Raw genomic sequence first — 56,869 nt, forward strand, 5'->3', positions numbered from 1 at the left:
GCCCTGATAGGCTCGACACAGAAGCCTCCTATTGAAATCCGTTGCAGCACAACAGATTCAACAGGAGGCTTCCTCAGTTCGTAAACACGACCTAGACGGCGTTCCAGCCGCCGTCGCTGGCGAGGACGACGCCGTTGGTGTTGCTGGAGTCGTCGCTGAGGAGCCAGGTGATGGCGGCGGCCAGCTGCTCGGGCTGGGCCGGGTTCCCGGCGTTGACGAAGTACGGCTGGAGGCGCTCGATGCCGAGCTGGGACTTCGGGGTCGCCTCGATGTTCGTGGCGACGCCGCCGGGCGCGACGGCGTTCGAGCGGATGCCGTCCTTGCCGTAGACGACGGCGACGTGGCGGGTGAGGCCGACGACCGCGTGCTTGGAGGCGGTGTAGGCGGCGCCCGCGGCGGAGCCGCGGATGCCCGCTTCGGAGGAGACGTTGACGATGGCGCCGCCGCCGGAGGCGGTCATGACCGGGAGCGCGGCGCGGATGAGGCGCAGCGGGGCGGTGAGGTTGACGCCGAAGACGCGGTCCCAGGTGGCGTCGTCGACCTCGCCCGCGGGGAGGAAGCCGTCCATGATGCCCGCGACGTTGGCGAGGCCGTCGATACGGCCGTCGGCAGCCGCCACGACCCGGTCGATGACCTCGGCGGCGGTGAGGTCGCCCGCGACGGGACGGATCTCGATCTCGGAGGCGAGCTTGTCGAGGCTCTCCTGGTTGACGTCGGCGGCGACGACCGTCGCGCCCTCGGCGGCCAGGCGCAGCGCGGTGGCGCGGCCGATGCCCGATCCCGCCCCGGTGACGATGACGGTCTTGCCGGTGAAGCGGCCTTGCGTTCCCATGAGTCCCCCTTTGGTCCCTGCCGCCCGGCGGGGCGGCCCGTGTCGCAGTATTCCCCCGGGCCGGGCCCGGGGGCGGCGGTTCGCTCGATCCACCGTTTTAAGTCAACTGACTGACTTAAGATTAGCGCGGTCGGTGCAGGGGTGCGCAAAGGGGAAAGGCTATGAAATCAGTCATGCGGCCCCGGCGGGGACGGAGTCCGGGAGCGGGGCGCGGCGTCGCTTGAGGTGCAGGTAGCCGAGGGCGAGGGCCGCGATCCCCAAGGGCAGCAGCAGGTACCAGGTGAGGGCCGTGCCGATGAGGGCGGTGCAGGTCGTCGCGAAGACGGCGCGCTGCCGCGCGCGGCCCTGGAGGAGCTTGACGGCGGCGGCGCACGCGGTGACGGTGACCGCGGCGAGGACCGCGGAGGTCGCGCGCATCTGCTGGTCCAGGCCCAGGCCGAACGCGGTCGTCGTCGCGAACGCGGTGCCGGTGAACGCCGCGAGCAGGAGCAGCGCGCGGTGGGGCGTGCGGCCCGGCTCGTGGCCCCTCGCGAGGGGCGCGGGCATCGCGCCGTCGCGGGCGAGCGCCGCGCCGAGGCGGGAGGCCCCGGCGATGAACGTGTTCATCGCGCCGAGGCTCAGCAGCGCCGCGCAGACGGCGGTGAGCGGGGCCGCGGCCGGACCGAACGCGTACGCGAGCAGGTCGGTCAGCGGCGTCGCCGATTCGCCCGCGGAGGAGCCGAGGACGCCCGCGGTCGCGGTGGCGAGCGCCAGGTAGATCGCGGCGACGACGGCGAGCGCGAGGGCCGTGACGCGCCGCAGCTGCCTTGCGGGGTCGCGGAACTCGCCGGACAGGTGACTGGCGGCCTCCCAGCCGGAGAACGCGTAGAACAGGACCGCGGCGGCCGAGAGGATGCCCGCGATGCCGTTCGGGGCGAACGGGGTGAGGTTCGCGGGGTCGAAGTGCGGGAGCGCGGCGATGCAGGCGACGGCGAGGAGCGCGGCGAGGAGTCCCATGAGGACGAGCTGCGCGCCGCCGGAGAGGCGCAGGCCGATGTGGTTGGCGGCGAACGCGGTCGCGAGGAGGACCGCGGCGATGGCGACGACGGCGCCGTGGCCCAGCCCGGCGGCGTCGGCGATGTAGGCGGCGCCGACGAGCGCGGCGGAGCTGGCGCCGACGGGGATGACGCTGAAGAACCACCAGCCGCAGACGGCCGCGGCGCGGTCGCCGAACGCCGCGCGGGTGAAGGTGGCGACGCCGCCCGCGTCGGGGCGGCGGGCGGCGAGTTCGGCGAACGTCGCGGCGACCGGAATGGAGAGGAGCAGCAGCGCGACCCAGGCGACGATCGCGGCGGGCCCGGCGGCGGCGGCGGCGAGGCCGGGGAGGGCGAGCACGCCGGGGCCGAGGATGGCGCCGAGGTAGAGGGCGGTCCCGCGGGCGGTGCCGAGGGACCCGGTGGAGCGGGTGGTCATGTGGACCAACGCTAGACGCATGGTCGGCCGTTCGGCGGTCCCGCCGAACGAACGGCCGGAATCGGGTGCATAATCCGTGGATGGACGAACTTGACGCGTCGATCGTGCGCCTCCTCCAGTCGGATGCGCGGCTGTCGAACCGGGAACTGGCCCGGCGCCTCGGCGTGGCGCCCTCGACGGCCCTGGAGCGGGTCCGGGCGCTCACGCGCCGCGGCGTGATCCGCGGCTACGGCGCCGACGTGGACCTGAAGGCCCTCGGGCGCACCGCGGAGGCGCTCGTGTCGGTGCAGCTGGCGCGGCACCAGCGGTCGATCTACGAGACGTTCCGGGAGACCGTCGGATCGTGGCCGGAGGTGGTGACGCTGTTCGTGGTCTCCGGCGGCAGCGACATCATGCTGCACGTCGCGGTGCAGGACTCCGAACGGCTGCACGCGTTCCTGGTCGACCGGCTCGCGACCCGCCCGGAGGTGGCGCGGTTCAACACGACGATGGTGTTCGACCGGCACCACAACCGGGTCCTGGAGCCGCTCGCGGAGGAGTGAGCACGCCCGGCCCAGAATGTCCCCCATGAGTGTTCCGCTGCCGCACGAAGACCCCGACCCCGCGCGCCCCTGGCTCGACTACCGGGGCTCCCTCGAACTCGACCCGGCGCCGCGGCGCGGGTACCCGTCCGCGCGGGCGTACGAGCCGAACGCGGCCATGCCGGGGCACTGGCGCGAGGTCAGGGAGCGCGCCGCGGACCAGATCCTCGCCGCCGCCGACGCCGCCGTCACCGACCCCGCCATCGCCGCGGCCGTCCGGGCCTACCTCGGCGGCGAGCCCGACCCGCTCGGAGCGGCGGCCGCGTTCCAGACGGCGGCCGCCTGCTTGAGCCTGTGGGAGGTGACCCGGGACTACGTGCAGATGGACGCCTGGATCGCGGAGCACGGCGCCGACTTCGCGGTGGTCGCGCTCATGCGGCAGTGCGAAACCCGGATCGTCAACGCGGACACCGGGAAGAACTTCGTGTCCTCGCGGTACCGCCCGGAACGGCCCGCGCTCCAGTTCGCCCCCGCGCGTCCGTTCGGCGAGATCTGGGCCCGCGGGCCCGAGGCGCTGAGTCTGCGCACCATGCTGTCGACGCTCCCCGAACCGGAGTACCGGCACTTCCGGGAACTCTTCGAACCGTTCGGCCGCAACCACTACCAGCGGCTCGTCCGCGCCTACGCCATGCCGACCGAGCGGGACTGGGCCCGCGAGGTGTTCGCCGAATGGCCCGAACGCGACGAGAAGACCTGGTACTCCCAGAACCTGCTCGCCGCGATCGTCGACTCCCCCGATGAACTCGCGACGGCGAAGATCCACCGGCTCCCCAGCCACCGCGGCCAGGCCCCCGGAGCCGCATCGCTCGTGGAGGCGCTCGGCGCCGCGGCCGCACCGTTCCTCATCGGCGCCTTGAGCATCGACACTCACGAACACGTCGGGAAATCCTCGATGCACGCCGTGCTCGCCGGACTCCCCAGCGACGCGGCCGTCGAATACCTGCTCGCGAACATGGTCGCCGAACGGACCTTCCCGGACGTGCCCGACATGGCCGCGCGCTTCCCGCGCCGCACCCTGCGGATGATCGCGAAGCTCACGGATCGGGCCGAACCGTCCCTGCGGTCGCGCCTCGCGCACCTCGTCACGACCGTGCCCGAACTCGAAACGGCCCGCGAGACAGCCGAACCCGAAGTGGCGGAAGCGATCAAGCGACTCGTCAACCTCGCCGACGCCCCGCCCGAGACCGCCGCGCTCCCCGAGTTCCTGGCGAGCCCGCCGTGGAAGCGCAAGGCCCCCAAGCGGAAGAAGCTCGTCGTTGACGTCGCGCCGCTCGGCGAGGACGGGCTGCACTGGTGCGACGGCGAACGCGACCGGTGGCGCGACAGCGCCGACGCCGTGCAGCGGCGGCTCGCCGAGACCGAAGACACCGCTGAAGCCCTTGCGGCCCTGGCGAAATCCGCGAACGGCCACCGCGCGCTCCCGCCGCTCGCCGGACCCGCGGCGGCCCGCATCGCCGCCGACTGGCTCGTGCGCCTGCGCTCGACCCGCCTCAGCGTCGGCGACTGGCTCGACCGCCACGGCCTCGACGCGGCGCGCTGGCTCGCCCCCGACGCGGTCGGCAGGGCGGGCAAGCAGCGGAAGGCCGCCGAAGCGGTGCTCCGCGACACCGCCCGCAGGTTCGGCGACGCCGCCGTCCTCGCCGCGGTCGCCCCCTACGGGGAGGACACGGCCGCTTCGGTCGCCGAAATCCTCGCGGTCGACCCCCTCGACCTCGACGGCCGCAAGGCCCCCAAGCTCCCCGAATGGGTCGAGCCGGTCCTGAACATGCCGGTACTCCTGCGCGGCGGCCGGGAACGCCTGCCGCGCGAAGCGGTCGCGCACCTCGTCGGCGCGATGGCCCTCGACTCGCCCGCGATCCCCTATGCGGGGCTCGACATCGTCAAGGCGCACTGCGACACGGCGAGCCTGAGCGCGTTCTCGTGGGCCGTCCTCGAAGCCTGGGAGACCAACGACGCGCCCGCGAAGGACGCGTGGGCGATGACGCAGCTCGCGCGCTTCGCCGACGCCGACGCGGTCGCACGCCTCGAAGCGCTCATCCGCGCCTGGCCCGACCGCAACTACTCCAAGCGGGCCCTCAACGGCCTGGAAGTGCTCGGCGCTATCGAATCCGAGGACGCGCTCCGCGCCGTCCACCGCCTCACCCGGTTCCGCGGCTCGAAGGCCGTCAAGGCCGCCGCCGTGAACCAGGTCGAGCTCGTCGCCGCCGGACTCGGCCTCGACACCGACCAGCTCGCCGACCGCCTCGTCCCCGAGACCGGGTCCAACGCGGTCGTCGCCGAGCAGGCGGCGCGCCTGGAGCGGGCGATGGCCGACGGCCGCACCTGGACCTTGGACGAGTTCCGGGAACGCCTCCTCGCGCACCCGCTCCTCGGCACGCTGGCCCGCAGGCTGGTCTGGACGGCGGACGGGACGGCGTTCCGGGTGGCGGAGGACGACACGTTCGCCGACGCCGACGACGACGCGATCGACCTCCCCGCCGGAGCCGCGATCCGGCTCGCGCACCCGGTCCTCCTCGACGGCGCACTCGACACCTGGGTTCGCCACCTCGCCGACTACGAAGTCCTCCAACCCTTCGACCAGCTCGGCAGGCCCGCCCGCACCGTCACCGAAGCCGAGGCCGCCGCCGGCCGCCTCACCCGCTTCGAGGGCCGCAAAGCCCGCACCGGGCCCGTCCACGGCCTCGCCAAGAGCACCTGGGCCGCCGTCCGCGACGGCAGCACGACCGTCGGGATCGAACGGCGCTTCCGCTCCGGCGCCGTCCGCGTCGAATTCTCCCCCGGCTACGCCGGAGGGCCCTACTTCGACGCCGACGCCGTCCAGGTCGTCGACACCGTGCGCTTCCCCGCTGACCTCGACCCGGTCTCGCTCAGCGAGGCCGTCGCCGACCTGGAGAAGATCGCCAAGGGGTAGCTACTCGGCGGCGGCCTGCGCCGCGGCCCCCGGGAGATGCTCCAGGGCGGCCCCGAGCAGGCCGCCGACCGCCGTGATCCGGTCGGCCATCGACTCCGGGTCGAGCGGGTCCTCCCCCTCGGTCACCCACAGGTACACCATCGCCCCGAACCCGCCGGTGATGAACGCGGCCAGATCGTGGTCGAGCCGCCCCGGCAGCACGTCCCCGAACCGCGCCCGCATCGACTCGCTCCGCAGCGGCGACAGCAGCCCGCTGACCTCCCGGTTCAGCGCGAACGCGCTCGCGGAGTTGAACATCGCCCGGTAGAAGCCCCTGTGCGCCGCGAAATGCCGCGCCAGCGCGAGCGACCGCGCCCGCCCCACCGCCGTCTCCGGCGCGGCCCGCCACGGCTCGAACAGCTCCCGCCGGACCAGGTCCAGCGCCGCTTCGAGCAGCAGCCGGTCCCGGTCGCCGTAGTGGAGGTACACGAGCTGGCGGCTGACACCCGCCGCATCGGCGATGTCCGAGACCGGCACATTCGCGGTCCCGCGCTCACTGACCAGCGCAATGGCAGCACCGAGCAGCGCGGCGCGCGTTCGTCGCACCCGGCGGTCTTTGGCGGGCGAGGGAGGGTCGAAACTCACCCGACGAGGTTAGACACCTGTCAACCAATCGACAACTATTCGACGATTTGAGCAGCGCCCCGATCCCCTGTCGGACCCCGCGGGCATCTTTGAAGCCGGGGGCGCCACCAAACCCGAAGATCACTCACCGCCTACTCGAAGCCGAGGGCGTCCACGTAGAACCAGGCGCCGCCAAGCCGTTCGAAGACGCTGTTCTCGGTCTGGGAGCCGGGCCCGTCGGCGTCGGTGTAGCTCGCGCGGAAGCGGACGGTCCCGGTGGTGTGGAGCGGTGTGCCGCCGGTCGTGTCGAGGATGTCGAGGCCGGTCCAGGTGCGGCCGTCGGCAGCGAGGTCGAGCCGGTCGGGGCGCGTATCGGGATGCCAGGTGCGCAGCAGATACGCCTCGTCGCCGACCGCGAAGGCGCTGTAGCGGGACCGCATCAGGGCCTCAGCGGTCGGGGCCGCGGCGGCGCCGGTGTGGAAGCGGCCGCAGCAGGCGGCGTAGGTCTCGCCGGAGCCGCACGGGCACTTGGCGGGGCGGACGGGCTTGCGGGAGCGTCGCGGCATACCGGGATTGTCCCGGAGGGGCCGGACCGGCCCGGAGGCCGGTCCGGCGGAGAGAACGAGCGGCGAAGGGCCCGCCACGGGCCCTTCGCCATCCGACTAGCAGTCCTCCAGGTAGGGGGTCACGACCTCGGCGTACGCGGCCTGGCCGGCGGCGTTCGCGTGGAAGGACTCGACGTTGCCGGTGTACCCGAGGATCCAGGCGTCGGCGGTGCAGACCTCGTGGCCGACGAAGGCGTCGCGCACGTCGGCGAACGCGAAGCCGTGGTCGTCGGCGACGCCCGCGGTGGTGTCCGCGAGCAGGTCGGCGGTCTCGTTCAGGAGGGCCTGCTCGGCCGGGGTGATGGCGAGCGAGCCGGCGCAGGTCGCGCCGCTGAAGAGGCGCGGGTTGCCTACGACGGTGACGTCGGCCCACGGCGACAGGTCCTCGACCTGGGTGTACAGGTCGTCGAGCTCCGCCGGGAGCGAGGTGGTGATGATGTTCTGCGCGTTGGCGATCGCGGCCTCGCACAGGGCCGTGTCGGTTCCGGCGCAGGCGCCGAGGACCGAGGAGAAGCCCGCATCGTTGCCGCCGACGCCGATCGTGACCTCGCTGGTGCGCCAGGTCAGGTTGCCGAGCTGGTCGGCGACGACGTCCTCGACGCGGGCGCCCGAGCAGGCGTCGAACGACAGCTGCGCACCGGTCGCCTCCGCGGCGAGCACCGGGTAGGCGTTCGCGGAGCGGTAGCAGATGGTGTCCTCGTAGTCGCCGGCGCCGACGCCGGAGACGTAGGAGTCGCCGAGCGCGACGTACCGCGGCGTCCACCAGTCGGCCGAGGCCGGGCTGGCGAAGGCGGCGCCGCCGATGCCGGCGGCTGCGGCCACAGCGGCGACGCGGACGAGGATGCCGCGGGTCTTGCTGGGAGTTGCGGTCATTGGTCTCCTTCTGGGTGCCTCGCGGCGGTTGTCGGGTGGGGCCCCCGCCGCTGGTGCCGCCATTCTATGAGCCGAAGTCCAATGTGTGTGGCCGCGTTGGGCCGCAACGGGAACCGGCCCGCGGGGGTCCCCCGCGGGCCGGTCCGGTGCAGCGCTCTAGTAGTCGAGCAGCGGGAGGACGACGCCGGTGTAGGCGTCCTGCCCGGCGGCGTTCGGGTGGAACGACTCGACGTTGCCGGTGTAGCCGAGGATCCACGGGTCGGCCGAGCAGACGCCGTGGCCGTCGAAGGCGGCGCGCGGGTCGGCGAAGTCGAAGCCGTGGTCGGCCGCGACGGCCGCGGTGGTCTCGGAGAGGAGGTCGGCGGCGTCGTTCAGGAGCGCCTGCTCGGCCGGGGTGATCGCGAGCGCGCCCGCGCAGGCGGTCTCGGCGAAGAGGCGGGGGTTGCCCACGACGACGATGTCGGCGTCGGGGGCCTTGGTCTCGACCTGGGTGTAGAGGTCGTCGAGCTCGGCGGGGAGCGAGGTGGTGATGATGTTGCGCGCGTTGGCGATCGCGCTCTCGCACAGGGCCGTGTCGGTTCCGGCGCAGGCGCCGAGGACCGAGGAGAAGCCCGCGTCGTTGCCGCCGACGCCGATCGTGACGTGCTCGGTGTTGACCGGGCGGAGGTGGCCGAGCTGGTTGGCGACGACGTCCTCGACGCGGGCGCCCGAGCAGGCCTCGAACCAGAGGCGCTCGCCGAGGGCGGTGGCCGACTGGCTGGCGTAGGCGTTGGCGGAGCGGTAGCAGCCGTCGTCGGCGAGGTAGTCGCCGGCGCCGACGCCCGAGGCGTACGAGTCGCCGAGCGCCACGTACTGCTGGATCGTGATGTCGGCCGAGGCCGGGGCCGCGAGTCCGGCGACGCCGAGACCGGCGGCCGCGGCGACGGCGGCGATGCGGCCGAGCGCGCGGAGGGACTTGCCTTCCTTGAAGGACACAGGGTCTCCTAGTTGTCGACAGGGCCGGCGGGGCGCCGTTCGGACGGCCCCGCCGGAGGACCGCGTCATTATAAGCAGTGAAGTCCATTGTGTCGCAATAGAAACGGTGTGTGATGTAGCGTCCGGGGAGCGGGGTCCGGACGCCGTCTCGATCTCGAAACGGTTTCCTGTCGCCGGAAACTGTTTCCGGCGGGCGGCTATCATGTCGGTACACGACATGGACGAGGTGCACCACATGAGCGATCCGGCCCGCCCGCGCGCGACGCTGTCCGAGGTCGCCGCGCGCGCCGGCGTCTCGAAGGCCACGGCCTCCAAGGTGCTCAACGCCCGGCCGGGCGTCGCCGAGGAGACGCGGCGGCTGGTGCGCGAGGCCATCGCCGAACTCGGGTACGTGCCGACCACGGGGCCGCGCGAGACGCCCGGCGGGCAGTCGATCCACGTCGTGTTCGACACGATCCTCAACATGTACGCCGTCTACGTGCTCGACGGGATCATCAGCGGCGCACGGGATCTCGGCGTCGAGGTGGTCACCAGCTCCCTTGAGGAGGGCGGCCCGGGCCACCCGGTCCCGCTGGGCGCGGACCGCATCAAGGAGATCGCCGCGCAGGGCGCCGCGGGCCTGGTCGTGGTCACCGCCGAGCTCACGGCCGAGGAGATGACCGCCTGCGAGCAGGCCGACCTTCCGCTGGTCGTCATCGACCCCGCGAACCCCCTCGACGAGCGCGTCACCAGCCTCGGCGCCACCAACTGGGCCGGCGGCGTCCAGGCCACCCGCCACCTGCTCGACCTCGGCCACAGGCGGATCGGCTTCGCGGGCGGCCCCGTGCAGTCCGTCCCGGCCCGCGAGCGCCTCCACGGCTACCGCGAGGCCCTCGAATCCGCCGGCATCGACCTCGACCCGGCCCTCATGGGCTCGGGCAAGTTCGAGGAGTCCACCGGCGCCGTCCTCACCGACCGCATGCTCGACCTCGACGACCCCCCGACCGCGATCTTCGCCGCCAGCGACTCCATCGCGGTGGGCGTCCTCCGCAGCGCCCGCCGCCACGGCCTCGCCATCCCGGACGACCTCAGCGTCGTCGGCTTCGACGACACCTACAACGCAATGTGGATGGAGCCCCCGCTCACCACGGTCAAACAACCCCTGCGCCAAATGGGCCGCGTCGCGGCCCGCACGGTCATCGACCTCGCCGCAGGCAAAGTCCCCGACTCCCACCACGTCCAACTCGCGACCACGCTGGTCGTACGTGACTCAACGGCCCCGCTCCGCCACTGATCAGCGCGCAGCGCACAGCCCGCGACCACGCGTCGGAAGCCGTCTCCGTCCATCCCGCCCCGCTGCGCAGGGTCCGACCGCTCTTTCCCGCTGCCGGTCGAGCCGGCACCCCTTCGCAGGCGCGCCGCCCCTCGGCCACGCGGCTCGCGGCGCATCGGCCGCCGAGAGCGCTAATCGCCGTAGGACTCCTCAAGGGCGCGCTCGTATGCCACGAGCGTCTCCACGAACACGACCCGCTCCGTCTCGGTCAGCGGCGTCAGCGCCTTCCGCCAGGCGGCGGCGCTCCCTGCGAGCCACGCCTCGATGTCCGGGCGCATCTCGTCGGAGATCGAGACGATCCGCCGACGGCGGTCGGCGTCGTCCTCGCGGCGTTCGAGCACGCCCTTCCGGCTGAGCTCCCCCACCATCAGACTCACGGTCGTGGGCGCGACTTCGAGCCGGGCGGCCAGGTCGTTCACCGTCGCGGCCCCGTCGAAGAGCAGCAGCGCGAGCAACGAGAGGTGGCGCGGGCTCAGGTCGAGCGAGCGCACCTTCTCCGGCACCGGCAGCCGTTTCGCGCGTCCGACCATACGCGGCATGAGAAGCAGCAGTTCCCGGATCGCGTCGTCGACGCCCCAGCGAGCGGCCACGGTCGCACCCCCAAATCTCCCTCATCACCAAATTATCTTTGCTTTCAAAGCAAAGATGTATTACCTTTGACTTCAAAGCAAAGAGATTCCACTTTTGCTTTGAAAGCAAAAGTGTTCCACCCGCATGGTACGCGCGGGCGCGCCCTGCGCCCGGCGTTCGCATGCCCGAAACCAGGAGCGACACCCATGACCAACCTCGACGGCCCGATCCTCGTGACCGGCGCGCGCGGCAACATCGGCTCGCGCGTCGCGAAGGCCCTCGCCGCAACCGGACACGCCGTCAGGGCCTCCGCCCGCGACCTCACCGGCCTCGCGGTTCCCGAAGGGGCCGAAGCGGTCGCACTCGACCTCACCGACCCGTCCGGTGCGGCGGCCGCGCTCGACGGCGTGCGCACCGTCTTCCTGTATCCGACGCGCGGCGACCTCGGCGACTTCCTCGAAGCCGCCGTCAAAGCCGGGGTCGAGCACGCGGTCCTGCTCTCCTCCCCCGCCGCGTACGACCCGGTCGAGCACGCCGGGCCGATCGGCGCCGCGCACCAGGCCGCCGAGGCCGCCGTGCGGGAATCGGGCCTCGCGCACACCGTGCTCTACCCGTCCTGGCTGGGCAGCAACGTCTTCCGCGACTGGGCCGCGCAGGTCCGCGCCGGGCGGGTCTCGATCGCGTTCCCCGAGTGGCGGATCAATCCGATCCACCTCGGCGACGTCGCCGAAGTCGCCGCCGACCTGCTGACCCGCACGCAGTTCCGCGGGCGCAGCCTCGTCATCACCGGCCCCGAGTCGCTGTCGCAGCGCGAAGTCGTGGCCGCCATCGCCGCTGAGCTCGGACGGCCGGTGGAGGTCGAGGAGCTCACGCGGGAGCAGGCGCTCGCCGGACGGCCCGAGTGGTTCCCGGAGGCGATGTTCGACTCGCTGCTGGGCGTCGCGGCGAACCTCGGCGACACCCCGGCGACGGTGAACAACAACGTCGAACGCGTCCTCGGCCGTCCCGCGCGCACCTTCGCGCAGTGGCTCCACGACGAGCGCGCCGCGTTCGAACTGGAGTAACGAGCCGCGGCGCGCACCGGCTTCCTTCGATCCGAGCATCGGGCCGGGGCCGGGCGGAATCTCAGCGGGGATTGACTTCCTTCGATCGGACTCTACGATGTGGAGATGATCCTGGTCGAACGTGAGATCCGCACGGCCCCTGCCGAAGTGTGGGCCGTCATGAGCGAGCTCGACCGCTGGGCCGAGCTCCTGCCCACGGTCAGCGGCGTCGAACGCCTCGGCGACCCCGGCCCGATCGCCGTCGGCGCCCGGTTCCGCGTGGCCCAGCCGGGCCTGGCGACCGCCGTCTACAAGGTCACCGACTGGCGGCCCGGCGAAGGGTTCACGTGGGTCGCGTCGTCGGGAGGCGTGCGGACCGAGGCGGTGCACGAGGCGCGCGCCGACGGTGAGGGCCGCACGCGGCTCGCCCTCGGCATCACCTGGTCGGGCCCCGGCGCCTGGGTCGCGCGGGTCCTGTTCTCCGGCAAGGCCCGCCGCTACATGGCCCAAGAGGCCGAGGCGTTCGCGGCGCTCGCCGAAGGCCGCTGACCCAGGTCAGAGTCCGAAGCGCGGGCTATTCCGTGCGGGCGCGGGACAGACTGCGGCCGAACCGGATCGCCCGTTCACACCCGCCACGCCCCCGACTCGGATTGCGATCAGGGCCGCTTCAAGAACAGCCCGAGCACCACCGCGGCAACCGGCACGACGCACAGCACGGTGAACACCCCTTCGGGCCCGCGCGCCTCGGCGATCAGGCCGTACGCGGGCGCGAACAGGCCGCCGACGCTCATCGCCAGCCCCAGCGTCACCCCGGCGGCGGTCCCCGGCCGGGTCGGCAGGTAGTCCTGCGCGAGCTTCACGAGCACCGCGAACGGGATGTTGATCGCGATCCCCACGGCCAGCGCCACCCCAAGCGCGGCGTACTGGTCGGGCACGACGCGCAGCACGATCAGCAGCGGGATGATGAGCACCCCGCCGATCCTGGTGGTGCGCACGGCCCCGAACCGGTCGGCCAGCCGCCCGCCCAGCAGCGTCCCGATGACGCTTCCGAGCATGAACCCGGCCAGCGCGATCCCGGCGACGGCGTGGCCGGAGCCGAGGTGGCGGATCCAGTACAGCTCGATGAACGTGATGATCCCGACCCACAGCAGTGAGCGCACCACCTCGATCCCCGTGAGGACCGCGAACGGCCCCCACCGGTCGGCGCCTTCCCGCGGTTCGGCCGCGCTTACGGCCGCGCGGGTGTGCTTGCGCAGCATCACGAACGCGATGAGCACCGCGGGCGGGATGAACAGCGCGGTCGCGCCCACGCCCATCGCCATGAGCGCCGGTGTCGCGAGCACGGGCGCCAGGAAGAACCCGACGCTGCCGCCCGCGGCGAAGACGCTCATCGCGGCGGCGCTGTCCCCGGCGGTCTCGCGTGCGCCCTTCCCGGCGGCCGGGTGGAACATGGCGACCCCCAGGCCGGACAGGAAGATCAGTGCGAGCACCAGCGGGTAGGGCCCGGCGATGCCGGCCAGCCCGAGGCCGATCCCGGCGAGTGCGACCCCGGCGGGGGCGAACCAGTCCAGGCGTCGCCGGTCTACGGCGAGGCCGATGAACGGCTGCGGGATCGAGCTGCCGAGCGCAGCGGCGAGCGTGAGCCCGGTGGCGGCGACGTACCCGTAGCCGCGGTCGAGGACGAAGTACGGCACGACCGCGGGGACGAGCCCCTGGTACATGTCGTCGACCGCGTGGGCGGTGCCCCACAGCCACATGCGGCGCAATGGCGAAGCCGGTGCGTCCCTGGCTCGGTGTTCCTGAGGCGCCTCCTCTCTGCCCGATGGCGGTTGCGGCGGCGGTGCGTCCGCGGTCTGGTGCGGTGCGCCGTCGTCCGGCGGTCCGGCCACGGTAGCCGCGGGTACCTGAAGGGGACCTGAAGGCGTGGTCTGGGTCATGTCGGTGCTCCTTGTCCGTTCGGATCAAGGATTCCGAGGCCGCTGGGGCTCCGGCTAACGGTATTCTGCCGAATTATGTCGACAGACGGTCAGGTGATTCCGAGTTCGCCGATCCGGATGCTCTCGCACCAGGAGCGCATCGACTGGCACCGGCACACCGGCCACCAGCTGATTTATCCGAGACGCGGGGTGCTGCGGGTGTTCACGGCGGCCGGGGTGTGGGTGGTGCCGCCGTCGCAGGGCGCGTGGATGCCCGCGGGCACCGCGCATTCGCACCGGGCGTTCGGGGCGACGGAGATGCGGGCGATCCTGTTCGATGTGGATGGTGAGGGTCCGTTCCCGCAGCGGCCCACGGTCCTGGCGTTCACGCCGCTGCTGCGGGAGGCGGTGACGGCGCTGACCGACGACGCCGCGATGGCGCCCGACGTGCGGAGCCGGCTCGCCCGCGTCGTCCTGGATTTGCTGCGCAGTGTCGAAGCGCCGCAGCGGTTCCTGCCCGCGCTGGAGGACCCGCGGCTGCGGGAGGTCGTGGCGCTGCTGGAGGAGGACCCGGCGGACCGGCGCACGCTCGCGCAGCTGGGCGCGGCGGTGGGGGCGTCGGAGCGGACGCTGAGCCGCCTGTTCCGGGAGGAGGCGGGGATGACGTTCGCGCAGTGGCGGGGCCAGTTCCGGCTCCACCACGCGCTGGTGCTCCTCGCGAGCGGGCAGCAGGTCACACGGATCGCGGGGGCGTGCGGGTACGCGAGCCCGAGCGCGTTCATCGGGGCGTTCCGGGCGTCGTTCGGGACGACGCCGGGCGAGTACCTGCGGCGGGAGCCGGACCTGCGGATCTGAAGCGGGACGTGTGTCGGCCGTCTCCGGTTTCTCGGCTTGCGGTTGACGTAACGTCAAGCCGTACCTTCGATTCCGAAGGAGGCCGACATGCGCACATGGACCACGACCGAGGTCACCCGCCTCACGGGCGTGACCTCGCGGACGCTGCGCCACTACGACGCGATCGGCATCCTCGAACCGGTGGCGACCGGCCACGGCGGCCTACGCCGCTACGGCGAGGCCGAACTGCTGCGGCTCCAGCGGATCCTGCTGCTCAAGCGTCTCGGACTGCGCCTCGACGTGATCGCCGAGATCGTCGACGGGGCGCTCCCCGAAGCGGACGCGCTCAAGCGCCATGCCGAGCAGCTCGACGAGGAGCGCGAGCGCCTCGACCGCCTGGCCGACACGGTCGCCGCCACCATCCGCCAACTCGAAGGAGACCAGACCATGACACCCGAGACCTGGTTCGACGGCCTCGACGCCGGCAAGCAGGCCGAATACGAGGCCGAGGCGCGCCGCCGCTGGGGCGACGCGGCCGTCGACGCGAGCGACACCGCCGTCAGGGCGATGCCCGAAGCGGAACGCCGCGCGATCCCCGCCAAGTTCGACGAACTCCACCGCCGCCTCGCCGCGCTCAAGGAGGCCGGCGAACCCGCCGACTCGGCCGCCGTCCAGGCCGTCGTCGCCGACCACTACGCGTTCATCGCCAAGCTCTGGGGCACGGCCCCCACTGCCGAGGCGTACTCCGGTCTGGCGGCGCTCTACACCGACGACCCGGCGTTCGCCGCCACCTACGACGCCGTCGCCGAGGGCCTCGCGACCTACCTCCGCGCGGGCATGGACGCCTACGCGGCCGCGAGCCTGTAGGCACCGATGAATCGGAGCGCGCTCCGTCGTCACTACCGGTGCAGACCGAGCGAACTGAGGAGCGAGCGCACATGACCGGACCCGATGCCGATTTCAAGACCGTGACCGACCTGGTGGCCGGCCTCCTTGCGGGCGTGGACGACGAGCAGTTGGCGGCGTCCACGCCCTGCGGGGAGTACCGGGTGGGCCAGGTCGTCAACCACTTCCTCGGCCTGACGCTGGCCTTCACGGCCGCGGCCCGCGGCGAGCGCGGGCCGTACAACGACGCCCCGCCCGAAACGCCCGCGCCGACGCCGCCCGCGGAATGGCGCGCCCGGCTGGCGGAGCAGCTCGACACGCTGGCCGCGGCCTGGGCCGAGCCTGCCGCTTGGGAGGGCGACGCGACCGCCGGGGGCGTCACGTTCCCCGCCGCGATCATGGGCCTCGTGGGCCTCAACGAGGTCGCGATCCACGGCTGGGACCTCGCCAAGGCCACGGACCAGCCCTACGACCTCGACCCGGCCACCATCGAAATCCTCACCACCTTCGTCGCCCAGGACGCCGACGACCAGGAGGCCCGCGACGGCATCTACGCCCCGCCCGTCGACCCCGCCCCCGACGCCACCCCGCAGGACCGCCTCATAGCCCTCACCGGCCGGAACCCTGAGTGGCGCCGGTAGCGACCCGCGCCAGCACCGTGTCGAGCGAGTCGACGCCGACCACCGGGATGCCATACTGCCTCGCTTTGGACGCCTTCCCGGACATCGAGTCAGGGTCGGCGGCCACGACGAGGGCGGTCTTCTTGGTGACGTTCGGGGCGACGGTGAGACCGGCGGCCTCCAAGCGCTTGGCCCAGAACGACTTCGATTCGGCGAACGCGCCGGTGAGGACGGCAGTGTCGCCGCGCTTGAGGCGGAATTCCGTCTGCTGGAGAAGGGGAGCCGTTCCCTTCTCGGCCACGCGGAGCGCCGCATCGACGTCATCGGCAGGAAGGGACAGAAGCGCGGCGACCCGGTTCAGGTCGTCGCGTTCGGCGTCGGAGAGAAACCCGTCCTCTAGCGCGGCGGTCGCGAGCGACAGCAGGTAGCCGCGGTGCAGCTCGATCGCGGCCGCGCGCCCGATGCCGAGTCCGGACGCCAGCGCGACGAGCGAGTCCGCCTCGGTCGCGGAGATGTGCCGGTCGACGAGTGCGCGGTCGAGCAGGGCGAGGTACATGTCCGCCTGCGGCGGGTCGGGGACGCGCGGAATATGGTCGACGAGCCTGGCGAGGAACGCGCCGCCGTCGGACGCGCCGATGCCGCGGCGGACCGGTTCTGTCGCCCGCCTGGGGATCGGGGGCCACCGGGCCTCGCCGAGTCCCGCGGCGCGGTCGTCCCAGAGAGGCACCGTCCCCATGCTGTTGAGGTACAGCGTGAGGAGTTCCGCTGTGGCGAGGACATCGGACATGGCTTCGTGCGGGCGGTCGTTGGGGATGCCCGCGGCGAGGCAGCAGTCGGCGAGGCTGCGGCCGGCGTCGGGGAGGAAGTAGTCCGCCCACTGCATGGTGCAGACGCCGAAGTGGCCGAGGTTCGGGATCTCGCAGCCCAGCCGCAGGTACTCGTGCGCGAGCAGGCGGCTGTCGAAGGCGAGGTTGTGCGCGACCGGGACGCGGCCTTCGAGGAGTCCGGCGACGTCCCCGGCGATCTGGTCGAACGTCGGGGCTTTCCGCACGTCGGCGGCGCGGATACCGTGCAGCTCCTGGGGTCCGAGGTCGCGCTGGGGGTTGACCAGCGTCTCCCAGGTCGCGGTGACAGTGCCGTGCCGGTCGAGCTGCGCCACGGCGATCTCGACGATCCGGTCCTTGTTGAACAGGCCGGTGGTCTCCACATCGATGACCGCGTACATCGGATCTCCCGTCGCGTCGCGAAACAGAGACACAATGTAGCCGTTCACGGTCGCGTGCGAATCCTCTGAACGGTCGGGACCGCATGGCCTGCGGGGCGGCGGTGGCCGCCCCGCAGGCTGATGGTCGGATTAGGAGGGAGTGGCGCCGGTGATGGTGAGTTCGTAAGGGAACGGGTCGCCGACGCCGGTCTGCCACATCGTGTAGTTGCGGTGCACCGACGGGGTGGCCGCGACGACGAGCATCATGTGGGTCTCCCCGCTCTGGAGCGAGAAGTTCGCGGTCTGGCCCGGTGCGTAGAGCGGGCTGTAGCGGACCGAGAAGTCGGCCTTGACGGCCACGAGGCGGAAGCGCCAGTCGGCGCCGGAGAGGCTGGAGGCCCCGGTGAGTGCGACGCTGACGCTGGACGTGGTCGGGTTGAGCCGGATCATGCTGTGGCCGTACTGGTGCGGGGCGTCGGCGTTGCCGATCCGGTAGCGGTTCGAGCCGAGGCTCGTCAGCGGATCGGTGTGCAGCGGACGGTAGCTGCCGCCGCCGCGCCACAGGTCGGAGCGCATGGCCGCGCCCTGGTCGAAGTCGTAGACGACCTGCCTGGAGGTCATCTCGCCGATGAGCGTTGCGAATTCCTGCTGGTCGAGTTGCAGGACGCGCTTGATCGTGTCGATCGGATGCTCGCCCTGCTCGGCCTCGAACCAGAGCCGGTCGACGGCTTCGGCGCCGTAGAGTTCGGCGATCGTGTCGAACATCAGCCAGTCGCCGTAGTAGGTCTCCTGTGCGAGCCAGCGGAAGTGCTGTCGGTCCACATAGTACCCGGAGCCGACGACGACCTCGGGCCGCTGCATGCGCGCCATGTAGTTCGCGTGGGCCTCCCATACCGGCCCGGCGACGGGGTTGCCCGCGCCCCAGCCGCCGCCGTTCCCGTTGGCGATGTTGATGTCCACGGCGTAGGACTGGAGGATGTGGTTGAACTCGTGCGACTCGACCCAGTCGTCCCAGATCTTGTCGTACGGCAGGCACATGTGGCCCACGCCGATGTCGTCGGGCCCGGCCCAGTTCGCGGGCGGCAGGAAGCCGTTCGACCAGGTGCCGCACAGGTACAAGTTGATCCGGTACCGCGACCCGACACTGTGGTCGGCCGGGTTCACGAAGTCGACCTGGTCGACGTAGTAGTCGTAGATCTCCTCCATGTGGTCCGCGACCCACTGCGGGTAGTTCGCGTACCCGTGCTGCCGGCCCCACGCGACGGCGTCGATCGCATCGCCCCAGCGGACCGTGAAGTTCGCCGACTCCACGTAGTTGTCGGTCTCCGCGCCGGCCTCGATGAGGAACGACGGCGTGCGGGTCTGCTTCTGCTGCTGCGGGTTCCCGGTCGGCGTCTCGGTCGGCTCGCCGGCGGTCGGCGTCTGCGTGGGCGTCGAGGTGCCGCCGCACGCGGTCCCGTTGACCTTGAACCCGGTCGGGATCGTCCCGGTCCCGGTGACGGTCATGCCGAACACCTCGCGGGTCTGGCCCGCCGAGACCTGCGCGTTCCAGCCGACGTCCTCGCCGGTGAAGTGCGCGCCGGACACCGCGAAGTCCACGTTCCACGCGTTCTGCACGGACGACCCGCTCGGAAGGTCGAACTCGACCTTCCAGCCGTTCAGCCCGTCCGACCCGGCCTTGATCGAGACCGAGGCGTTGTGCCCGGTCCCCCACTGCGACGTGATCGCGTACTGCACCGAGTCGCACGCGGCGGCCGATGCCGGGCCGGCCGCGACGAACGCCAGCGACGCCGCCAGCAGCACCCCGCACGCCGCGAACACCGCTGCGGCCTTTCGCCGCAGCCGCACGCGCGCACGACCGTCCTTGGGTATGACTTCCATCGGTTGAGCTCCTCAAGATAGGGGGCTCAGCCGTCCCCGGTTGTCGAGGACCCGAACCCCCGCAACCGGAGGGCTCGTACGGACGACTGCCCAAACATTCAAGTAGATCGATATTAGGGCAAACATCCGCGCGAAGCAACCCGGCCCGGCCGCCGGAGCGGTCCCGTCGGCACCGGCCTACTCGACGCCCGCGGCCTCCTTCAGGAACCGCTCCGTGAACCCCCTGGTCCGCGCGAGGTCGCTCAGCCGCTGCTTGGACGATTCCGCGTCCGTCATCCGCTCCAGCCGCCCCACCATCAGGCTGACCAGCCGCTCGACCTCGTCGCGGTCCCATATCTTCTGGAGCAGCGCCTCGCAGTACCGCGTCGCCTTCGCCGGGCTCGCAGGCAGCTTCTCGCCGTTCGAGAACCGCGCCACGACGGCGGCCATGAGCATGAACCTGACGGGCCGCCACTTGGCCGCGACCCGGTTGTTCCGGAACAGCCATTCGACCTGGTACCAGGTCGCGGCGGCCGTGTAGTACGCGATGGCGTGCGTCTCCGGATGGAAGATCCTGAGCGCCGGGTCGCGCCGCAGTTTCGCGGTCCGCGACGCCTCGTGGACGTGCCCGCGGAACACTGACGCGTACGCCTGGACGAGCTGGTTCTGCCTGATGACCCGCGTCATGGTGACAGAGCGCGCCTCGTACTGGCCGCTGCGCCGCTCGTAGTACAGGTCCTTTCGGGTTTGGAAGAACGCCTCGATGTCCTTGTGGATCTGCTGGTCGGCCCGCAGGTCCTCGGGCGCGATCTCGGTCTGCCGGTTGGTGGCGACCGTGATGTCGCCCGCGATCTCGCTGTTCTCGGTCTCGATCACGATGAGCTTGACGTGCACGTCGTCGGTCAGCTTGTCGCGGTTCTCGAAGAGCACGTGCCCGGTCTGGCAGCCGTTGACGATCTGGAAGTCGCTCATGTGGCACTCGACGCCGGAGGTGTCGAAATGCTCGGCGAGGACCGTGATCCCGTTGTTGAGCACGGCGAAGCGCCTGCGCTTGGCAGGGTCGGCGAGCGTCAGCGCGATGCCGTCGTTGACCTCGTTCTGCGCGCCGAGGAACTCCCGCAGGTTGTCCTCGAACAGGAACTTCCGGATGCTGCCGCCCTCGTCGACCAGCAGGCTCTCCACGATGACCGAGGCCGGGATGGTGCCCATCCACGCCTCCTTGACGCCCTCCATCACCGGGATCGCGGTCCGGCTCGGCCAGTCGAAATGGACCTTCACCTTCCGGAGAGTGCGCTTGAACAGCCGGTCGAGCTCGCGCCAGCCGACTGCGGCGAACCGGACCGACTGGAACCGGCCCAACTCGTCGAGCGAGGCCTCCGCGGACCGGCACTTCTCCAGGAGATCCTCGTTGGGCTCCTGTCCGCAGTGGACGTACCGCACCTCCAGCCGCGGGCTGTGCTCGGTCAGCTTGTGCTGGTTGTCGTAGACGAGCCCCAGCGCGTCGTGCAGCTCGACCACCTCCGGCGACGCCGAGTACGAGATCGGCGGCCGCGCGCAGATCTGCCGCAGGTTGTCGGCGAGGTCGGCCACCACCTTGCCCTCGTAGGACCCGCTCGTCTTGGCCTGCACCACGATCACGACCACGTTCAGCTCGCGGCTCGCCTCCACCGCGTGCTTCACGCCGTCGAAGTCGTGGAACAGGTCCCCGTTCACGACGATGCCCCAGGCGTCCACGCCCAGGTCGTTCCCGCCGCCGGTCCGGTGGAGCTCGGGCTCGAACTTGTCCTCGTGGAACCGGTGGAGCACGCAGTACGCGGCGAACACCTCGAACAGCTGGGCGTCGTCCAGTCCGGGCAGGTCCTGGTCGCTCCTGAAGGCGGCCAGTCGCTCACGGATGACCTCGTTCATTCGCCCGCCTCCTCGCCGGACCGGCGGACCGCCGCCAGGATCTCCTCGGCGGTGGGCGCGGTGGACGGGTGGTGGGACAGGCACATCGGCACGTCCACGCGCTCGGTCGGCGACCCGTCCGCGGCGAGGTAGAACTGCCCGGCTGCGAGGTGCGCCAGGTCCACCGGCGACCCGCCCTTGCTCTGCGCGACCTCGGTCGCGGCCGCGATCTGCGAGGGCGCGTTGATCCTGCCGTACCAGTGGGTGGCGCAGTTCCCGACGATCCGGTTGTGGATGCCCTTCGGGGACTGGGTCGCGAACAGCATGCCCAGGCCGTACTTCCGTGCCTGCGACACCAGGGCCAAAGTGGAGTCGAGGCAGATCGTGGAGCCGATCGAAGGAGCCAGTGTCTGCGCCTCGTCGAGCACCAGCAGCCCCGAGAGCGGCACCCCGTTGTCGGCGGGATTCCGCTTCGCCCAGGAGAACAGCGCGAGTTCGAGCTGGTTCACGAACCCCTGCCGCTGCTCCTCCGTGGGCAGTCCCATGAAGTTCACCACGGAGATCCGCGCCCGCTTCCCCTTCGAGGGCGTGAGGAGCACCCCGGGGTCCAGCGGCCGCCCCGCGCCCGCGAACACCCGGTCGTTGACGACGGCGGCCCGCAGCGTCGAGGCGATCTGCGCCGCGATGTCGGCGGCCTTCCCGATCGAGCTCGCGCCCTCGGGCAGCTCCTCCAGGTAAGCGAGGAAGCCCGCGAAATCGGAGCTCCCGTCCCTCGCGTACGCCGCCAGCGCCTGCCGCAGGACCGCCCGCGCGTGGTCGTCCCTCGGCGTCGACTTCCCGATCCTCGCCCTCGGCACGAGCGAGGCGACGGCCGTGTCGACCGCGATCTCGAACTCGTCGTCGTCGGCGACGACCGCGGAGAAGTCGGGCAGCGGCTGAAAGCTCAAGGGCCGCCCGCGATTGCGCCCCGGCGTCCACACCAGGACCTCGACGGTGCGGCCGTACTCCCCGGCCCAGGCCTCGTCGCCGTCCAGCCAGCTGCTCGGGGCGTGGGGCCAGCGGTCGCCGAGACGGGACAGGTCGTTGTTCGGGTCGAGGACGATCGAGGAGACCCCTTGCAGCGCAGCGGTCTCGATGATCCGTCGGAGCAGGACGGTCTTGCCTGAGCCGGAGCCGGCGAACACGCCGATGTGCTTCGGCATCGCCCAGAGGTCGGCGTAGACGGGCCGGAGTTCCGGGGACCGCCCGATCACCGGGGCCTTCGGCGCGGGGGCCGGTGTTCCGTTGGCCGAGCGGGAGATGCGGAGCTGCCCGCGGCCCTCCTCGCCGATGGCGCCCACGTTGCTCGTGGCGCCGTCGCCGAGGGCGCCGACGTTGATGCTGCCGCCTTTCGCGTTGCCGCCGTTGGCGATGGCCGTCGCGCTGGTGAGCGGGACGTCGATGTAGACGCGGTGGTCGACGGTCTCGGTCCGCTTCACGTCGGGTCTGGTCTCGCCGGTGGGCTGGACGGGGATCGGCGGGGCCTGCTGCGCGGGCGTCTCGGGCGGGCGACCGAACAACGCCTGCATGAGGTTGGTGCGGGAGGCGGGGCGCCGCAGGCGCAGCCATTCGTCGAGATGCGGGACGCGCTCGGACTCCATGCGGGCGAGGGCGGCGAAGGCGTTGTAGTCCTCGTCAGAGGCGAGGATCTCCAGGCCGTCCCGCTGGACCTTCTCGATCCACTGCCAGGCCTTGGCGCTGGAGGACCACTTGCGCCACTTGTCGCGGGGCGCGGTCACCCAGAGGATGCCCTGGTGGCTCTCGATCGGGTCGTCCTCGCCGAGTTTCGCCCAGTTGCAGAACGAGCGGAGCCGGTAGAACACGCTCGTGGCGTTGTCGGTGGCGATGGCCCTGAACACCAGCCGCTTCGGGCGCTCGCCGGAGCGGTCGCGCACCTCCACGTGGTAGCTCTGGCTCTCCCCGGCCGAGGGACTCACCTCGAAGGCGTCCCGGTCCCTCCTCGCCTCGATCCGGTACGCGCGCAGCCCTGCGACCAGGAGCGGGCGGAGGTTCCTGAACTCCTCCTCGGGGCTGGCGCCTTCTTCGCGGACCGCTTCGTCGCGGTACTGCTCGTACTTCGCGTCGAGGTCCGCGAGCGGCTCGGTCTCGGCGCGGGTCCGGTCCTCGGTCGCCGGCTGGACGACGGTGTCGAGCCGTTCGAGCTCGGTGACCGCTCCGGCGGAGACGCAGGCGTGGATGTGGAGCGATGCGGTGCGCAGGAGCTGGCGGGGGCTGTAGTTCATCGCCTGGTCCAGCGCCTTGAGCGGGAACGGGTAGCTCGGGTACGGCGGCGTGAAGCCCGTCTCGCGGTATACGGGGGCGAGGACCGCGGCGAGGAGGTCGGCTGCGACCTCCGGGCTCGGCACCGCGCCGTCGAGGTACACCGGGGGCTCGAACCGCTGCGCGATTGTCGCCGTCGTATGGCTTGCGAACTCGCGCCACGTGTTCCGCAGGCATGCGACGAGGACGGTGGTCCTCCGCGTCTCGTCGCGCACGTCGACGAGGTTCACGCCGAGCATGTCGAGCAGAGCGCCGGCGCTGACCCGGCGCTTCTGGTCGGTGCGGTTGCTCGACGCCCGCACGATGTCGTCGACCTGGTCGACGGCGACCACCGTCGCGCCGCAGATCGACATGAGGCGGGACAGGTCCCGCACGGTGCCTTTGGGAGACGTGCGGTTCGCCGCGGAGAGTCCGAGCTCGTGGAAGACGTCCGCTTCGCCGCCGTTGAGGAACTCGTCTGCGGCGCTTGAGACGAACTCATCGCGGGAGTGGAGGTAGACGAGCGCCTTCAGAGTCCACCGGGCGCTGCCGAGGGCCGGGTCGAGTTCGCGGACCGCCTCGATGAACCGCGACGCAGATTCCGCATCGGGGCGGCGGTCGCCCAGGACCTGGCGCCGCACCTTGTCCGGGACCGACGCCTTGGCGGCGAGCGTTTCGAGGAGGTGGGCGAGGCCGGTGCGGGCGGCGCGGTGCGGCATGGTGAGCGCTTCGCGGTAGCTGCCGACGAGGTTCGGCCAGAACTGGTCGAGGTGCAGGATGCTGAGCCGGACGAAGAAGCCGCCGCGCATCTGCACGTTGATGCGGGTCTGGCCGAGGAGGTGGCTCTTGCCGTGACCGCCTTCGCCGAGCACCGGCAGGCCGTACACGCTCGACCGGCGGCTGCGCTCGGCGAGGTCGATCTGCGCCTCCACTGCGGACATCGCGGTCTGGTTGATGCCCTTGACATGCGGCCGCGAATGCTCGTCCCAGATATCCTCCGGCGTGACCGCGAAGTCGCTCGGGGCCCTGCGGAGTGCCTCCAGTGCGTCGCTCATCGCACCTCGATCCCTATGAGGTGGCGGGACTCTCCACCCAGCCAGAGGGCGGCGGCGCGGTCGGCGTCGGTGAGGGTCTTCTGGTTCGACTCGGGGATCAGCTGGATCTCCCGCAGGGTGTGCAGTTCGGCGAGGACCTTGTCGACCTCCTCCCTGACGGCGTCGTCGAGCCGCTCCCGCAGGGCGAGGAGGGGCACCCAGTCGGCGGTGTCGCCGGTCAGTTCGCGGTAGGTGGCGATGATCCTGTCGGCCAAGGTCTCGGCGACCGGTTCGGGCTCGGGGTAGATGTCCGCGAGTTCAATCTTGGCCCGGTCCATGTGGGCGGAGAAGTCCTGGATCACGGCCCAGAGGATGCGGGCGGTCTTCTGACTGATCTTGGCCGGAGCGGGTTTGGGAAGGAGCTCCCGCACCGCCAGCCAGCCCGGGTCGGTGAGCTCGTACGTGAAGGGCTTGGTGCCCCTGTCGATCGAGATCAGGCCCTTGTCGGTCAGCGATTTCTGCGCGGCGGGCTCCACCTTGTCGTAGCCGAACGCGATCTTGAACTTGCCAGTGGTGCCGCTTCCCCTCAGGTGCACGAGCGAGAGCAGCAGGTTGAACTCGGGGACGCTGAATTCGAGGTCGGACATAGGGAGGTCCATTCCATAGCGCATTGAAGGTGGGAGGAATACAGGCACAGTACCTTCCCGATCAGCGTTTGTCAGCCCTAGGACGCCCGCCGGGTCCGCTCCCCGAAGCGCGGTCGAAGTTGATCTTGACCTGCGAATGGATTACCATTCGACAATAATCGAACGCATGTATGACCGCACCTGATCGCGTCTGTCCGACCCGATTTCGACAATCCACTCCGAGACCACAATAGAGGTGAATTCGGAAGCACGGAACTGTAGTCACATGCACCCGAATTCACCTCTTCAACCGCTACCGGATGCGATATCGCGATTCCTGATAAGCGGCAATGGCGCGGTTTGCGGACTCGAATCGGTGGCGGAAGCCGTTGTCGCGGATGGATTCGGTGAGGTGCCGCAGGGTGATGCCGCGGCGGGCGAGGGATTGGGCGAGCCAGAGCTGCCAGTCGTCGGTGGCTTCGACGCGGCCGACTGTGCGGGCGCTCCAGAGCGGCATCGGGCTGCGGCCCTTCACGTGCGGGTTGGAGTAGTGCTTCTCGGGCCGGGGCAGGAACTCGCGGATGGCGGCCTCGGTCCAGCCGCGGGTCTTGAGGATCGGCTTGGTGATCCACACGGTCGACGGCGGGCGGTCGGTGCGGCGGGACGGTTCGGGTGCGATGCGGCGGGCGTCGTTGGCGTAGAAGCGGTCTCGTTCATCTGATGTGGAGGCTCGGGCGTAGCGTTCGGCCATTGTGGGGCGCTCGGGTCGGGTCAGGCGGCGCTGGATCTCGGATTCGTCCAGCACGACTCGGGTTCGGTTCTGCGGCTTGCACATGGTGTCCCCCGTTCAGGTGTTCTCCTGCGGGAGAGATTAGTTACCGATGAGTAGTTCGGGGTGGCGACACGCCGGGGTCAATTGACTCGGTCGGGATGCGTGTAGAGGTTGAACGCGCCGCCACGGACGAATCCGGCGAGGGTGAGGCCGGACTCGTCGGCGAGGTCGGCGGCGAGGGAGGAGGGGGCGGAGACCGCGGCGAGGACGGGGATGCCGGCCATGACGGCCTTCTGGACGAGTTCGAAGGAGGCGCGGCCGGAGACGGCGAGGACGGTGCCGCGCAAGGGAAGCAGGTCCTGCTGGAGGGCCTGCCCGATGACCTTGTCGACGGCGTTGTGGCGGCCGACGTCCTCTTTGGCGGCGAGGAGTTCGCCGTCGGCGGTGAAGAGGGCGGCGGCGTGGAGGCCGCCGGTCTTGTCGAAGATCTTCTGGGACTTGCGCAGTCGCGCGGGGAGGTCGGCGAGGAGGTCGGCGTCGACGACCGTGGCGTCCTCGGCGAGGTCCCAGACCGCCTTGGTGCGGACGTCTTCGAGGCTGTCCTTGCCGCAGACGCCGCACGCGGAGGTGACGGTGAAGTTGCGCTTGGCGGACTGCGCGGGCGGCTCGACGCCCGGGGCGAGGGCGATATCGAGGAGGTTGTAGGTCTGCTCGCCGTCGGCGTCGACGCCCGCGCAGTAGCGCATGGTCAGGACGTCGGCGGGCTTGGTGATGACGCCTTCGGAGAGGAGGAAGCCGGTGGCGAGGTCGAAGTCGTCGCCGGGGGTGCGCATGGTGACCTGGAGGGATTCGCCGCCGACGCGCAGTTCGAGGGGTTCCTCGACGACGAGCGTGTCGATGCGCCCGGTGCGCTCGCCGTCGGCGAGGCGGGTGGTCTTGCGGCGGACGGTCACGCGGCCCATGTGGTTCCTTAAATTGCCTTCAGGCGGCTTCAGCTTGGATTCAGGTGCTCGGTGGTTCTCTTGCCTGCATAGCTCGACGGGGGCCGGGGCCGCAAGGGCCGCGGTCGAAGGTCACGGCGAGGAGGACGCCGGTAAGGGGGCGGCGGGCGCGGCGGCGCCTTCGGAGGCGCTGTCGGGCTCGAAGCGGACGACGATGGATTTGGAAGTGGGGGTGTTGCTGAACTCGGCCACTGAGTCGAGCGGGACCAGCACGTTCGTCTCGGGGTAGTACGCGGCGGCGCAGCCGCGGGCGGTCGGGTAGTGGACGATCTTGAAGTGCGGAGCGCGGCGGTCCCCGTCGGACCATTCGCTGACGAGGTCGCAGTAGGTGCCGTCGGCCAGGCCCAGTTCGGCGGCGTCGTCGGGGTTGACGAGCACGACGCGGCGGCCGTCGTGGATGCCGCGGTAGCGGTCGTTGAGCCCGTAGATGGTGGTGTTGAACTGGTCGTGGCTGCGCAGGGTCTGGAGCAGCAGCCGGCCCGGCCCGGCCTCGGGCGAGGTCACCGGGTTGACGGTGAAGTTCGCTTTGCCGGTGGCCGTGGGGAAGGCGCGTTCGTCGCGCGGCGCGTGCGGGAGGGCGAACCCGCCGGGGACGCGGGCGCGGGCGTTGTAGTCGGCGAAGCCGGGGACGACGCGTTCGATGCGGGCTCGGATGCGGTCGTAGTCGGCGGCGAAGTCCTCCCAGGGCACGTCGTCGGCGTCGCCGAGGACGGCGCGGGCGAGTCCGGCGACGATGGCGACTTCGCTGCGCATGTGCGGGCTGAGCGGGGCGACGCGGCCGTGGGACGAGTGGACGATGCCCATCGAGTCCTCGACCGTGACGAACTGCTCGCGGCCGCCGGGCGCGTCGACGTCGGTGCGTCCGAGGGCCGGGAGGATCAGCGCGCGGGCGCCGGTGACGACGTGCGAGCGGTTGAGCTTCGTGGAGACGTGCACGGTGAGGCGGCAGCCGCGCATGGCGTCCTCGGTGGCGGTCGTGTCCGGGCTGGCGGACACGAAGTTGCCGCCCATGGCGAAGAAGACCTTGACGCGGCCGTCGCGCATCGCGCGGATGGTGCCGACCGTGTCGAGGCCGTGGTGGCGGAGCGGCGCGAAGCCGAACTCGGTGCCTAGGGCGTCGAGGAAGCGGTCGGGCATCCGCTCCCAGATGCCCATGGTGCGGTCGCCTTGGACGTTGGAGTGGCCGCGCACGGGGCAGACGCCCGCGCCGGGGCGGCCGATGTTGCCGCGCAGGAGGAGGAAGGAGACGATTTCGCGGATCGTGGGGACCGCGTGCCGGTGCTGGGTCAAGCCCATCGCCCAGCACACGACGATCTTGTCGGCGGCCAGGACCATGGTGAACAGGCGCTCGATCTCGACCGGGGACAGTCCGGTGCGGCGGACCGCCTCGGCGAGGACGGCCTCGTCGTCGCCGTCCGCGTGGTGGGCGGCGAAGGCGTCGAAGCCGTGCGTGTACCGGTCGATGAAGTCGCGGTCGATGACGCCGGGCGCGTCGGCCTCGGCGCGCAGGAGCATCCGGTTGAGGAGGCTGAACAGGGCGAGATCGCCGCCGACCTTGATCTGGAGGAACAGGTCGGTGAGGTCGGTGCCGCGCCCGGCGAGCCCGCGGGCGGTCTGCGGGTTCTTGAAGCGCTGGAGCCCGGCCTCGGGCAGGGGGTTGACCGTGGCGATCCTCGCCCCGGCGCGCTTGGCCTTCTCCAGGGCCGTGAGCATCCGCGGGTGGTTGGTGCCGGGGTTCTGGCCCGCGACGATGATGAGGTCGGCCTGGTACAGGTCGTCGAGGAGGACGCTGCCCTTGCCGATCCCGATGGTCTCGGCCAGCGCCGAGCCCGAGGACTCGTGGCACATGTTGGAGCAGTCCGGGAGGTTGTTCGTGCCGAGTTTGCGGGCGAAGAGCTGGTAGAGGAACGCGGCTTCGTTGCTGGTGCGCCCGGAGGTGTAGAACGCGGCCTCGTCGGGGCTGTCGAGGGCGGTGAGTTCACCGGCGATGAGCGAGAAGGCGTCGTCCCAGGTGACGGGCGTGTAGTGGGTGGCGCCTTCGGCGAGGTAGACGGGTTCGGTGAGGCGGCCCTGCTGGCCGAGCCAGTACCCGGACTTGTCGGCGAGGTCGGCGACGGGGTGGGCGGCGAAGAAGTCGGGGCCGACGCGCAGTCGGGTGCCTTCTTCGGCGACGGCTTTGGCGCCGTTCTCGCAGAACTCGGCGGGGTGCCGGTGGAGGGGTTCGGGCCAGGCGCAGCCGGGGCAGTCGAAGCCGTCGGTCTGGTTGACCTTGCGCAGGAGCGGGAGGCCGCGTTTGATTCCGGCCTGGGAGCCGACGACCCGGACCGAGTTGAGGACGGCGGGCATGCCGACGGCGTGGTCCTTCGGCGGGTGGACGGTGGGCGCGTCCTGCGCGGGATCGGTCTCTCGGGCGCGGCTCATCGGGCCAGTGTAGGCCCGGTGGATGCGGGCTGGCCGGGAACGAGGCCGCGGCGGGGACGCGGCGTCGCGGCGCGGTCCGCGAAGGGTGCAAGGCGCCTCGAAAGAGGTGACGAATCATCACGAGTGCGGATGAAATCCCAGTTCATCGGGTATCGGGGCGAATCAGCGCGGACCGTTCGGGCACTTGTGTGCAGGTAGGCTGAGCCGTGCGGATCGGCGCGCGTCCTCTATTGCGGACCCGCGAGGACGTCCTCATTGGAAGGCGGTCGGATGCACAGGTCGGAACCGGAGCCTCAAGGGAGGCTGCACGGGCGGCTGCTCCAGATCCTGGGGGCGTTCTCGGGCGTGGTCGCGCTGATCGCCATGTGGCAGCTCGGGGTGTTCGGCGGGGATTCGGACCGCGAGCCGGTGAGCGCGGTGGACGGGCCGACGACCGAGTGGCCGTCGGCGGCCGAGGACGGTTCGAGTGCGGCGGCGGTCGCGGAGACGGCGAGCTCGGCTCTGGAGACGCCGTCGGAGTCGGTGTCGGAGGCGCAGGTGTCCGAGTCGCCGTCGGAGTCGTCGACTTCGGATGCTCCCCCGCGGGATACCGAAGCGCCGCAGGAGGAAGAGGCGACGGTGGAGGGCGCGGCGTGCGTCGCGTACCTGAGTCTGGACGAGGAGTGGCAGGGGTCGATCGGCGTGTCGGTCGAGGTGGTCAACGTCGGGGACGAGCGGCTGGAGACCTGGGAGATCGACCTGGATCTGGACGATGTGGACATCTTTCACTACTGGAACATGGACGACCTCGGCCGCGGCTGGTTCGGGGCGAAGAACTGGAACGGGCGGCTCGACCCCGGCGAGGACGCGGTGACCGGGTTCCAGGCGGAGGTCGACGACCGCTTCGACCTGCCCGATTCGGTGCCCTGCACGGCCTACGAATAGGTTCCCGCGGGACCCCTTCTGACGCTACCCTCGTGCAAAGCGGTTTGGAGGCGGCTATGACCGAGTTCGAGCACGTCCAAGTGGTCACGACCACCGATTCTGCCGAGTCCGCGGCCTCGTTGGCGCGCACCGCCGTCGAGGCGAGGCTCGCCGCCTGCGCGCAGGTCTTCGGCCCCCTGTGCAGCATCTACTGGTGGGAGGGGAAAGTGGACACCGCGCAGGAGTGGCGGGTCGTCCTGAAGACCACCGCCGCCGCCTACCCCGAGCTGGAGGCCCACCTCAAGGCCGGTCACGGCTACGAGGTCCCCGAGGTCGTCATGCTCCCCATCACGGCCGGGAACCCCGAGTACCTGGAGTGGATCGACGCGGAGACCGCCGGCCGCTCCTGACCGGGATTGTCGTACCCCGCGGGCAGACTTGCCGCGACCGGCGGAAGCCGGGGACCGTGTCGCCGCCATGCGCCGGGCGGCGGCGCGGACGGAGGTCAAGCGGTCTGGAGTCCGAAGCCGAACGCGAAGAGGGGGTCATAGTCTGGATCACCGACGTTGAGCGGCTCGTCATCGGTCCGGTGCGGCCAGCTCACGGGGAGGCGCCCGTCGTAGGGGGTCGCGCCGAAGATCGGGTCCGCCACTCCGGCGCCTTCGCTCCCCGGGAGCCAGGCGGCGACGACGGCGTCGACGCCGTCGAGGTGCGGTTCAATCTCGATGGGGCGCCCTGAGACGACGATGACGACGCAGTCGACCGCGCCGCAGACGGTCGCGATGGCGGCGGCGTCCGCTTCTGAGACGGCCATGTCGTGGTCCCCTGCTCCTGCGTCGCCGACGCCTTCCGCGTAGGGGTCCTCGGCGACGACGACGATGCCGACGTCGGCGCCGTCGACGGGAGCGGAGGCGTCCTCGCTGAAGGTGACCGCGGCGTCGGGGGCGACCTCTTGGATGCCTGCGAGGATCGTGGTGCCTTCGGTGGGCGGGTCGAGCGAGCCCTGCCAGGAGGCGGTCCAGCCGCCGGTCTGGCGGCCGATCGAGTCGGCGCCGGACCCGGCGACGTAGATCGACTCCTGTCCGGTGAGCGGGAGGAGGTCGCCGTCGTTGCGCAGGAGGGTCTGCGAGGCGGCCGCGGCTTCGCGTGCGACGTCGCGGTGCTCGTCGGAGCCGATGGCGGCGGCGCCGCTGGTGTCGGCGTAGGGGTGCTCGAAGAGGCCGAGGGCGAACTTCTGGGTGAGGATGCGGGAGACGGCGTCGTCGATGCGTTCGACGCTCACGCCGCCGGACTCGACTTCGGCGAGCAGCGCGGCGATGAAGGCTCTGTATTCGACGGGGACCATGACCATGTCGACGCCCGCGTTGATCGCCGTGCGGACCGCTTCGTTGTAGTCGGTGCTGAGCTGGTCGATCGCCTGCCAGTCGGAGACGACGAACCCGTCGAAGCCGAGTTCGCCTTTGAGGACCTCGGTGAGGAGGTACTCGTCGGCGTGGACTTTGACGGCGCCGCCGCCGAGGTCGGTGGAGGAGTACGAGGCCATGACGGAGCCGACCCCGGCGTCTACGGCGGCTTCGAAGGGCGCCAGGTGGATCGCGCGGAGCTCGTCCTCGGTGAGGGTGGTGACGCCCTGGTCGAGGAGGTAGTCGCCGGTGGTCGAGGAGTCGTAGGCGGTGCCGCCGTCGCCGGCGTAGTGCTTGGCGGTGGCGAGGACGCTGGTGTTCGCGGCGAGGTCGTCGCCCTGGTAGCCGGTGACGACGGGTCCGGCGTACTCGTAGGCGAGGCCGGGGTCCTCGCCGTAGGACTCGTAGGTGCGGCCCCAGCGGCTGTCGCGGGCGACGCAGAGGCACGGGGCGAACGTCCAGTGGATCCCGGCGGCGCGGGTCTCGGCGGCGGTGACCGCGGCGGCGCGCCCGGCGAGGTCGGGGTCGTGGGCGGCGCCGAGGCCGATGTTGTGCGGGAAGACGACGGCGCCGGGGATCGCGGTGTTGCCGTGGACGGCGTCGATGCCGTACATGAGGGGGATGCCCAGGCGGGAGTCGAGCGCCTGGTCCTGGTGGCCGTCGATCATCGCGGCCCATTCCTCGGCGGTGTCGAAGAGGGCTTCGGAGCCGCCGTTGAGGAGGGAGCCGATGCCGTACTCGGCGACGTCGGCCGGGTAGGGGTCGATCGCGCCGACGGTCACCTGGGTCATCTGCCCGACCTTCTCCTCGATCGTCATGCGGGAGAGGAGGTCGCCGACGCGCTCGTCGATCGGGAGGCCCGCGTCGAGGTAGTCGCCGTTCCCGTCGGCGGGCCCGTCGTCGGCGCCGGGGACGACGAGGAGCACCGTGACGACGGCGGCCGCGAGGGCGACGGCCAGCGCGGACCAGAGGATCGGGGGACGGCGGAGGAGGGTGGGCAGGCTCGCGCCCATGTGTCGGCTCCTAGAGGGGTGAGCGTACGGACAAGTCCCAACCGTGTTCCACAGTAACGGAAGAGCGCTCCCACGTCTATGGCCGGACCGTTTCGAGGGCAGGGGCAGAGCCGAGCGACCCCGTTCGCCGGGCCCCCGGCACAAGAGTGCCTGGGGGGTGTGACAGCGGCGGGGGTTCGGGGTGTTGCTCTGGGTGAGGCGGGGCTGTTACGTTGGGGCTCCCAACTAACCCCTCGGGACCTGATGGGCCTGGTGGGCCCGGGGTTCCGGTGACCCTTGAGGAGCACCTGTGCGACGACGCACTTTTGCCGCTTCGCTCGGCGCGGCGGCGGTGGCCGCTGCGGCCGTTCCCGGCACTGCCGCAGCGAAGACGGGCGGGCGATGCGAGGACGGCTACGTCTGGCGCAATGCCGTCGTGAACGGCGGCGGCTACGTCCCCGGCATCGTCTTCAACGAGACCGAGGCCGGACTCATCTACGCGCGCACCGACATCGGCGGCCTGTACCGCTGGCAGGAGAGCGCGCAGACCTGGAAGCCGCTGCTCGACTGGGTCGGATGGGACCTGTGGGGCTACACCGGGGTCGTGTCGGTGGCGTCCGACCCGGTGGAGCCCAAGCGGGTCTATGCGGCCGTCGGGACCTACACGAACGACTGGGACCCCAACAGCGGCGCGGTGCTCTACTCGGACGACTACGGCGATTCGTGGGGCGTGGCCGAGCTGCCGTTCAAGCAGGGCGGGAACATGCCCGGCCGCGGGATGGGCGAGCGGCTGGCCGTCGACCCCTCCGACAACAAGGTCGTCTATCTCGGCGCGCCGAACGGGAACGGGCTGTGGCGGTCCGTCGACTTCGGACGCACGTGGGCGAAGGTCGAGGCGTTCCCGAACGCCGGGAACTTCGTGCAGGACCCCTCCAGCGACTACTCCGACGACAACCAGGGCGTCATCTGGATCGACTTCGACACCGCCGGGGACCGGATCTTCGTCGGCGTCGCCGACCCCGACGACCCGCTGTACGCCTCCGCGGACCGGGGCGCGACCTGGCGGGCCGTCGACGGCGCGGCCGCCGCGCTGGGCCGGGCCGACGGGAACCGGACCATCCCGAAGCAGGCCGCGGTCGACCACGAGAACGGCCACCTGTTCGTGGTGACCGGCTGGGATCCCGGGCCCTACAACGGCGCGCCGTCGGCGGGCCGCGGCGGGTCGGTGCAGCGCCTGTCGCTCGCGACGGGCGAGTGGACCGACGTGACGCCCGGGTACAACCCGATCGGCACGATCCCCGGCTTCGGCGGACTCACCGTCGACCGGCAGGCGCCGGGCACGCTCATGGTGGCGACCCAGAACAACTGGTGGCCCGACGAGATCCTCTACCGCTCAACGGACTCCGGTGCGACGTGGGAGACGAGCTGGGACTACGTGTGGGACGCGAACTGGTCGTGGCCGCCCGCGCGCACCGACCGGTTCGACATGGACAGCACCGGGAGCGCCTGGTTGAGCTTCGGGAAAGCCGACGACGGGCCCGCGTACGCGGTCAAGCACGGCTGGATGATCGACGCGCTCGCCATCGACCCGCACGACTCGGACCGGATCATGTGGGGCACCGGCGCCACGATCTGGGGCACCGAGTCGCTGACGCAGTGGGACGCGCAGGGCGCGCTCGTGGGCTGGGATTCCGAAGCAGGGCACCAGATCGCGCTGCCGGTCGAGCCGTTCACCGTGGCCGTGCGGGCCGAGGGCCTGGAGGAGACCGCGGTGCAGGACATCGCGGCGCTCGGCGGGACCCTCGTCTCCGCGACGGGCGACCTCGGCGGGTTCGTGCAGACGGACCTGGGCGAGGCCGGGGTCCAGATCCGGCGTCCCAGTTGGACGTCGGGGCGCAGCGTCGACTTCGCCGCCCTGAACCGCGACGTGGTGGTCGGTTCGGGCGATGTGGAGGGCGACGTCGACGGGCATGTCGGGGTCTCCGTCGACGGCGGTGCGACCTGGCTGACGACGACTCGGCTCGACGGCGTCGCGGGCGGCGGCAACGGCGGCACGGTCGCCGTCGGCGCGGACGGGGCGGTGATCGTCTGGTCCCCCGGGGACGGCGCGACCGCGCCGGTGTTCAGCACCGACCTGGGCCAGACGTGGACGCCGGTCGAAGGGCTCCCCGCGGGGGCGCTCGTGCGGGCGGACCGGGTCGACGCGAACCGGTTCTACGCGTTCGCATCCGGGGCCTTCTACGCGTCCGTCAACGGCGGGCTCGTGTTCGCGGCCACCGGGGCCGCCGGACTGCCCGCCAGCGGTCCGGTCGATTTCCGGGCCGTGCCCGGCAAGCGGGCGCAGCTGTGGCTCGCGGGCGGCGAGACCGGCAAGACGTACGGGATGTGGCGCAGCACCGACGGCGGGAAGCGCTGGACCCGCGTGCGGGACTTCGCCGAGGCCGACGCGGTCGGATTCGGCAAGGCGCGCACCAGGCACGGGTACCCGACGATCTTCGCGTCGGCGAAGGCCGGGAGCACCCGCGGCATCTGGCGCTCGACCGACGAGGGTCGCAACTGGGTCCGCATCAACGACGACGCCCACCAGTGGGCTTGGACCGGGAAGGCCGTCACCGGCGACCCCGACGTCTACGGGCGCGTCTACATCGCCACCAACGGCCGCGGCTTGATCTACGGCGACATCGAGGACTAGCACCGGGACGGTGAGTTCGCCTCCGCGCCTGACGATCCGCGTCAGACGCGGAGGCCGTCGAGCACGATCTCCAGGTAGCGGGCCGTCGCGTCGCGGCTCGCCTCCGCGCTCAGCTCCGGCATGCGGCAGGACACCAGGCTGATGAAATTGAGCAGGTCGGCGCCGTCGATGTCGGCGCGCATCGCGCCCTCGTCCTGCGCGCGGCGCACGGTCCGCTCGAAGCGGTCGAGCCAGGTCATCGTCAAGTCGCGCAGCTCGGCGTCGGCGTCGCGGTGCTCGGCGAGCCAGGGCCGCAAGGCGGAAGCGAGCGCGCCGAGTTCGGGCTCGCCGCAGAAGCGCACGAGCCGCACGAGCGCGTCCCACCCCGTGAGGCCGCCCGGGTCGGCCTCGGCGATGGCGATGCCGCGGCGGAACATGTCGGCCGCCAGTTCGCGGATCAGGCTGTGCCGGTCGGGGAAACGACGGTAGAGGGTCCCGACGCCGACGCCCGCGTGCTGGGCGATCTCCTCCATCGGCACGTCGGCGCCGCGCGCGCTGATGAGGGTCGCGGCGCCCGCGAGGAGGCGTTCGCGGTTGCGGCGGGCGTCGGCGCGCAGGGGCGGTGCTGGGTTCGCGGTCACCCGTCGATAGTACTGGACGATTTTCTTCCGCTTATGCTAGCTTCGATAAACGGACGATCTTCTTCCACTTGTATTGGAGACGGCAATGATCCTCGTGACCGGAGCGACGGGTTCCACCGGCAGGCACCTTGTCGCGCAACTGAAAGCACAGGGAGCGCCGGTCAGGGCGCTCGTGCGGGACGCCGCCAAGGGCGAGGACCTCGGCGTGGAGTACGCGGTCGGCGACTTCGACGACCCCGCGTCGCTCGCGGCGGCGATGGACGGCGTCGACCGAATGTTCCTGGCCTCCCCCGGCGCGCAGCCGGAGACGGAGGACGGCGAGCAGCCGATGGTCCGCTGGGAGCGGAACGCGATCGACGCCGCGAAGGGCGCGGGCGTGCGGTACGTCGTCAAGCTGTCGGTGCTCAACGCGCGCATCGGCGGCCGGATGTCGGAGGGCGGGCACGGAGAAGCGGAGGCGCACCTGAAGGCGTCGGGTCTGGAGTGGACGATGCTCCGGCCCGGCGGGTTCATGCAGAACTTCCTCAGTCCCGCAACGGTCCTGTGGGACGAGCAGGGCGCGCTGATCGGTCCCGACGGTCCGGGGCGGATGGCGTTCATCGACTGCCACGACATCGCCGCGTGCGCCGCAGCCCTGCTCACCGACAGGCCTGAACCCGGTGGGACGCTGCAGATCACCGGGCCCGAGGCGATCTCCTACGAGTGGATCGCGGCGCAGCTCAGCCGCGGCTGGGGCCGCCCGGTCGGGTTCCACCCGCATTCGGAGGAGGCCGTCGCCGCGCGGCTGCTGGGGTTCGGGCTCGCGCCGCAGCAGGCCGCCGAACTGGCGTCGCTCTACGGTTCGATGGGCAGCGGGGGCTTCCAGGAGGTCACCGGCGAGGTCGAGCGGCTCACCGGGCGGCGGCCCCGCACGTTCGCCGAGTTCATGGCCGCAAACCCCGAGGACTTCCCGGGCCTGGGGTAGTACAGTCCCCCGGTGACCTTCCAGACCCGCGCGCGGCGCGTACGCAATCCCGAGCTGCCCATGGGGCAGCGGTACACGGCGCTGCGGTGCGCGCTGGAGGACTACCGGCAGATGGGGTTCCATGCGTCGTGGGCGTTCCTCACCGGAGCGGATGGCAGGAGGAAGCTCGACGCCGAGACCCTCGTGCGGGCCCTGGACCGCTTGGAGGCCAGCCGGAACGCACGGATGGTCGAGCAGGAGGCGTTCGCGGCCAGGCGAATGGAGGCGAAGCGAGCGGGTCGACGGCAGCCCGAGCCGGACGAGGTCCGGTACCGGCGCGGGCGGCGCTGGCCCGGACCGGATGCGCACGAGGCGACCCGGTTCGCCGTCGCGTACGAGTGGCGCCGGATCGGTGATGAGCCGCATGAGCGGTTCGCGGCGGTCCGCGACGGCCTTGAGCGGGTGGTGACCGCCTATCTCGGGGCAGGTCTGGACCGGGAAGGCCGCCTGCTGCTCGCGCGGGTGCGTGCCGAGCTCGCCGAGGCCGAGCGGGAACTGCGCGATCAGTACCCGGCCTTCAGGTCGGGCTTCAAGCTGCGGCGCATCGCAGAGACCATCGAACTCGACACGTTCCCACTGGTGCGGCGCGGCTGGTCCGGGGACATCGACGCGGTGGCGCGGATCTTCTGGGCCGCGAGGAGCGGGATGCCGTACCTGCTGGCGCTGTACACGCGCGAGCAGACCGACTGGTGGGTCAGGGAGGTCATGGTGCCGCAGTCGGAGGTGCTGGTGGCCGAGCACCGCGGCGTGCCGGTCGGGTTCGCCGCGCTCGACGGGGACCTGCTCGCGCACTTGTACATCGAGCCGGGCTCGCAGGGCCGCGGGATCGGGGAGGCGCTGCTGGAGCGGGCGAAGCGGCGGCGGCGGAGCCTTGACCTGCGGGTGTTCGCGGCGAACACAGGGGCGCGTGCGTTCTATGCTCGGCACGGCTTCGCAGAGGTCGGCGCCGACGATGGCTCAGGGAACGAGGAAGGCCTGCCGGACCTGCTGCTGCGGTGGCGGCGCTGAGCGGCCCCGTCACCGGGGCCGCCCAACAGTATCCCTAGTAGACGCTCGATCCGATCCAGTCGTCGTAGCCGTAGCCGACCGGGTCCTCGTAGTTCCTTGCGGCAGGGGCGATCGCGCTCGCGCTCGTCCCGCACGAGGTCAGGACCAGCGACGATCCGGCCGCGGTGCCGTCGAAGCCGATGCACAGGTTCGAGTGGCCCGCAGGGTGGATGCCGCCCGAGCCGAACACGAACTCCTGGTTGAGGCCGCCGTGGCAGTCCCACAGCACGAGCGGGGTGCCCGCCTGCATGCGGCCGCCCTCCACGTCGACGCACCGGTCGTGCGACAGCTCCACGTGCAGCGACCGCGCCTCGTCGTCGTACCAGAACCCCTGGTTGCGCCCGCCGTGGCAGGTCCAGGAGACCAGGTCGGTGCCGTTGCGCGAGTCGTAGCCCTCCGCGTCGACGCACAGGCCCGTCGCGGTGTGCTTCAGGTCCTGGAACTCGAAGAGGCCCTCGTAGAGCACGGCGTTGTTCGTGCTCCCCGGGTCGACGCACGTCGAGGTGTCCCAGTCGGGATGCTCGTAGAACTCGGTGATGCACTCCGCGAACGCGCCGTGCCCCAGGAAGTTCGGGTGCAGCGACTGCCGGAACGCGTTCTCGGAGGGCAGGACCCCGACCTCGACGTACACGCCGCGCGCCCAGGGCTGCGCCTCGCACACGCCGTGGCCGTCGAAGAGCCGCTGCGCGTTCAGATATCGGGCGCCCTTCGCGAGCGCCGCGTCGCGCACGCCGTCCTCGAAGAGCGGCACGGCCTTGTTGCGCGCGAACGCCGCGTCGGCGAGGTAGAGCAGGCAGCCGCCGGAGTACCAGCCGGGGAAGTCGGGGTTGTCCTCGACGTCGGGGCCGCCGGGGCTCGGGTAGGACATGACGACCAGGTCGTAGTCGGTGCCGAGGTAGCCCGCGTCGGTCATGGTCTGGCGCACCGCGTCGATGGCGGTCTCCACGCCGTCCTGGGTGACCTCGACGCGGGCCTCCCAGTCCTCGGTGTGGTCGGGCCAGCAGGGGCCGAGGAACAGGATGCGGTTGGTGACGCACTCGGTGGCGGTGGGGCCGAATTCGATGCCGCCTTCGTCGTTGGCGCCCACGACGATCCACACGAGCTTGACGTGGGTGTTGCGGGCCTTGATGGCGAGGTTGTCGCCTTGGTTGAGTTCGTCCCACTGGTGTTCGCCGGAGCCTTCGACGAGGTGCGGTGAGGCGCCGCCGGAGCAGGAGACGTTGTACTGGACGTCGCTCTCGATGCCGGTGCGGAAGAGCGCCTGGTCGTAGGAGCGGTCGCACCAGTTGCCTTCGCGGTGCGTGTCCGGGTCGTAGTTGCCGACGCCTTCGCCGGAGATCTCGCTGTCGCCCATGGAGACCAGGGAGGTCTGGCGGTCTTCGAGCGGGCGGATGTCGGAGTCGCCGTACAGGGTTTCGGCCTCGGCGGCGCGGATCGCTTCGAGGTTCGCGGGGAGGGGGACGATGTCGGGGCGTTCCTGCGCTTGGGCGGGAACGGCCGCGGCGGACATGGTGAGGGTGGTCAGCGCCGCAGCGAGGATCGCTGCGGCCCAACGTCTCCGGGGTGAGGACATGGCAGTCTCCGGTTCAGAGGCATGGCCGAAACATGGATGGCCGTCAATGGCCTGTAGCCAGGAGACTACCGTTACCCGGCAGTAATGTGAAGCTTGTCTGCGTTGTCAGTTTTGGACCGCGGACGCCATCCGCTCGACCGCCTCGGTGACGATCTCCGGTGAGGTCCCGTAATTGAAGCGCACGTGGCCCTTGCCGCCGGTCCCGAACGGCAGCCCCGAGTTGAGCGCGACGCGGCCGCGCTCCAGGAACACCGCGGCCGGGTCGTCGCCAAGGCCCAGGGCCCGGCAGTCGAGCCACGCGAGGTACGTGCCCGGCTGCGGCCGGTACCTGACGGCGGGGAGGTGCTCGGCGAGGAGGCCGGCGAGCAGGCGCCGGTTCGCTTCGAGGCCGAGCAGGAGCGCGTCGAGCCACGGCCCGCCCTCGCGGAACGCGGCGGCGTGGGCGATCGAGCCGAGGTGGCTGATGCTGCTCGACATCTGCTCGGGCATCCGCGCGAGGTCCGCTTCGGCGGCGGTCCCGGCGATGGCGACGGCGCCGCGCAGCCCGGGGAGGTTCCAGCCCTTGGCGGCCGAGGTCAGCGCGAGGCCGGTCTCGCCGCCCGCGACGGTCAGGTACGGGGTGAAGCGGGTGCCTGGGGCGACGAGCGGCGCGTGGGCCTCGTCGGCCACGACGCGCACGCCGTAGTCGGCGGCGAGGCGCGCGACGCGTTCCAGTTCGGCTCTGGTGTGGACGGTCCCGGTGGGGTTGTGCGGGTGGCACAGCAGGTACGCGGCGCGTCCGCCGCGCCCGAGCGCGACCTCGAAGGCCGCGGCGAGGGCGGCGAAGTCGATGCGGTGGTCGGCGCCGAGCGGCGCTTCGATCACCTTGCGGTCGTTGAAGACCGGGAAGGTGTGGAACGGCGGGTACACGGGGCTGTTGACGACGATCGCGTCGCCGGGCCCGGTGACGGCCTTGAGCATCTCGACCACGCCGAGCATGATGTCGGGCACCGTCCGGATCAGGCCGGGGTCGAGGTCCCAGTCCCAGCGCTCGGCGGCGAAGGCCGCGACGGCGTCGGCGTAGCCGGTGCCGGAGGGGTAGCCGGTGTCGCCCGCGGCGATCGTGTCGGTGACGGCCTTGGCGATGGGTTCGGCCAGGTGGACGTCGAGTTCGGCCACCCACAGGGGCAGCACGTCGGGGTCGTAGTGGCGCCATTTCTCGCTGGTGCGCTGGCGCAGCTGGTCGAGGGTGAGCTGCCGGAGCGGGTCGCCGGGCAGGTCGGTCGAGGCATCGGTGGTCGCGCTCATGCACAGACGGTATCGGAGTTCTGGCGTCGTGTCACCTTGTGCGGCAGGGATCTCGGGCGGTGTCCGGGGTCACGCCGCGGCCGCTTGTAGTTCGTACTACGAACTATTATGGTTCGTAGTACGAACTACTTTTTCGGAAGAGGCACGATCATGACGCAGCAAGGCAGGACCGTGGCGGTCGTCGGCGGCGGGTACGGCGGCGCGGCCGTCGCGAAGGCCCTCGACGAGCACGCCGACGTGGTGCTCATCGAACCCAAGGACGCCTTCGTCCACGCCGCGGGCGCGCTCCGCGCCCTCACCCGCCCCGAGGAGTGGGCCGAGCAGATCTTCTTCCCCTACAGCGGGGTCCTCAAGCGCGGCAGTCACATTCGCGAGTACGCCGCCGCCGTCGACGCCGGGGGCGTCACGCTCGCCTCGGGCGGGCGCGTCGAGGCCGACTACATCGTCCTCGCGACCGGCTCGGCCTACCCGTACCCCGCGAAGACCCGCACCGACTCGACCGCGGAGGCGCTGGCCCACTTCAAGGAGACCCACGCCGAGCTGGCCGGCGCCGAGCGGGTGCTCATCGCCGGGGCCGGGCCCGTGGGCCTGGAGCTGGCCGGGGAGATCCGGGACGTGTGGCCCGACAAGCGGATCACGATCGTCGACCCCGCCGCCGAGCTGGTCCCCGGGTACGCCGAGGAGTTCCGCGCCGAGCTGGTGCGCCAGCTCGCGGAGCTCAAGGTCGAGGTGCGCCTGGGCGCGGCCTTCGACGCCGAGCCGGACGTCGCGCCCGGCCGGGCCGGGGACGTGCGCGCGAGCATCGGCGGCGAGACCGTCGAGGCCGACATCTGGTTCCGCGCCTACGGGGCGAGCACCAACTCCGGGTACCTCGGCGAAGGCCTCGCGCCGCTCAACGGGCGCGGCCAGATCGCCGTCACCGCGAAGCTCAATGTGGACGGGCACGTGAACGTGTACGCCGTCGGCGACCTCACCGACGTGGCCGAGGAGAAGCGGGCCGGGGCCGCCTCGAAGCACGCGGAGGTGGTGGCCGCCAACATCATCGCGCAGGTCAACGGGGAGGAGCCGGTCGAGGAGTACCGGCCGAACCCGATCCGGGTGATCCTGCTGCCGCTCGGTCCCGAGTACGGCGTGGGCCAGGTCCCCTCGGAGGACGGGCCGGTCCTCATGCCGACCGAGCAGGTCGCGCAGTGGAAGGGCCGCGACCTGATGAACGGCCGCTTCGCCGACATGTTCGGCGCGTCCTGACCTACGGCATCGCCTCCGCCGCCACCGGGCGGCGGGGGCTTCGCCGTGTCAGCACTCGGCGGACGGGCACGCGCCCTCGTCGGCGGCCGACGGGGCCCGGTTGCCGGTGACGACCCGCGCGAGCAGGCCCAGGAGGGTGTCGCGTTCGGTGTCGTCGAGTCCGGCCGTCAGTTCGGCGGTGCGCTTCAGGATCACCTCGTGCAGCTCCTCGGCGAGCTGGGCGCCCTTCGGGGTCAGCGTGACGAGGGAGGCGCGGCCGTCGCCGGGGACGGCCTCGCGGCGCACCAGGTCGCGCCGCTCGCAGCGGTCGACGAGCCCGGTGATGCTCGACTTGGCGAGGCCGAGGGCCTTCGCGAGCTCGAACATGCCGAAAGGCCGCGGGAGGATGATGCACAGCAGCTGGGACTGCGCGGTGGTGAGGTCGAACTGGCGGGCCGCGTCGGCGTAGACGGCGTCGACGAGGAAGGACGTGCGCACCAGCGCAGAGCCTATCTCGGCCGGCTCGCCCGCGTAATCCTCCATCCTGCAAGCATACTGCGAGGCCACGGCCGGTGCCGGTGTGCTCGCCCACCCTACGCCGGGGCTCCGACGGTCTCCCGTTCCGGAATCCGGCGGCGGGCGAGCCGGTCGATGACCGTGAGGCCCGGCGCGGTGAAGCAGGTGGTGGCGACCGCGACGACGACGATCATCGCGTACGCGGCCTGGTCGACGAGCCCCGCGCGCAGGCCGATGTCGAGGGCGACGAGCTGCATGAGCCCGCGCGCGTTCATGTAGCAGCCGATCCGGGCCGCGTCGGCCCACGACTCCCCCGCCAGGCGGGCCGCGGTCGTGCACGCCCCGAGCTTCCCGGCGAACGCGAGCGCCACGAGCGCGGCGGCCCCGGCGAGGAGGCCCGGACCTGTGATGAGCCCCAGATCGGTGTTCATGCCCGAGTGGACGAAGAACAGCGGCAGGAACAGGACCGTGGTCAGCGGCCTGATCCGCTCCGAGAGCGCCTCGGCGGCGGCCCCGCGCGGGACGGCCGCGCCGAGCGCGAACGCGCCGAACACGGCGTGGACGCCGATGAGCTCGGTGAACCAGGCCGCGGCGAGCAGCGCGAGCGCGGCGGCGACGAGGACGGCGTCGCGGCCCGGGTCGCGGGTGTCGAACCAGTGCCGGGCCCAGCGTCGGACCGCGAGGAGGACCGCGGCGAGGGCGGCGAGGCCGCCGAGCGCGATGAGCGCGGCCGCGTCGCCGCCAGTGCCGAACGCGGCGAGGACCGCGGCGAGGAGGATCCACGCGGCGGCGTCGTCGAGGGCGCCCGCGGTGAGCGACACCGAGCCGAAGCGGGTGGTCACGTGGCCGTGGTCGGCGATCATGCGGGCCATCACCGGGAACGCGGTGATCGACAGCAGCAGGCCGATGAACAGCGCCCCGATCCGGGGGTCGACGCCGCCGGGGAACAGCCCGAGGCGCGGCCCGAACCAGAGCGCGAATGCGAAGCCGAGCGCGAGCGGGACGACCATCCCCGCGCCCGAGACCGCGAGGCCGACGCGGGCGGTGCTGCGCAGCCGCCCGATCGGGAATTCGAGTCCGACGGTGAACATGAAGAGCACCAGGCCGATCTGGCTGACCCCGTCGATCACGGCCAGGAGCCCCGGCCCGAACAGGGACGCGTGCGCGCCGGGCGCGAGCGCCCCGAACAGGCTGGGGCCCAGGATGATCCCGACGAGGATCTCCCCGATCACCGGCGGCTGCCCGATCCGCTTGCAGACCGCGTGCGCGGCCCGGCAGGCGAGGACGACGAGGAGGAGCGCCAGGAGCAGGACGGCGGTGGTGCTCAACGCTCAGCTCCCGTCTGCGGCCTTGGCGGGGCTGGTCTCGACGATGTCGACGACGTCGGCGATGGTCTCGGCGTCGTTCATGCGGGTGTCGTCGATCGAGACGCCGAACTCCCGCTGGAGCCCGAGCGCGGCCTCCAGGCGGCTGAGCGAGTCGAGGTCGAGGTCCTCCAGGCGGGTGTCGGCGGTGAGGTCGGCGGCGTCGGCCTGGCACCACTTGGCGACGACGGCGGCGACGCGTGCGGCGGTGGTCATGTTGCGCTCCTTGGGTGTTGTGCGGTTCCGGGCCAGCGCAGCAGCGCCGAGCCCCAGGTGAACCCGCCGCCGAAGGCGGTCAGGAGGACGGTGTGGCCGCCTTCGAGGCGGCCTTCGCGGCGGGCCCGGTCGAGGGCGAGCGGGATCGACGCGGCCCCGGTGTTGCCGGTGCGGTCGAGGTCGACGAGGAGCCGGTCGTGGTCGGCGCCGAGCTCGTCGGCGACGGCGCGGAGGATGCGGATGTTGGCCTGGTGGCCGCAGATGCGGTCCACTTCGGCGGGTTTGAGGCCGGCGCGGTCGAGGGCGGCGCGGGAGGAGGCGGTCATGTGGGCGACGGCTTGGAGGAAGACCTCGCGGCCGTCCATCGCCATGTAGTACGTGGACGGGTCCGGTTGGGGGCGTTCGGTTCCCGTGGCCAGGCGGGCCCGGGATGCGGAGCCGGGGGCGATGAGGCTCGCGGCGCCGGTGCCGTCCGCGCCGAGGTCGAGGGCGAGGAGCGCCCCGTCCTCGTCGGGCTCCCCGGCGCGCAGGAGCACGGCTCCGGCGCCGTCGCCGAAGAGCGGATGGACGGTGCGGTCGCCGGGGTCGGTGAGCGTGGAGGCGGTCTCGGCCCCGGCGACGAGGACGCGGCGGGCGCCGGTGGCGATGAGCCCGGCGGCGGTGGCGAGCGCGTAGACGAACCCGGAGCAGGCGGCGTTGACGTCGAAGGCCGGGCAGGCGAGGCCGAGCCGGGCGGCGGCGAGCGGCGCGGTGGCGGGGATCTGGTGGTCGGGCGTGTAGGTCGCAACCAGGAACGCGTCCACTTCGGATGGTTTGGTGTCGGCGTCGGCGAGCGCGGCGCGGGCCGCTTCGGCGGCGAGGGCCGAGGTGGGGGTGGTCGCGTCGGCGAAGCGGCGGGCGCGGATGCCGGTGCGCCGCTCGATCCAGTCGGGGGTGACGCCGAGGCGCGCGGCGAGCTCGTCGTTGCCCACCTCCCGTTCGGGAAGCGCGCTCCCGAGTCCGATGAGGACGGCGGTCATCGGTCCTCCTCCGGGATCGGGAAGGTCGCGTACTGCCACGGGTAGTGCGGGAGGCGCACAAAAGTGGCGGTGTCGTCGAAGACGGCGGTCCAGTCGACGTCCTCGCCGTCGCAGAACGCGGCCCCGACGCCTTCGGGCGCGGGGGCGTCGCCGTCGGCGATGGCGAGGAGCGCGGCGGCGAGCCCGGCGCGGGTCTCGGCGTGGACGGCGGCGCGGTGCGCGTGGTGGGTGGTGCGCACGGCGGCGCTGTAGCAGACGTCGCGGAGGGCGTGTGTGGTGCCGGAGATCCATGCGGCGCAGTCGCGGGCGCGGTCGAGGAGGGCCGGGCCGGTGGCCGCGGAGAGCACGAACGGGTAGGCGCGGCCGTCGTCGGGGGCGGCCTCGCGGCGCGGGGCCTCGCCGAGGATGAGGTGCGCGTTCGCGGCGGAGATCCCCTGGCCGCTGACGCCCGCGAGGAGCGGGCGGCCCCGGCCGTCGAGGTCCACTGTGGCGGTGGGGACGGCGACGGGCAGTGCGGCCCAGTCGATCTTGGGGTTCGGGGTCTCGTAGTGGAGGCTCGCGGGGAGGCGGCGGTGCTTGAGCGACAGCGCGGTCTTGATGACGGCGGCGACTCCGGCGGCGCCTTCGGTGTGGCCGATGTTGGTCTTGACGGAGCCGACGAGGACGGGCCGGTCGGCGGGGCGGTCCTTGCCGAGGACGTCGCCGATCGCGGCGAACTCGATGGGGTCGATGAGGGGCGTGCCGGTGCCGTGGGCCTCGATGAAGTCGACGTCGGCCGCGTCGATCCCGGCGTCCTCGTGGGCGAGGCGCAGCATCTCGGCGTGGGCGTCGATCGAGGGCGCGAGGAGCGACCCGGAGGCGCGGCCGTCGTTGCCGAGGTTCCCGCCGAGGACGAGCGCGTGGACGGGGTCGCCGTCGGCGAGGGCCTTGGCGAGGGGCTTGAGGACGACGGCGGCGGCGCCGTCGGAGGGCGCGAAGCCGTCGGCGCGGGCGTCGCCGAACTTGCAGCGGCCGTCGCGGGCGAACATGCGCGCCTGGGAGAGCAGGAGGTCCTCTTCGGCGTTGAGCTTGAGGTTGACGCCCGCGACGAGCGCGGCCTCGGTCTCCCCGGCGCGCAAGGAGAGGCACGCGAGGTGGAGGGCGGTGAGCGAGGAGGAGCAGGCGGTGTCGACGGTGATGCTGGGGCCGCGCAGGTCGAACTCGTACGCGAGGCGTCCTGAGAGGACGGACCGGAGGTTGTAGATCACGGAGGGCGTGATCGCTTCGGGGCCGCGGCGGGCGATGACGTCCCAGAAGTCGAGGTTCATGTTGCCGACGTACACGCCGGTGCGGGTCCCGGCGACCGCCTCGCGGGTGAGCCCGGCGTCGGCGAACGCCTCGTAGGCGGCGGTGAGGAGGAGCCGCTGCTGCGGGTCCAGATAGGTCGCCTGCGCGGGCGTCATGCCGAAGAACGGCGCGTCGAAGTCGAAGGCGCGCTCCAGGTATCCCGATCGCTTCGCGATCACCTTGCCCAGGGCGGGCTCGGGCGAGTACATGGCCTCGGCGTCGTAGCGGTCCTTCGGGGTGGGCCCGGTGGCGTCGCCCCCGGCGAGCAGCAGCTCCCAGAGGGCGTCGGTGCCGTCGGCGCCGGGGAAGCGGCAGCCCATGCCGACGACGGCGATCGGTTCGCGGCGGTACTCCATGCGGCTCTCGATTCGGTGCGGAGGGAACGGGGTCGGCGGGGCCCGGCCGGGCCGGGCCCCTGGAAGGTCTACGCGTTCAGGTAGATGAGGACGCCCGCGACGGCGGTCAGGACGCCGAACAGCGGGGCCCCGGCGGCCTTGCCCGCCGGATCCTTGACGCGCAGGTGCGTCAGGAGCGCGCCGATCGTGAGCGCGACGATCCCGGCCGCGGCGGCGACGCCGACCCACCAGAAGTCGGCCACGAGCGCGCCGATCGCGAGGCCGGCGCCGCCGAGGAATTCGAGGACGCCGATCCCCTTGTAGGCGTTGTGCGAGATGCCGAAGCGGTCGGCGTCGGCCTTGGCCGGGGGCAGCGTGAGGATCTTGACGACCCCCGACGCCGCGAAGGCGACCGCCAGCAGCAGGGCAAGGACGATGGTGGCGATGTTCATCAGTTCTCCGTGTTGTCGGTTGTTGCGTGCATTCGGGCACCAAGGGGGCCCTCGGAGTCCCCAGGGGACCCCGCTCCTTCCCAGGTCTTGAAGCGCCGCAGGCCGTACAGGAGGGGGCGCGGCTCGCGGCGGGCGGTCACGCGGTCGACCGCGCCGAGGACGACGACGTGGTCGCCGACGGTGAAGGCGCGGTCGACGCGGCAGTCGGCCGTGGTGTGGGCGTCGGCGGTGAGGTGGGGCCCGCAGGGGCCGGGGCGCCACCTGACGTGCGCGAAGCGGTCCTCGGCGCCGGAGGCGAACAGCTCGGCGACGGGCCGGGCGCGGTCGTCGAGGAGGTTGACGGTGAAACTGCCGGAGGCGAGGACGGCCGCGGCGGTGGGCCCGTGCTCGCGCAGGCACACCAGGAGCGTGGGCGGCTCCAGTGCGACCGAGCACAGCGACGAGCAGGTCATGCCGATCGGCTCGCCCGCGGGGTCGGCGGCGGCGACGACCGCGACGCCGGTGGGGAACGCGGCCATGAGGGTCCGCAGGTCCCCGGTGGCGGCGCAGGTGCCGTCGCAGGCGTGCGGGGCGGCAGGCGCGGCGCTCATCGCGGCTCCCCGGTGCCGTACGGCGAGTCGGCGTCGAGCGCTTCCACGGTGAACCCGGCGGTGGACGCGTAGTCGTCGGAGATGCGTTGCAGCTCTTCGGCGGTGAACACGTCCTCGATGCGGTCGAACCCCTCGGGGGCGCGCTGCCAGGCGAGGTCGATGACCCGCTCGGGGCCCATGCGGCGGTTCGCCTCCTGGACGCCGCGGGTCGCGGGGAGCCGCTCGGACTCATAGCGGCGCAACGCGGTCGGCACGTCAGGTGCATCGTGAAGGTGCCACGCGACGGCGCGGCCGTCGATGATCGCCTGGGTAGCGCCGTTGGAGCCGACGGGGTACATCGGGTGGGCGGCGTCGCCGATGAGCGTCACGGGCCCGTCGTTCCAGGTCGGCAGGGGCGCGCGGTCGAGCATCGGGTACTCGTGGATCTGCGAGGCGGCGGCGACGAGCCCGGGGACGTCGGTCCACGGGACCTTCCAGTCGCCGAACTGGGCGAGGACCTCCTTCTTGCGGTCGGCGAGGCCCTGCGCGGCCGAGGGCCCGTCGGCGGGGCGGCCGGTGACCCAGTTGATGAGGGCGAGCCCTGACTCGTCGGCCGGGCGGATCGGGTAGACGACGAACTTGGCGCGGTCGTCGCCGAGCACGGCCATCGAAGCGCCCGTGAGGAACGGCGCGGCGCGCGAGGTCCCGCGCCACATCCACATCCCGTTCGTGTCCGGCTCGCCGTCGTCGGGGTGCATGGCGGCGCGTACGGCCGAGTGGAGGCCGTCGGCGCCGATGAGGAGGTCCGCCTCGACGTCCCCCGATCCCGTGTGGACGGTCACAGTCGTTCCGGAAGCACTGTCGTCGTGGACGGTGTAGCCGGTGACGGGGCGGCCGGTCTCGACGGTGCCGTGGCCGAGCCGGGCGGCGACGGCGTCGGCGAGGTCCTGCTGGAGGAGGCCGCGGTGCAGCGAGTACTGCGGGAACCGGTGCCCGGCGAAGCGCCCGCGCGGCTCGGACCACACGAGATCGCCGCGGCGCGTGTAGAACGCGAGTTCGGCGGTGGTCACGGCGTGGCCCTCGACGGCCGGGGCGAGGCCGAGCGCGTGGAGTTCGCGCACGGCGCTGGGCAGGATGTTCAGCCCGACGCCGAGCGGCCGCAGCTCGGCCGCGGCTTCGAAGACGCGCACGTCGCGGTGCCCGGCGGCGTGGAGCGCGAGCGCGGCGGTGAGCCCGCCGATGCCGCCTCCGGCGATGGCGATCCTCATGCGGCCCTCCCGGCGGGGACGAGGGACTTGGCGATGGCCGCGTTGTCGCGCGTCAAGTCCAGGATGGACTGGAGGAGGCCGATGGAGCCGCCGCCGGAGCCCAGCTCGTAGAGGCGCACCTCCTCCTTGTACGCCTTGCGGGCGATGCCGAGGTGGCGGCCGCGGAAGACCACGAGGCGGCGCATGACCCGGTGGAGGGCGGCGAGGTGCCGGGCCCACGGCTCGGGGTCGGGGGCGGCGGCCTCGCGCAGGCGCCGCACGATCGAGGGCCGGTCGCGCCACTGGCCGACCAGGGCCCGCCAGGCCGGGAGGGTGTGCTCGGCCGACTCTTCGAGGAACGCCTCGTAGGCGGGGTCGTTGTCGTCGGAGGCCCACAGGGCGAGGTCGGCGAGGTAGAGCGGGACGTGCGCGGCGGCAGGGCCGAGCCAGTCGTGCCCGGCGACGGCGACCTCCTCGTAGTAGGGGCGCATCCGCTGCGCGAAGAACTCCGGGGAGACGCGGGCGACGACGTCGGCGATCGCGGTCTCGAAGGCGCCCAGGGCGTCGGAGAGGTCGTCGAGGAGCGGCACGAACGCGGGGTCGGCGAGGTCGGTGTCGGCGAGGTCGTCGCAGCGCTCCAGGGCCCGGCCGAGCTCGGGGATGGAGGCGCGCGGCCCTCCCATGAGGACGGTCTCCTGGGGGTCGCCGGTGTACATGCGCTGGCGCTCGCCGAGGGGGTTCCACTCGGTGTAGTGGTGGACGGTGTCGCGCGGGATCATGTCGGTGCGCCGGCCGAGTTCGACCAGGACGGCCTCCAGGCCGGGGACGAGCGGCACGGGCTGGACGCCGTGGCGCTTGACGGAGCCGAGGAGGAGCCCCAGGTCGCGCATGGCGGCGAGGCATTCGCAGAAGTCGAACGCGGCGACCTCGGGGAGGCTGGGGGTGAGCCGCCGCAGGGCCGCGGTGAGGGCCGGGACGTCGGCGGCGGCGTTCATCTCGGGGACGGCGCGCAGGGGCGCGTCGGCGCCGAGCGGGTCGAGCCCGGCCGTGCGGGGCCCGTCGAAGCGGGGGTCGTCGAGGGTGGTGCCGTTGCGGTGCATGCGTTGTCGCCCTTCAGGAGTCGGGCCCGGCGGTGGGGGCCGCCGGGCCCGGCGGCGTGCTACTTCCCGTGCAGCTCGCGCAGGGACTCGTAAGCGGTGGGGAGGGTGCCGAGGAGCCGGTCGCGCTCGTCGGCGATCCCCGCGAAGACCTCGCGCGCGCCGGCGGCGTCGCCGGGGCGCAGCGCCTGCGCGGGGTAGACGTGGTCGGGGACGAGGTCGAGCCCGGAGAAGATGCAGTAGAAGCTGCCGTTGGTCCAGTAGTTGCGGAACTCGGCCTCGAAGTTCCCGTAGTAGGTGGACTCGTCGGCGACGGGCATGTTCACGGGCATCCCGGCCCGGTACATGTCGACCTTCTCCTGCATCCCGGCGTCGAGGACCAGGTGCTTGTTCTCCCTCCAGAAGGGAGTGTCGTTGCGGGGCGCGAACTTGAAGTGCGCCTGGATGAAGTCGCGGGAGTCGTCGAACATCGTCTCGATCTCGGCGTTGAAGCGCTTGGCGAGGACGGGGTCGAACCGCTTGTCGGGGAAGTGCTTCACGAGCTGGAAGATCGCCGCGTAGATGAAGTAGATGCCGGTGGATTCGAGGGGTTCGAGGAAGCAGGAGGCAAGGCCGACGGCGACGACGTTCTTGACCCAGGTGCGCCGGTTGCGGCCCACGCGGAACGAGATCTGGTTCAGGGCCGTGGAGTCGGGGTCGAGGCCCCACAGGCGGCAGAAGTCCGCGGAGGCGGTGTCGCGGTCGGTGAAGCGGCTGGAGAACACGTAGCCGGAGCCGAAGCGACCGAGCATGGGGATCTTCCAGGTCCAGCCCGACTTCATGGCGATCGCGGAGGTGTACGGCTCGATGCCGTTCGCCTCGTCGTCGTGGGGGACGGCCGCGGCGACCGCGCTGTCGCACAGGAGGTAGTCGCTCATGTCGAGGAACGGCTCGCGGAGGGTCTGGTTGATGAGCAGGCCGCGGAAGCCCGAGCAGTCGACGAACAGGTCGCCTTCGATGGTGCGGCCGGTCTCGGTCTTCAGGGCGGTGACGAAGCCGCGCTCGTCGCGCACGGCCTCGGTGAAGCGGTCCTGGATGTGGGTGACGCCGAGGGTCTTGACGGAGAAGCGGCACAGGAAGTCCGCGACGAGCTGCGCGTCGAAGTGCCACGCGTAGTTGGTCCAGCGGTTCCCCTCGCGGTCGCGCGGCGCGAGCTTCGCGTCCATCGCGGCCGGCTCGCGGTAGCACGCGTAGTCGAACTGGTCCTCGGTGCACCCGGCCTGCTTGTCGGCGAACCAGTAGTGCGACAAGGGGAGCCGCTCGTGGTTCGGGAGGATGCCGAACGTGTGGTAGAAGTGGTCGGGCTTGCCCTTGTGGGTGCGCGAGGCGGCCTCGCCCTCGCCCTCGGTGCGCCAGTTGACGAACTTGACGGCCATCTTGTAGCTGGCGTTGCACTCCCGCATCCACTCGTCCTCCTCGATGCCGAGGAAGGAGAAGAACGCCTTGTGCAGGTTGGGGACCGTGGCCTCGCCGACGCCGATCCGCGGCACCGCGGGCGCCTCCAGGACGGTCACGTTCACCGTGCCCTGGAACGCCTTGGCGACATAGGAGGCGGTCATCCACCCGGCGGTGCCGCCGCCGAGGACGACCACGTTCCGGATGCGGTGGTCGGTGGGAGAGGTGTCCATCTGCTGGCTCCTGTCCGACGCATCGCGCCGCGAATGCGTCCTGGTGTTCGAAACGGGTTCCGGCAAGAACGCTACGGAGCGTCACGGTTGTTGACTACTTCCGCGGTTGTTGCGCGACAAAGCAACCCGTGCGGGGGACGGCCGCCGCGTGTTCGCACCGCGAACATTGCCTGGCCTCGATACGATGAGACTTGTTCACCCGGAAGACCCGACCGGCACGGTTCCGAGGCGAAGAGCGAGGCCATGGGAAGACCTGAGCAACCGATCGACCCCGGGCGGGGTCCCCTGGAGCAGTTCGCACAGCGGCTGCGCGAACTCCGCGCCGCCGCACCGGGCAGTACCTACCGGGCCATGGCCGCCCGTGCGCACTACTCCGCGTCGACCCTCGCGCGGGCCGCGTCGGGCCGCGAGATGCCGTCGCTGGAAGTCGTGCAGGCGTACGCGTCCGCGTGCGGCGCCGACCCCGAGGCGTGGACGCGGCGGTGGCACCGGCTCCAGCGCGACGTCACGGGCGCGCCCGCCCGCAGCGGCCCGCGGGCCGCCCCGCTGCCGTACCAGCTCCCCGCCGACCTCCCCGACTTCGCCGGGCGCGAAGCCGAGACCGCGATGCTCCTGGACACCGTCCTCGACGCGCTCGACGAGCCGGACCGCCGCTCCCCCATCGTCATCGGCATCACCGGCGGCCCCGGGCTCGGCAAGACCACGTTCGCCGTCCACCTCGCGCAGCGGCTCGCGCCCGAGTTCCCCGACGGGCAGCTGTTCATCAACATGCGCGGCTTCGACGAGCGGCGCCTCGCCCCCGAGACGGTGCTGCGCCAGTGCGTGCGGACCCTCGGGCACCCCGACGAGCGCGTGCCCGCCGACTTCGACGAGCTCGCCAGCGCCTACCGGTCGCTGCTGCGGCACCGCCGGTGCCTGCTCGTGTTCGACAACGCCCGCGGCGAAGCGGACCTGCGGCCGCTCCTGCCGGGCACGCCCGGGTGCGTCGTCATCGCCACGAGCCGCGGCAGCCTCGTCGGTCTCGAAGGGGCGCAGACGCTCCGGCTGGAGCCGTTCAGCCCCGCGGAGTCGCTGGAGCTGCTCGCGCGCACCGCCGGGGCCGTGCGGGTCGCGGCCGAGCCGGTGGCCGCCGCGGAGCTCGCCGAGCAGTGCGGGAACCTGCCGCTGGCGCTGCGGATCGCGGGGGCCCGGCTCGCGTCGCGTCCTCAGTGGAAGGTGGGGACGCTGACGGAGCGGTTCCGCGACGAGCGGCGGCGCCTCTCGGAGCTCGAAGCCGGGGACCTCCAGCTCATGGAGGCGTTCTCCATGTCCTACAGGGCTCTTGAAGCGGGCGAGAGGCTCGTGTTCCGGCGCTTGGGAGCGCTGTTCCCCGGCTTGGACTTCGGGCCGCTCGTGGCCGCGCGACTCGCCGGCATTCCGGAGGCCGACGCCGAGGACCGCCTGGAGACCCTCGTGGACGCCAACCTGGTCGAATCCCCCGGGCCGGGCCGGTACCAGATGCACGACCTGCTGCGGCTGTACGCGGCCACGAGGTGGATCGCCGAGGACGAGCCCGACGACGCCGCGCGGCGCCTCCTCGCGTGGTACACCGGGACCGCGGCGGCCGCGACGCGGCTGCTCATGCCCGACTGGTTCGGCCTCGACGTCCCGGCGCTCCCGGACGCGTCGGTGACGACCGCGCGGGACGCGCTCCACTGGTACGAGCGGGAGCGGCACAACATCAACGCGCTCGTGCGGTTCGCGGCCGACGCGGGCGAGCACGACTACGCGTGGCGCCTCGCCTATGCGGCGGGCGGGCACTGCGTCCTCATGCGGCACTGGCAGTCCTATGCGTCGTCGGGCGAGACGGCGCTCGCCTCGGCGAAGCGGACGGGCGACGCGGGCGTGGCTGCGGCGCTCGCGGTGAACCTCGCGGAGGCGTACACGGAGCTGCGGCGGCCCGACGAAGCCGTTGCGCTGCTGGAGGACGCGGTCGCGCACTACGAGGGAGTGCGGGACGCGGCCGGGCTCGTGCAGGCGCTGTGCGGGCTCAGCCACGCGTGCGTGCGGCGCGGGCGCGTCGACGAGGCCCTGGAGCACGCGCGGCGCGCGTACGACAACGCCGAGCGGGCCGGGACGCCGTGGGGCGAGGGGTCGAGCCTGTGCGCGATCGGGCGGGCCTACGCGGGCGAGGGCCGGTTCGAGATGGCGCTCAAGATGTTCCGGGCCGCGCTCGACCGCTCGGAGGTGATCGGGAACCGGTGGGCGCAGATGCGGTCGTTCCAGGTGATCGCCGAGACGTGCCTGGAGATGGGCGACCACCGGCGGGCCGCGGACGCGTACGGGAGCGCGCTGGCGCTCGCGGGCGAGATCGGCGACCAGCTCAGCGAGGGCCGGTTCCGGTACCGGCTGGGGAACCTGCGGTTCGACCTGGGCGACTTCGCGGGGGCGCGGGAGGAGTGGCGCACCGCGGAGCCGGTGCTCGCGGCGCTCGGGGACCCGCTCGCGACGGCGGTGCGGCGGCGGCTCGCGGAGGGCGCGGCGCGGGTGCCGCGGCCGGTCGGGCGGCATCCGCGGCGGCTCCCGGCCTGACGGCGCGCGCCGGGTTCGGGGCGACCGGATCGTCAACGACCCCTTGGGGAGCGTCCCACGGGACCGGCGGTGCGATGGCGTAGGCTTGAGCCACGTCCCGCACCGGCGGCGGGACCGTCCGGGGCCGGGTGTCGACCGGCCTCACCGGATGCATCGCGCCCAGCCCGCCGTGACGCCCCGGATCCCCCTGTGAACTGCCCATTCATCGCCGATTGGATTGCCGTGAACGAAGCAGCCCCCGAATGGCCTCCCCCAGGGATCGACCCGGACGTGCCCTCGACCGCCAGGGTCTACGACGCGATCCTGGGCGGCAGGGACAACTTCAAGGCCGACCGCGAGGCCGCCGACGTCTTCATGCAGCACATCCCCCAGGCCCGCGAGTGCGCCCTGCTCAACCGGGCCGCGCTCATCCGCGGCGTGCAGTACATGGTGCGCTCGGCCGGGATCGACCAGATCCTCGACATCGGCTGCGGCCTGCCCACGAAGCAGAACACCCACGAGGCGGCGCAGGAGATCAACCCCGAGACGCGCGTGGTCTACGTGGACAACGACCCGATGGTCCTCTCGCACGGCCGGGCGCTGCTCGCCGACGACCGGACCACGACCGTGGTCACCGCGGACCTCCGCGACCCGGCGGGCATCCTCACCAATCCGGAAGTGCGCGAGGCGATCGACTTCGGCCGGCCCGTGGGGCTCATGCTCATCGGCATGATCATGCAGATCGCCGAGGACGAGCGGCCCGACGACATCATCGCGGCGCTGATGGAGCCGCTCGCGTCGGGTTCGCACCTGTTCATCACGTCCTGGCCCGACACGGGGGACCCGGCGCAGCACGCACTGTCGCGCGCGTGCCTGGAGACCCTCGGGAACGGCTGGTGCCGCCCGGTCGAGCGGATCGAGCGGCACTTCCTCGGGATGCCGCTGGTCGCGCCGGGCCTGGAGTTCGTGCCGCGGTGGTTTCCGGAGGACCCCGGGCGCGCCGTCCCCGAGGTCGCGGACATGGAGCCGTACGAGCGGACCCAGATGGCCGGCATCGCCGTCAAGCCCTGAAACGTCCCTGAAACCCTTGGGCGCGATCCGAACCGGTGCTTGACCTGGGTCACGCAGCCACCTTCGTCCGGGTCCTCACCTGCCGCGTAGGCTCGATGCGGACCGCCGGCGCACCACACGCTCCACCCGCTTGCAGCGTGTTCGAGAAGAGAAGAGACCGCCATGCCCATGCTCGAAATCCGACGGCACAGCAAGCGCAACGGCGACGAGGCCGTCCACCTCTCGCAGGAGGGGGTCGAGCTGGCGCGCTGGTCCGGGACCCTCATGGGGCCCTTCGAGACCGTCGCCACGAGCGTCGCCCCGCGGGCGAGGGAGACGGCCATCGCGATGGGCTTCGCGGTCACCGTCGAACTCCCCACCCTCCACAATGTGAACGCGTTCCTTCAGGAGTCGCAGGCCGCCAACCACGACGTCGGCGCCCCGTTCACGCGGCTCGCGCGCCTGGTCAGCCGCCGCGGCAGCGCCGTCAGCGACTACTCGCACGCGCTCGCCCGCCAGTGGTCCGAGCTCCTCGCCCCGCTCGGCCCCGGGGACGCGGCCCTGGTCATCGGGCACGGCGGCCACATCGAGTGCGGGCTCGTGGCGCTGTTCCCCGACGCGGAGCACGACGACTGGGGGCCCTTGTTCGGGTACATGGAGGGCGCGCGGCTCCACTACGACACGGCGGCGGGCCGCTTCCACGACATCGAGTTCGTCAGGAACTAGCGGAGGCGGACGGAGCGGGGGCCGAGGCAAGTCGGCCCCCGTTCCGCGTCTTCAGGGCCGGCCGGTGCGGATCGCCAGGCGCGGCAGGTACCAGAGCGCGAACGCGACCGCCGCGGCCGCATAGACGGCGAGGAGCGGCAGCGGGAACCCGTACGTGATGCCGGTGTGCTCCAGGTCGAGGTTCGACAGGGCGTAGACCATCACGCCGGAGCTGAGCATGTCCTGGAACGTCAGCTGCGTCCAGAACAGGTCCTGCACGTGGACCAGGAGCAGCGCCATTGCCGCCAGCAGCGCGAACGGCCACGCGGCCTTGGCGAACGCCCCGTTCGCGCTTCCCCGGCCTTCGGCGGCGAGCGCGCGGCGGCGGTCCTCCAGGCCCCAGCACAGGGCCGTGAACAGGAACAGCAGCGGGACCGCGATCCACGCCCGCGGCGGGAACGACCCGATCGTGACCCATTCGCCTTCGCCCGCGACGGCTTCGAGGTTCGCGGTCGCGAGCGGCCCGGTGCCGACGAAGAGCCACGGCGCGAACGGCAGCAGCAGCCACCGCGACGCGTCCCCGACCGGCCGCAGCGCCCCGATCGCGAATCCGCCGATCCCGGCCGCGACCAAGGCGATCGCGGTGGTCACCAGTGGCGGGCCCCAGGTGCGGCGGATGACGAACCACAGGTCCAGCGGCTCCGGCCCCCCTTCGGCCACTCGCGACGCCCACGGCAGCAGGAAGTAGCCGACCGCCCCGACCGCGGCGAGCAGCACCAGGACCCCGAGGACGACGGCCCCGGCGCGGACCGGGACCGGCTGCGCCGCACCGGACTCGCCCGACCTGGTCCGACCGCTGGACGGGGGCCCTGCCGCCGGGCTCGGCCCGCTGGG

At 71.9% G+C, this 56,869-nt stretch carries 48 protein-coding genes (1 of these 48 cut by a window edge); 17 read left to right on the plus strand and 31 right to left on the minus strand.

The genetic code is table 11. The features are described from left to right. Positions 1–91: 91 nt before the first annotated feature. Both B0I28_RS26060 and B0I28_RS26065 read right to left on the minus strand, forming a co-directional pair. Positions 92–832, minus strand: coding sequence for an SDR family NAD(P)-dependent oxidoreductase (locus tag B0I28_RS26060; protein WP_106366799.1), 741 nt, complete (start codon positions 830–832; stop codon positions 92–94). A 171-nt stretch (positions 833–1,003) separates the two neighbouring features. Continuing rightward, positions 1,004–2,284, minus strand: coding sequence for an APC family permease (locus B0I28_RS26065; RefSeq protein ID WP_245889116.1), 1,281 nt, complete (start codon positions 2,282–2,284; stop codon positions 1,004–1,006). Positions 2,285–2,364: 80 nt separating this feature from the next. On the opposite strand from B0I28_RS26065, the gene B0I28_RS26070 reads away from it, so the two are divergent. Together B0I28_RS26070 and B0I28_RS26075 are read left to right on the plus strand one after the other, a co-directional pair. Further along, positions 2,365–2,826: an Lrp/AsnC family transcriptional regulator gene (locus tag B0I28_RS26070; protein WP_106366801.1), complete on the plus strand. Its 462-nt coding sequence runs from the start codon at positions 2,365–2,367 to the stop codon at positions 2,824–2,826. A 25-nt stretch (positions 2,827–2,851) separates the two neighbouring features. Further along, complete coding sequence (locus B0I28_RS26075) at positions 2,852–5,776, plus strand: DUF4132 domain-containing protein (RefSeq protein ID WP_106366802.1); 2,925 nt, start codon at positions 2,852–2,854, stop codon at positions 5,774–5,776. Here the strand turns inward: B0I28_RS26075 and B0I28_RS26080 are convergent, their stop codons facing one another. The 4 genes from B0I28_RS26080 to B0I28_RS26095 form a co-directional block, all read right to left on the minus strand. Continuing rightward, the gene (locus B0I28_RS26080; protein WP_219927000.1) at positions 5,777–6,361 is read right to left on the minus strand and encodes a TetR/AcrR family transcriptional regulator; all 585 of its coding nucleotides are present in this window, start codon (positions 6,359–6,361) and stop codon (positions 5,777–5,779) included. It lies immediately after the preceding gene. A gap of 170 nt (positions 6,362–6,531) precedes the next feature. Beyond that, positions 6,532–6,945, minus strand: a complete 414-nt coding sequence (locus B0I28_RS26085; protein WP_106366804.1) for a YchJ family protein — start codon at positions 6,943–6,945, stop codon at positions 6,532–6,534. A 96-nt stretch (positions 6,946–7,041) separates the two neighbouring features. Beyond that, positions 7,042–7,857, minus strand: a complete 816-nt coding sequence (locus B0I28_RS26090) for an SGNH/GDSL hydrolase family protein (RefSeq protein ID WP_181245981.1) — start codon at positions 7,855–7,857, stop codon at positions 7,042–7,044. 156 nt (positions 7,858–8,013) lie between these two features. After that, entirely contained in the window at positions 8,014–8,832 is an 819-nt protein-coding gene (locus tag B0I28_RS26095; protein WP_181245982.1) for an SGNH/GDSL hydrolase family protein, read from the minus strand. A gap of 217 nt (positions 8,833–9,049) precedes the next feature. Here B0I28_RS26095 and B0I28_RS26100 point away from each other — a divergent pair, with 217 nt between their 5' ends. After that, complete coding sequence (locus B0I28_RS26100) at positions 9,050–10,105, plus strand: LacI family DNA-binding transcriptional regulator (RefSeq protein ID WP_245889117.1); 1,056 nt, start codon at positions 9,050–9,052, stop codon at positions 10,103–10,105. 170 nt (positions 10,106–10,275) lie between these two features. Here the strand turns inward: B0I28_RS26100 and B0I28_RS26105 are convergent, their stop codons facing one another. After that, positions 10,276–10,683 (minus strand): MarR family transcriptional regulator, encoded by a 408-nt coding sequence (locus tag B0I28_RS26105; protein ID WP_106366847.1) that lies wholly within the window; start codon positions 10,681–10,683, stop codon positions 10,276–10,278. 237 nt (positions 10,684–10,920) lie between these two features. Here B0I28_RS26105 and B0I28_RS26110 point away from each other — a divergent pair, with 237 nt between their 5' ends. Together B0I28_RS26110 and B0I28_RS26115 are read left to right on the plus strand one after the other, a co-directional pair. Next, on the plus strand, positions 10,921–11,778 hold the full coding sequence (locus B0I28_RS26110; RefSeq protein WP_106366808.1) for an NAD(P)H-binding protein: 858 nt from the start codon (positions 10,921–10,923) through the stop codon (positions 11,776–11,778). A gap of 105 nt (positions 11,779–11,883) precedes the next feature. Continuing rightward, entirely contained in the window at positions 11,884–12,306 is a 423-nt protein-coding gene (locus B0I28_RS26115; RefSeq protein ID WP_106366809.1) for an SRPBCC family protein, read from the plus strand. Between the two features lie 107 nt (positions 12,307–12,413). Here the strand turns inward: B0I28_RS26115 and B0I28_RS26120 are convergent, their stop codons facing one another. Next, on the minus strand, positions 12,414–13,514 hold the full coding sequence (locus B0I28_RS26120) for an MFS transporter (protein WP_181245985.1): 1,101 nt from the start codon (positions 13,512–13,514) through the stop codon (positions 12,414–12,416). Positions 13,515–13,787: 273 nt separating this feature from the next. Here B0I28_RS26120 and B0I28_RS26125 point away from each other — a divergent pair, with 273 nt between their 5' ends. From B0I28_RS26125 to B0I28_RS26135, 3 genes are all read left to right on the plus strand, one after another. Then, complete coding sequence (locus B0I28_RS26125) at positions 13,788–14,528, plus strand: AraC family transcriptional regulator (protein WP_219927002.1); 741 nt, start codon at positions 13,788–13,790, stop codon at positions 14,526–14,528. 87 nt (positions 14,529–14,615) lie between these two features. Continuing rightward, positions 14,616–15,374 (plus strand): MerR family transcriptional regulator, encoded by a 759-nt coding sequence (locus B0I28_RS26130; protein WP_106366812.1) that lies wholly within the window; start codon positions 14,616–14,618, stop codon positions 15,372–15,374. A gap of 71 nt (positions 15,375–15,445) precedes the next feature. Next, complete coding sequence (locus B0I28_RS26135; RefSeq protein WP_106366813.1) at positions 15,446–16,033, plus strand: TIGR03086 family metal-binding protein; 588 nt, start codon at positions 15,446–15,448, stop codon at positions 16,031–16,033. Here B0I28_RS26135 and B0I28_RS26140 read toward each other — a convergent pair. The 8 genes from B0I28_RS26140 to B0I28_RS26175 all read right to left on the minus strand — a co-directional run bounded on the left by B0I28_RS26140 (position 16,002) and on the right by B0I28_RS26175 (position 29,115). Beyond that, positions 16,002–17,237, minus strand: a complete 1,236-nt coding sequence (locus tag B0I28_RS26140) for an exonuclease domain-containing protein (RefSeq protein WP_106366814.1) — start codon at positions 17,235–17,237, stop codon at positions 16,002–16,004. The two genes, B0I28_RS26135 and B0I28_RS26140, sit on opposite strands and share 32 nt — an antisense overlap. 129 nt (positions 17,238–17,366) lie before the next feature. After that, the gene (locus tag B0I28_RS26145; protein WP_106366815.1) at positions 17,367–19,097 is read right to left on the minus strand and encodes a DUF6055 domain-containing protein; all 1,731 of its coding nucleotides are present in this window, start codon (positions 19,095–19,097) and stop codon (positions 17,367–17,369) included. 177 nt (positions 19,098–19,274) lie between these two features. After that, on the minus strand, positions 19,275–20,984 hold the full coding sequence (locus B0I28_RS26150; RefSeq protein WP_106366816.1) for an AIPR family protein: 1,710 nt from the start codon (positions 20,982–20,984) through the stop codon (positions 19,275–19,277). After that, the gene (locus B0I28_RS26155) at positions 20,981–24,316 is read right to left on the minus strand and encodes a helicase HerA domain-containing protein (protein ID WP_106366817.1); all 3,336 of its coding nucleotides are present in this window, start codon (positions 24,314–24,316) and stop codon (positions 20,981–20,983) included. Before B0I28_RS26155 ends, B0I28_RS26150 begins: the two co-directional genes overlap by 4 nt. Continuing rightward, on the minus strand, positions 24,313–24,942 hold the full coding sequence (locus tag B0I28_RS26160; protein ID WP_106366818.1) for a hypothetical protein: 630 nt from the start codon (positions 24,940–24,942) through the stop codon (positions 24,313–24,315). Before B0I28_RS26160 ends, B0I28_RS26155 begins: the two co-directional genes overlap by 4 nt. Positions 24,943–25,234: 292 nt before the next feature. Continuing rightward, positions 25,235–25,726: a hypothetical protein gene (locus B0I28_RS26165; RefSeq protein WP_106366819.1), complete on the minus strand. Its 492-nt coding sequence runs from the start codon at positions 25,724–25,726 to the stop codon at positions 25,235–25,237. A gap of 107 nt (positions 25,727–25,833) precedes the next feature. After that, the gene (gene fdhD / locus B0I28_RS26170; RefSeq protein ID WP_106366820.1) at positions 25,834–26,655 is read right to left on the minus strand and encodes a formate dehydrogenase accessory sulfurtransferase FdhD; all 822 of its coding nucleotides are present in this window, start codon (positions 26,653–26,655) and stop codon (positions 25,834–25,836) included. Between the two features lie 111 nt (positions 26,656–26,766). Further along, on the minus strand, positions 26,767–29,115 hold the full coding sequence (locus tag B0I28_RS26175; protein WP_106366821.1) for an FdhF/YdeP family oxidoreductase: 2,349 nt from the start codon (positions 29,113–29,115) through the stop codon (positions 26,767–26,769). 270 nt (positions 29,116–29,385) lie between these two features. On the opposite strand from B0I28_RS26175, the gene B0I28_RS26180 reads away from it, so the two are divergent. Both B0I28_RS26180 and cutA read left to right on the plus strand, forming a co-directional pair. Then, positions 29,386–30,039 (plus strand): cellulose binding domain-containing protein, encoded by a 654-nt coding sequence (locus B0I28_RS26180; protein WP_106366822.1) that lies wholly within the window; start codon positions 29,386–29,388, stop codon positions 30,037–30,039. A 56-nt stretch (positions 30,040–30,095) separates the two neighbouring features. Further along, on the plus strand, positions 30,096–30,428 hold the full coding sequence (cutA, locus tag B0I28_RS26185) for a divalent-cation tolerance protein CutA (protein ID WP_106366823.1): 333 nt from the start codon (positions 30,096–30,098) through the stop codon (positions 30,426–30,428). A gap of 95 nt (positions 30,429–30,523) precedes the next feature. On the opposite strand, the gene B0I28_RS26190 is transcribed toward cutA, so the two are convergent. Further along, on the minus strand, positions 30,524–32,434 hold the full coding sequence (locus tag B0I28_RS26190) for a glycoside hydrolase family 3 protein (RefSeq protein WP_106366824.1): 1,911 nt from the start codon (positions 32,432–32,434) through the stop codon (positions 30,524–30,526). 289 nt (positions 32,435–32,723) lie between these two features. Between B0I28_RS26190 and B0I28_RS26195 the strand changes: the two genes are divergently transcribed. Further along, on the plus strand, positions 32,724–35,105 hold the full coding sequence (locus B0I28_RS26195; RefSeq protein WP_146148254.1) for a xyloglucanase: 2,382 nt from the start codon (positions 32,724–32,726) through the stop codon (positions 35,103–35,105). Between the two features lie 41 nt (positions 35,106–35,146). Here B0I28_RS26195 and B0I28_RS26200 read toward each other — a convergent pair whose 3' ends face one another. Continuing rightward, the gene (locus B0I28_RS26200) at positions 35,147–35,725 is read right to left on the minus strand and encodes a TetR/AcrR family transcriptional regulator (protein ID WP_106366826.1); all 579 of its coding nucleotides are present in this window, start codon (positions 35,723–35,725) and stop codon (positions 35,147–35,149) included. An 85-nt stretch (positions 35,726–35,810) separates the two neighbouring features. Here B0I28_RS26200 and B0I28_RS26205 point away from each other — a divergent pair, with 85 nt between their 5' ends. Then, positions 35,811–36,689 (plus strand): SDR family oxidoreductase, encoded by an 879-nt coding sequence (locus tag B0I28_RS26205; RefSeq protein WP_106366827.1) that lies wholly within the window; start codon positions 35,811–35,813, stop codon positions 36,687–36,689. Positions 36,690–36,701: 12 nt separating this feature from the next. Next, entirely contained in the window at positions 36,702–37,736 is a 1,035-nt protein-coding gene (locus tag B0I28_RS27730) for a GNAT family N-acetyltransferase (RefSeq protein WP_219927003.1), read from the plus strand. Positions 37,737–37,770: 34 nt separating this feature from the next. On the opposite strand, the gene B0I28_RS26215 is transcribed toward B0I28_RS27730, so the two are convergent. Further along, on the minus strand, positions 37,771–39,348 hold the full coding sequence (locus B0I28_RS26215) for a ricin-type beta-trefoil lectin domain protein (RefSeq protein ID WP_106366828.1): 1,578 nt from the start codon (positions 39,346–39,348) through the stop codon (positions 37,771–37,773). Between the two features lie 105 nt (positions 39,349–39,453). Next, on the minus strand, positions 39,454–40,635 hold the full coding sequence (locus tag B0I28_RS26220) for a MalY/PatB family protein (protein WP_106366829.1): 1,182 nt from the start codon (positions 40,633–40,635) through the stop codon (positions 39,454–39,456). Between the two features lie 150 nt (positions 40,636–40,785). Here B0I28_RS26220 and B0I28_RS26225 point away from each other — a divergent pair, with 150 nt between their 5' ends. Next, positions 40,786–41,883, plus strand: a complete 1,098-nt coding sequence (locus tag B0I28_RS26225; RefSeq protein WP_106366830.1) for an NAD(P)/FAD-dependent oxidoreductase — start codon at positions 40,786–40,788, stop codon at positions 41,881–41,883. A gap of 48 nt (positions 41,884–41,931) precedes the next feature. Here B0I28_RS26225 and B0I28_RS26230 read toward each other — a convergent pair whose 3' ends face one another. The 10 genes from B0I28_RS26230 to B0I28_RS26275 form a co-directional block, all read right to left on the minus strand. Continuing rightward, complete coding sequence (locus B0I28_RS26230) at positions 41,932–42,405, minus strand: MarR family winged helix-turn-helix transcriptional regulator (RefSeq protein WP_106366831.1); 474 nt, start codon at positions 42,403–42,405, stop codon at positions 41,932–41,934. Positions 42,406–42,455: 50 nt separating this feature from the next. Next, positions 42,456–43,706 (minus strand): cation:proton antiporter, encoded by a 1,251-nt coding sequence (locus B0I28_RS26235; protein WP_106366832.1) that lies wholly within the window; start codon positions 43,704–43,706, stop codon positions 42,456–42,458. A 3-nt stretch (positions 43,707–43,709) separates the two neighbouring features. After that, positions 43,710–43,958 (minus strand): acyl carrier protein, encoded by a 249-nt coding sequence (locus B0I28_RS26240; protein ID WP_106366833.1) that lies wholly within the window; start codon positions 43,956–43,958, stop codon positions 43,710–43,712. After that, on the minus strand, positions 43,955–44,977 hold the full coding sequence (locus B0I28_RS26245; RefSeq protein WP_106366834.1) for a beta-ketoacyl-ACP synthase III: 1,023 nt from the start codon (positions 44,975–44,977) through the stop codon (positions 43,955–43,957). Before B0I28_RS26245 ends, B0I28_RS26240 begins: the two co-directional genes overlap by 4 nt. Then, positions 44,974–46,659: a beta-ketoacyl synthase N-terminal-like domain-containing protein gene (locus B0I28_RS26250; protein WP_106366835.1), complete on the minus strand. Its 1,686-nt coding sequence runs from the start codon at positions 46,657–46,659 to the stop codon at positions 44,974–44,976. Before B0I28_RS26250 ends, B0I28_RS26245 begins: the two co-directional genes overlap by 4 nt. Before the next feature lie 68 nt (positions 46,660–46,727). Further along, positions 46,728–47,090 (minus strand): DoxX family protein, encoded by a 363-nt coding sequence (locus tag B0I28_RS26255; protein WP_106366836.1) that lies wholly within the window; start codon positions 47,088–47,090, stop codon positions 46,728–46,730. Next, positions 47,090–47,680: a flavin reductase family protein gene (locus B0I28_RS26260; protein WP_106366837.1), complete on the minus strand. Its 591-nt coding sequence runs from the start codon at positions 47,678–47,680 to the stop codon at positions 47,090–47,092. The genes B0I28_RS26255 and B0I28_RS26260 overlap by 1 nt, the downstream gene beginning before the upstream one ends. Continuing rightward, a complete protein-coding gene (locus B0I28_RS26265) occupies positions 47,677–48,927 on the minus strand; it encodes an FAD-dependent monooxygenase (RefSeq protein ID WP_106366838.1) in 1,251 nt (416 codons plus the stop codon). The genes B0I28_RS26260 and B0I28_RS26265 overlap by 4 nt, the downstream gene beginning before the upstream one ends. Further along, entirely contained in the window at positions 48,924–50,006 is a 1,083-nt protein-coding gene (locus tag B0I28_RS26270) for a monodechloroaminopyrrolnitrin synthase PrnB family protein (RefSeq protein ID WP_219927004.1), read from the minus strand. The genes B0I28_RS26265 and B0I28_RS26270 overlap by 4 nt, the downstream gene beginning before the upstream one ends. A 59-nt stretch (positions 50,007–50,065) precedes the next feature. After that, a complete protein-coding gene (locus B0I28_RS26275; RefSeq protein ID WP_106366839.1) occupies positions 50,066–51,670 on the minus strand; it encodes a tryptophan halogenase family protein in 1,605 nt (534 codons plus the stop codon). A 243-nt stretch (positions 51,671–51,913) separates the two neighbouring features. On the opposite strand from B0I28_RS26275, the gene B0I28_RS26280 reads away from it, so the two are divergent. The 3 genes from B0I28_RS26280 to B0I28_RS26290 all read left to right on the plus strand — a co-directional run bounded on the left by B0I28_RS26280 (position 51,914) and on the right by B0I28_RS26290 (position 55,996). Then, the gene (locus B0I28_RS26280; RefSeq protein ID WP_181245983.1) at positions 51,914–54,241 is read left to right on the plus strand and encodes an ATP-binding protein; all 2,328 of its coding nucleotides are present in this window, start codon (positions 51,914–51,916) and stop codon (positions 54,239–54,241) included. A gap of 222 nt (positions 54,242–54,463) precedes the next feature. Beyond that, positions 54,464–55,291, plus strand: coding sequence for an SAM-dependent methyltransferase (locus B0I28_RS26285; protein WP_181245984.1), 828 nt, complete (start codon positions 54,464–54,466; stop codon positions 55,289–55,291). Between the two features lie 162 nt (positions 55,292–55,453). Continuing rightward, on the plus strand, positions 55,454–55,996 hold the full coding sequence (locus B0I28_RS26290) for a histidine phosphatase family protein (RefSeq protein ID WP_106366841.1): 543 nt from the start codon (positions 55,454–55,456) through the stop codon (positions 55,994–55,996). Positions 55,997–56,047: 51 nt separating this feature from the next. Here B0I28_RS26290 and B0I28_RS26295 read toward each other — a convergent pair whose 3' ends face one another. Then, positions 56,048–56,869, minus strand: partial view of a hypothetical protein gene (locus B0I28_RS26295; RefSeq protein WP_106366842.1) — the 3' portion only. Its footprint extends 1,224 nt past the window's final position; the window shows 822 of its 2,046 coding nt (coding positions 1,225–2,046); the start codon falls outside the window, past its right edge; its stop codon occupies positions 56,048–56,050.

This window comes from Glycomyces artemisiae (assembly GCF_003002955.1).
Taxonomy (GTDB): Bacteria; Actinomycetota; Actinomycetes; order Mycobacteriales; family Micromonosporaceae; genus Glycomyces; species Glycomyces artemisiae.

Bases quoted from the DNA above. Each gene is read 5' to 3' on its own strand.
- B0I28_RS26215 (WP_106366828.1), bottom strand. From the start codon at position 39,348: ATGTCCTCACCCCGGAGACGTTGGGCCGCAGCGATCCTCGCTGCGGCG.
- B0I28_RS26240 (WP_106366833.1), bottom strand. From the start codon at position 43,958: ATGACCACCGCCGCACGCGTCGCCGCCGTCGTCGCCAAGTGGTGCCAG.
- B0I28_RS26250 (WP_106366835.1), bottom strand. From the start codon at position 46,659: ATGGAGTACCGCCGCGAACCGATCGCCGTCGTCGGCATGGGCTGCCGC.
- B0I28_RS26255 (WP_106366836.1), bottom strand. From the start codon at position 47,090: ATGAACATCGCCACCATCGTCCTTGCCCTGCTGCTGGCGGTCGCCTTC.
- B0I28_RS26260 (WP_106366837.1), bottom strand. From the start codon at position 47,680: ATGAGCGCCGCGCCTGCCGCCCCGCACGCCTGCGACGGCACCTGCGCC.
- B0I28_RS26135 (WP_106366813.1), top strand. From the start codon at position 15,446: ATGACCGGACCCGATGCCGATTTCAAGACCGTGACCGACCTGGTGGCC.
- B0I28_RS26155 (WP_106366817.1), bottom strand. From the start codon at position 24,316: ATGAGCGACGCACTGGAGGCACTCCGCAGGGCCCCGAGCGACTTCGCG.
- B0I28_RS26110 (WP_106366808.1), top strand. From the start codon at position 10,921: ATGACCAACCTCGACGGCCCGATCCTCGTGACCGGCGCGCGCGGCAAC.
- B0I28_RS26275 (WP_106366839.1), bottom strand. From the start codon at position 51,670: ATGGACACCTCTCCCACCGACCACCGCATCCGGAACGTGGTCGTCCTC.
- B0I28_RS26230 (WP_106366831.1), bottom strand. From the start codon at position 42,405: ATGGAGGATTACGCGGGCGAGCCGGCCGAGATAGGCTCTGCGCTGGTG.
- B0I28_RS26085 (WP_106366804.1), bottom strand. From the start codon at position 6,945: ATGCCGCGACGCTCCCGCAAGCCCGTCCGCCCCGCCAAGTGCCCGTGC.
- B0I28_RS26245 (WP_106366834.1), bottom strand. From the start codon at position 44,977: ATGACCGCCGTCCTCATCGGACTCGGGAGCGCGCTTCCCGAACGGGAG.
- B0I28_RS26090 (WP_181245981.1), bottom strand. From the start codon at position 7,857: ATGACCGCAACTCCCAGCAAGACCCGCGGCATCCTCGTCCGCGTCGCC.
- B0I28_RS26120 (WP_181245985.1), bottom strand. From the start codon at position 13,514: ATGTGGCTGTGGGGCACCGCCCACGCGGTCGACGACATGTACCAGGGG.
- B0I28_RS26150 (WP_106366816.1), bottom strand. From the start codon at position 20,984: ATGAACGAGGTCATCCGTGAGCGACTGGCCGCCTTCAGGAGCGACCAG.
- B0I28_RS26145 (WP_106366815.1), bottom strand. From the start codon at position 19,097: ATGGAAGTCATACCCAAGGACGGTCGTGCGCGCGTGCGGCTGCGGCGA.
- B0I28_RS26065 (WP_245889116.1), bottom strand. From the start codon at position 2,284: ATGACCACCCGCTCCACCGGGTCCCTCGGCACCGCCCGCGGGACCGCC.
- B0I28_RS26190 (WP_106366824.1), bottom strand. From the start codon at position 32,434: ATGGGCGCGAGCCTGCCCACCCTCCTCCGCCGTCCCCCGATCCTCTGG.
- B0I28_RS26265 (WP_106366838.1), bottom strand. From the start codon at position 48,927: ATGAGGATCGCCATCGCCGGAGGCGGCATCGGCGGGCTCACCGCCGCG.
- cutA (WP_106366823.1), top strand. From the start codon at position 30,096: ATGACCGAGTTCGAGCACGTCCAAGTGGTCACGACCACCGATTCTGCC.
- B0I28_RS26290 (WP_106366841.1), top strand. From the start codon at position 55,454: ATGCCCATGCTCGAAATCCGACGGCACAGCAAGCGCAACGGCGACGAG.
- B0I28_RS26105 (WP_106366847.1), bottom strand. From the start codon at position 10,683: ATGCCGCGTATGGTCGGACGCGCGAAACGGCTGCCGGTGCCGGAGAAG.
- B0I28_RS26270 (WP_219927004.1), bottom strand. From the start codon at position 50,006: ATGCACCGCAACGGCACCACCCTCGACGACCCCCGCTTCGACGGGCCC.
- B0I28_RS26130 (WP_106366812.1), top strand. From the start codon at position 14,616: ATGCGCACATGGACCACGACCGAGGTCACCCGCCTCACGGGCGTGACC.
- B0I28_RS26060 (WP_106366799.1), bottom strand. From the start codon at position 832: ATGGGAACGCAAGGCCGCTTCACCGGCAAGACCGTCATCGTCACCGGG.
- B0I28_RS26175 (WP_106366821.1), bottom strand. From the start codon at position 29,115: ATGAGCCGCGCCCGAGAGACCGATCCCGCGCAGGACGCGCCCACCGTC.
- B0I28_RS26205 (WP_106366827.1), top strand. From the start codon at position 35,811: ATGATCCTCGTGACCGGAGCGACGGGTTCCACCGGCAGGCACCTTGTC.
- fdhD (WP_106366820.1), bottom strand. From the start codon at position 26,655: ATGGGCCGCGTGACCGTCCGCCGCAAGACCACCCGCCTCGCCGACGGC.
- B0I28_RS26140 (WP_106366814.1), bottom strand. From the start codon at position 17,237: ATGTACGCGGTCATCGATGTGGAGACCACCGGCCTGTTCAACAAGGAC.
- B0I28_RS26070 (WP_106366801.1), top strand. From the start codon at position 2,365: ATGGACGAACTTGACGCGTCGATCGTGCGCCTCCTCCAGTCGGATGCG.
- B0I28_RS26225 (WP_106366830.1), top strand. From the start codon at position 40,786: ATGACGCAGCAAGGCAGGACCGTGGCGGTCGTCGGCGGCGGGTACGGC.
- B0I28_RS26075 (WP_106366802.1), top strand. From the start codon at position 2,852: ATGAGTGTTCCGCTGCCGCACGAAGACCCCGACCCCGCGCGCCCCTGG.
- B0I28_RS26220 (WP_106366829.1), bottom strand. From the start codon at position 40,635: ATGAGCGCGACCACCGATGCCTCGACCGACCTGCCCGGCGACCCGCTC.
- B0I28_RS26180 (WP_106366822.1), top strand. From the start codon at position 29,386: ATGCACAGGTCGGAACCGGAGCCTCAAGGGAGGCTGCACGGGCGGCTG.
- B0I28_RS26280 (WP_181245983.1), top strand. From the start codon at position 51,914: ATGGGAAGACCTGAGCAACCGATCGACCCCGGGCGGGGTCCCCTGGAG.
- B0I28_RS26100 (WP_245889117.1), top strand. From the start codon at position 9,050: ATGGACGAGGTGCACCACATGAGCGATCCGGCCCGCCCGCGCGCGACG.
- B0I28_RS26115 (WP_106366809.1), top strand. From the start codon at position 11,884: ATGATCCTGGTCGAACGTGAGATCCGCACGGCCCCTGCCGAAGTGTGG.
- B0I28_RS26160 (WP_106366818.1), bottom strand. From the start codon at position 24,942: ATGTCCGACCTCGAATTCAGCGTCCCCGAGTTCAACCTGCTGCTCTCG.